The following is a 57,671-nucleotide window of genomic DNA, read 5'->3' on the forward strand; positions in this document are numbered from 1 at the left end:
TTCCCGATCAAAAAGTCGGCCATCTCGTTTACGGCCTCTTTTACTGTATTGGCTTTCCCTTCGACGACCGGCTCACCCCAGCCGACGATTCCTTCATCTGTTTCAATCTTTAAAAAACACCAGCGTGGGGGAACGATAAAGCATTCAAGTGACGTAATTTTCATTCTCGTAATCTCCTTTTCTCCCTTTTTACCTATCTCTTCTCAGGCTCCTTAGAAAAATTCTACATTATAAAACTAAGTTTTTGAAATTATGTAAGAAGAATAGCCTTGAAAACAAGACAAAATAAGGCGCTTTCATTTAACTTAATTGTAGGTGAAAATGTTTGTAAAAGCAATATGATCGATTAATTTTTTTAGAAAGCCGCTCGTAAACTGGCTGGCTTTTGCCTGAAAAGAGGAGGAGGCAAAACGATTTCGCATGTAGCCGTGATGGGCTGCACGCACAACAAGCCCGTTATGAGAAACAACTCCCAACGGGCTTTGCAAGAGCGCGGCGGTCCGCTCCTGAATTATTCGACAGTTGTTTTCAGCTCAACATCAATATTGCCGCGTGTCGCTTTTGAATAGGGACAGAATTGATGTGCTTTTTCAACAAGCTGCTCCGCTTCTTCTTGACTTACCCCTTTAATATGAGCATGGAGGACAACGCCGATCTTAAAGCCGTTGTCAGCCGGATCTTCTAACAAGCTTACCTTCGCCTCCAGCTCCGACTCGATCTCTTTCCTTTCCTTTGAGGCGATTAAATTCAGCGCACCGTCAAAGCACGCCGCATAGCCTGCCGCGAATAATTGTTCTGGATTCGTCCCTTCCGTCGAAGAGCTCGTACCTGCGGGCATCACAAGCTTATGATCAATCACTCCATTGTCGGATGTCACTTTTCCGTTTCTTCCGCCGACAGCTTTTGCCTGAGCGGTAAATTTCACATTCGCCATTTCCATTCCCTCCTTCAGCTTGGTTAAAATTGTTCTCTTCTTTTGTATTGACGACATGCTGCGATTTCAAACATGACATATTTATCGACGAAGCGTCACACACTACTTCTATAGCTTGTACACAAGGAGGAAAAATATGAAGCAAAAAGTCACCTCATCCGAGAGCCCGTTTCCCTACATTCCGATGACTTCCCTGACGGACGGGGTCAGTCAGCGCGTAGCCGATGACCTGTACTGTCTGCCGATCCAAATTGTCAATGTCTGCTTTATCGGCAATCCGCACATGGAAAAGGAATGGGTACTCGTTGATACCGGTATGCCAAAATCGGCGGAGCATATTTATGACTTTCTCAGCGATTCCTTTGGCAAGGTGACCGCCCCGAGAGCGATTCTGCTTACTCATGGTCATTTTGACCATGTCGGGACGGTGGTCGAGCTTGCTGAAACGTGGGATGTTCCCGTCTATGCGCATGAGGCCGAGCTTCCCTTCCTCACCGGAGAAGCCGACTATCCTGAGCCGGACGGAAGTGTGGAAGGCGGACTTATTGCCAAGCTTTCTCCCCTTTTCCCAAATGAGGGAATTAACCTCTCAAGTCGGATAAAGGCCTTACCGCAAGATGGTAGCATTCCTTTTTTAGCAGACTGGAAATGGATTCACACCCCCGGCCATTCACCAGGTCATGTCTCCTTTTTCCGCGAGCAGGATCGGGCCTTGATCGCTGGCGATGCGTTTGTCACAGTAAGGCAGGACTCTCTTTACAAAGTCCTTACTCAAACAATCGAAATCAGCGGTCCACCCCGCTATCTTACAACCGATTGGCCGGCAGCATGGGAGTCTGTTCGCAAATTAGCAGCACTTGAGCCGTCAGTCGCCGTTACAGGTCATGGGCTCCCTATGTTCGGAGCGGACTTACGTGACCAGCTTGGCCAGCTCGTTGAGCATTTTGCCGAACGGGCGATCCCGGACCACGGTCGCTATGTCGACAATGAGCTTCATTAACGGGCGGGGCAGGGAAGCAAAACCACCTGCCAGTTCTAAAAAACACAGCGGGTACGGACAAATGGGTACGCTTTTCCCTTTTGTCCAGCCCCTCAAAAGCCGGCATTATCTCAAGGCCGGTCACTGGCCGAATCACCCTCGTCAATCTTGTAAAACGGCACCCAGACGGTCCTGCCTTTTTTCGAATGGCTGACATAAAGCAACGTATCGTAAAAGGTGCTCATATAAATTTCCTTCCCGGCAAGAGCTCCTCCTTGCTCATCTACATACACACCTGTTGGCTGATAGTACCGTTCGGGGTTTTCTGCAAACGAAATATAGCTGTTTCGATGCTCGTATTCATCCCCCTGATATGTAATGGTTTTTGGCAGACCCTCGTTTTTTGACAGACAGCCGCTTAATACAACGAGCATGACGACTGTTTGCAGCAATAGAGTTTGCTTTTTCATCAAACCAACTCCCGTACCGATTATGATAATATGTACGAGCAGAACAGGGAAAGCGTTTCATTCAGCGCCGATCTTTTTTAGCCGGTCTCTTTTTTTTGCAGGGCGCCTGCCCCTTACTGGCGTTATATCTATCTTTCTATTATGGTCATGCGCTAAATGAAAATGGTAAACTAGTAATGTTAATTTTTTAGGAGGCGTTACTATGCCGGACTGGTCTTATCATCTGCTCTTCAACCCTATCATTTCCCATTTACCGGCGCGTACTTCAAGGGCATTCATTCACAGGAGTATGGCGAGGATTGCCCGGATGCCGGCCGGTAAACAGCTGATTCATTTTCTCGGCAGAGAAGAATCCTCGCCATTCTTACATAAGGAAGTGGCCGGCAGCTCGTTTGCTAATGCAATCGGGCTATCAGGCAGAATCGACCCAGAGCAAACAGCAGGATCGGCTTTCGAGCATTTAGGCTTCGGTTTCCTCGAAATCGGCCCTGTTACCGTACGCGGTCCACAGCAACGGTCGACGCTGGCGATTGATCATCGAGAACAAACGATCACCTTTGACCGTAATAATGAAGTGGTCAGCCTTGAAAAAGCGGAGCGGTTTCTTTCAAGCAGGAAACGCCAGTTGCCGCGCTTTATCCGCTTAAGAGGCTCCAACGAAGAAGTGATGGAGATCGCCAAACAGCTTGAACGCTTCGCGGTCGCTTTCATTCTTGAACGCGATAAAGACAGTGACGCTGAACAGCTTCACCACTTGCAAAAAGAGGTGACTCCTCCTGTGTTTTTGGCAATCGTCTCCAGCGATGTCGAACAGCTTTCCTTTGCGGCAACAACAACATGCGACGGAATTGTTTTAGACGAACCTGACGTCTCCAGACGCGAAGCACTTGAGGAACATCTTCAGGCGATCACCTTGCTAAAAAAACAAGGGTTCAACCGGACGATTGTAACGAGCGGCGGCGTCTATGAACCGGCGGACGGCTTGCGTCTCCTGGGTGCCGGCGCTGACTTGATCATGCTCTCAGCCGGCTATGTCTTTGCCGGACCCGGTCTACCTAAAAGAATCAAGGAAGCGCAACTTGAGGAACAGACACCTGTCTCTCCTGCCCCGGGCTGGATATCGTATTGGCTCTTTGGATTGGCAATGGTGATTGGGGGAATCATCTCCCTCTATTTGAGCATGACGACGGTCATTCTGCCTTATGACGAACTGTTTCTCGGCATCAGCAGGGATATGATTCATGCTTTTAATGAACGCCTATTACTCTTTATGGCTCACGACCGGATGACGCTGGCCGGATCGATTATATCCGGCGGTCTCCTTTACATGCTGCTGGCACGTTTTGGTATCCGCCAGCGGCTGAAATGGGCGAAGCAGGCAAGTGATTCAGCAGCGATCCTCGGCTTTCTCGGGATTTTTCTTTTTATTGGCTACGGTTATTTCGACTGGCTTCATCTGCTTTTTTGGCTCGTCTTGCTTCCATTTTTCATCTCTGGTTTTTACCGGACGAGGAAGATTGATGGTACGCCGCAGTCCTCCAATCGGCGCAATCATCCGGTCTGGAAACGCGGTCTCTATGCCCAGTTTTGTTTTGTAATTCTCGGCACTTCTTTTATCATCGGTGGAATCGTTATTTCCTGGATTGGAGTCTCCAATGTCTTTGTAAGTACTGACCTGCTTTACTTATGTATGCCAAAAGAAATGCTCGATGCCTTTAACGAGCAGCTTATTCCGGTAATCGCCCATGATCGTGCGGGCTTTGGCAGCGCCCTGATCAGCGTCGGTCTTCTCGTGCTGCTCTGTGCCTTATGGGGCTTTCATCAAGGTAACCGCTGGGTTTGGTGGATGCTGCTCGTCAGCGGACTTCCCGCTTTCTCAGCCGGAATTTCTGTTCATTTTCTCATCGGTTATACGACGTTTATTCACTTGCTGCCTGCTTACTTTGCGTTAAGCCTCTTTATTATTGGTCTCGTCCTTGGCTACCCTTTTTTTCATCGCAAGGCAGACGATTAACCGTGTTTCTTATCGAGGCAATAAGAATTTCTCTTGTTGCCTTTAGTACTTATTCACTTTTTTTCAATAAATGTTGTCATGCTCGCGCAAATAGTCCCGCACCTCTTCCAATTTCTTTCTCCCGCCTTTTAGCGCGGCAATTGATTCTGTACGACATTGAGCAAAAACAGTTGCATCGCCGTTCCCTCTTTCATACAGCTTCGAATCCGGCTGCTGATTGATCAGGATTAGTTCCTTCCCCTCTACCAGTTCCTCCACCAACCGTGTCAGCGTTGGCATCGAGCAAACCCAGCCAAACTGCTTGAGAAGCTGCTGGCGGAGATCCGAAGCCGAGCAGGCTTCACTTCTTCCCTGCAATACCTTCATAATCAAAAAAGGCAAAACCTTTTTATACTCTAAATATTGCCCGATAAATGGGAAATCGGTCTCCGTCAAAGATGTCTTAATCCGCTCCTCCGTCGAAGTGTGACACCATTGAATCGTCTGATCCATACAGATAAGATGTGCATCAACTACCTGCTTCCACTCTCCACATTGAACTTTTAAGTATTCCTTGCCATTCATCGTAATCGTAAACGGTTTTTGGGGATGATGATAGGAAGGCATTAAATAACCTTGATATGTAAGAGACTTATAGAGATTGTTCACCTTTGACCTTATCGTCGAGGAGCGCTTAAACAGTGAAAAATAGAGTGGAAGATTGGTTGAGATAGCGTTGGTCTCGTCACCGAGATAAATTCGATGTAATACGAGCCAAGAAAGTAATGTTTTTTTTGTTAAAACTTCTTTTTTCATTCGATCTGTATTCCTCCAGGCGTCAAAAAGCTAAGTGACCTCGTTTCCCTTTCTAATCCCTCTTTCTGCTCTCTGCCTCCTTTGCTACTTTTTATCTAAAAGGAGAAGTCGTCCTTATTATACCATAATTTGCTTGTTCATAAGTATATCCGTCTTAAAATTCCGAATATTCCTGCCGGCCTTTCTGACTCACAGGACAGATGTAGTATAATAAAAGAGGAAAAAGATAGGAGGAAGAAAATGGAGAGAAATTCTCATACTGCAGCTGAATGTCAACAGATTCTTCGGCAAACGATTGTCCCCTTTGCTGAGCGAGCAGCTTTTCACGATGACGAAGCCACTTTTCCATTTGAAAACATTGAGGACTTAAAAAAGATCGGGTATCCGGGCTGGACAGTCCCTCAGCAATTTGGCGGTCTGGAGCTGCCCCTGCAAACCTGGCTCACTTTTCAGGAAATGATTGCCGAAGCGGATGGGGCAACAGCGCTTTCAATCGGCTGGCATGTCGGGCTTGCTTCTCAGCTCAATGTGAACGGAACGTGGCCGGAGCCGGTATTGAACCGCGTCTATCACGATATCGTCCATTCTGGTGCGCTGCTCAACGCCGCAGCAACTGAGCCGGAGACCGGCAGCCCGACCCGTGGAGGGAAACCAACAACAAAGGCAGATAAAACAGCGAACGGCTGGCTGTTAAATGGGCGAAAGTCGTTTACATCGATGGCGCCAGCTCTAGATTATATACTCGTTACGGCTACATTGCCTGATGGTGAGGTCGGTCAATTTCTTTTACACCACTCCGACCCGGGCATCCGCATCGATGAAACATGGAATACCATTTCGATGAGAGCAACGGCCAGCCATGATCTCTATTTGGAAGATGTCGAATTGCCGGCTGACCGGCTTGTCGAACGGCTCATCCCAGGACCGAAAAAGCCGGCGGGCTGGCTATTACATATTCCCGCCTGCTATCTCGGAATTGCCCAGGCAGCCCAAGGTTTTGCGGTCTCTTTCGCCTCGACGTACTCGCCAAACAGCTTGAACGGGCCGATCAAGGAGCTGCCAAATGTTCAGATGAAGCTCGGTGAGAATGAAGCGTCCCTACTGCAGGCGCGGTACTTTTTATATGGAGTCGCACAAAAATGGGATGAAGCAGGCGCCGAAGAAAGACAGCAGATGCAGCCGGAGCTTGGAGCGGTCAAATTGAAAGTCGTCAACGCCGCGCTTGACGTTGTCGACCGGGCCATGCGGGTCGTCGGCGCGGAAAGTTTATTTAAAAAGCACCCATTACAGCGCTATTATCGCGATGTCAGAGCCGGTCTTCACAATCCGCCGATGGATGACAGCACGCTGCTGATGCTCGCTGCCAACGTGCTTCGTACGAGGACGGACGACGAGCGCTAAATGGTTCGAGGCCGGACCCCATGAGTCCAGCCTCGAAGCAATAAGCGGTTAGTTGAAAAGCTCAGACCGGAGAAATCCTCTTCGGTCTGAGCTTTTCGCTGGTCAATCCGTCTGCTGTTTCTTTCGAAAGTCACTTTTGTTAGTCCTTCTTCAGCTTTGCGGCAATTCGGTTGCCTAAGGACTGGAGCCCCTGGACGAGTATGATTAAAATAATGACGGTCGCATACATAACATCGGGTTCATAACGCAGATGGCCGAAACGGTACGCAAGGTCTCCCAAGCCACCGGCCCCGACCAAACCGGCCATCGCGGTAGCGCCAATCAGACCAATTGTCGCAATCGTTAAGCCGAGAATCAAGGATGGACGCGCCTCCCGGACCATGACGTTCCAGATAATATGCCTTGTTTTGATGCCCATCGCCTCATAGGCTTCAAGCACCCCCTTGTCGACTTCCAGCAGTGCCGATTCTATCAAACGGGCGATATACGGAGCAGTATAAACGACAAGGGGAACGATTACCCCTTTTACCCCCATCGAAGTCCCGACAATAAACTTCGTAAATGGCAAAATAAAAAACAGGAGAATAATGAACGGAATAGAGCGGATCACATTAATCACAGCATTTAACAGTTGGTACACATATTTATTGTCCCAGCTTTTATTCGGTCTTGTTAAAACAAGCAGCGTCCCTAACGGCAAAGCAATGATGATGGAAATGATCAGTGAGATCGACACCATTTGGAACGTTTCAATCGAAGCCTTCCAAATCGCTTCGCCCCAGTTATCAAAAAATTCATTGATTCCACTCATTGACCATCCACCCTTTCTACATACACTCCCTCTTCAACAAGGAAAGCGATCGCTGCTTCCGTCTCTTCCGTCGCCCCTTGTAAATGGACGACCATCCGGCCGTACGGCTCATTTTTCAACTGGACGATATTGCCCGACATAATATTTGTATACACGTCGAAGCGCTTCGCCACTTCAGCTAAAGCCGGCTTGCCGGTCGAGTGTCCGACAAACGACAGCCGGATGATTGGTCCCTGCTGATGGAGCGATGTCAGCACCTCTTGAGGAATATCTTCCGGGAATAAGCTGTTGATAAACTTTTTCGTCGTACCGTGCGCCGCCTTGGAGAAAATATCAATAACCCTGCCTTCCTCGATCACTTTCCCGTTTTCCATAACCGCAACCCGGTCACAGATTTTTTGGATGACATGCATTTCATGCGTAATCAATAAAATTGTAATCCCGAATTCCTTGTTAATTTTCAGTAACAGCTCCAAAATGGCTTCCGTCGTTTCCGGATCGAGCGCACTCGTCGCTTCATCACTTAACAATACCTCCGGCTCGTGGGAAAGGGCGCGGGCGATCGCGACACGCTGCTTTTGTCCGCCAGAAAGCTGCCCCGGATAGGAGTCCGCTTTTTCCTCCAGTCCGACGACGTTAAGGTATTTTTTCACCCGCTGATCAATCTCAGACTTTGGCACTCCGGTCAGCTTTAACGGAATTGCAATGTTTTCATAAACGGTCGCCGTCTTCAATAAGTTAAATCCCTGGAAAATCATACCGATATTTTTTCGCGCTTCTCTTAATTTTGGAGCAGCGAGCTTTGTCATTTCCACTCCATTGACACGGATGCTTCCTTCAGTCGGGCGTTCGAGCATATTGACACAGCGAATCAGCGTGCTCTTTCCAGCCCCGCTATAGCCGATCACACCGTAAATTTCCCCTTTTTTCACATGAAGAGAAACGTTATTTAACGCATGTACTTTGGCTTTCTTAGATAGAAAAATTTTGTTCACATCGTTTAATTCAATCATCACTTTTCCACTCCTTACTCTCTATAAAGTGATCGTTACAGAAAGCGAGCAGGAAAGCACCCGCTTCCCTGCTCGCTTTCAACTCTCTGTTTGCCGCTCGGTCCGGCAGGCTTACCAGGAGGCGACTACCGAGCCGGCGAATTCTTCTTCGATAAACTGCTTCACCTCGTCAGACTGATAAATCTCAATAAATGTCTGAACGACAGGATCATCTTTGTTTTCCGTGCGGGTTACGATCAGGTTCACCCATGGTGAATCGCTCGCCTCAATAAAGATCGAATCTTCCGTCGGCACATAGCCATGCTCAATCGCGAAGTTTGTATTGATTGCTGCTGCCGCAAGCTCATCCAATTGTCTTGGAATCTGCGATGCTTCAAGCTCAATAAATTCCAGGTTTTTCGGATTTTCGATAATGTCGCTGACCATCGCTGATGAACCGGCTTCCGGGTCCAATTTAATCAATCCCGCAGCTTCAAACAGCATCAACGAACGGGCGCCGTTGGTCGGATCGTTCGGCAAACCTAACGTATCACCTTCTTGCAGCTCGCTGACATCCGCTAATTCCGTTGAATAAATCCCCATTGGAAAATTAACAGCCGTCGCCACATCAGTCAGATCAAGATTGCGATCTTCCTTAAAGTCTTCTAGGTAAGGCTTGTGCTGGAATACATTCAAATCAAGGTCACCCTCATCCAACGCAACATTCGGCATCACATATTCGGTAAACACGACAGGATCAATCTCCAGCCCCTGCTCGGCTGCCAGTTCCTTTACTTTTTCAAGAATTTGCTCATGCGGGCCAGCCGTTACGCCGACAACAAGCTTTTCTTCGGAAAGCGCTGTGCCTCCTTCGGCACCTCCTGCATCCGTTTCTCCTGCGTCCCCTTCACCGCTCGTTCCGCAAGCAGCCAATCCAATAAGTGATAATGCTGTTACTGTTGATAATAAAAACTTTTTCATCTGATTCTCTCCTCTTCCTTACTTATTCTCTATTTTTTTATATGCTTCCACAGTTTGAATACTGGAAACTACGTCTTTAATCGAAAATGCTTCTTCCATGAAGTGAATCGACTCCCCCTCGGCCAGCGTATAAGCAGCGAGCTTTTCAACTGTCTCCTGATCGTTCTGCAGCCCCAGCTCTCCGAGAGAGGACGGAAGGTTGATCTTTTCATAGAACGAGAGCAAAGCCTGGAGCTCGTCAAGCTGTTGTTCTAACGCAACCTGGACAAGAATGCCATATGCTACCTTTTCGCCATGTAAAAAAGAGTGCGTCTCTTCAAATTGCGTCAACCCATTATGAACGGAATGGGCCGCGGCGATCCGCCCATATTCATCACCCAGTCCGCCAACAAGACCTCCGGCTAAAATCGAGGTTTCCATAATGGCGAGCAAGGAAGGCGTGACGCGCTGCTCGCCGAGGGCGGAAAGCGCCTGCTCACTTTCAGCGAGGATTACATCCCGGCAGACCTGCGCCGCCTTCAGCGACATCATGACCGGAACCCGCGGCTCGGGCAATGCTTTCGTTAAAGCTTTCGCCTCATACCACTTGGCAAGCGTATCGCCGATTCCGGCGCGCAAATAAGCGGCCGGAGAATGAGCAATGATTCGCGGCTCGAGGAGCACAACCCACGGATTTTTTATGTAGGGCTGATACCGTAAGTAATCGCCCTGCTCGGTATAAATGACACTTAACGGCGTCCAGGCGGCACATGTTGAAGCAAGCGTCGGCAGGAGCATCACCGGAATGTTCAGCTCGTTGGCTGCCGCCTTCGCGATATCCATCACCTTTCCTCCGCCCAGGCCGATGATGACATCACTCTCGTGCTCAGATGCCACATGAGCAACGCGCTCAATTTCCTTCAGTGAGCACTCCCCCTGATAATGCTCATAGCTGACGGCCACCTTTGTAAAGGCGGGCAAATAATCGCGAGCGGCCTCCCACGATTTCTCGCCGTGAAGCAGTAGCGCTTTTTTGATCCGGCCTTCTATTAATAAAGCCTCAATTCTGTCGTAGACATTTTCTTCACACGCATAATAGCTTGGTGAACCTTGGACACGAATCGCTTTCACCTTTCTCCCCTCTTTCCTCTTCCCTGCCTATAATTTTCTATAAAACTGATAAAATTAGTTGGTTTAATATTAAAATAGTATATAGAACCTTGCGAAAAAATACAATATCTTTTTTGAGAATTGAGAAAAATAAACCGTCTATTCTTTTATCATCCAGCCCAATCACTTTGCATTTTTCCACCACCTACCATTTTGACCCACTTTCTCTATATTGTAAAAAGGGCGCCCCTTTACGAGACACCCTTTTATTGTACCATTATTGAATTACGCTATTAAAAAGAGGTAAGCCAATCATCCTGGACATACATAAGCACATCTCTCGTGAACATTGGTTTCGTAATCTATTGGCAAACTGATTTTTCACAAATTGATACTTGATCTCGAAATAATCAGAACTAAACCTTTAGCCCGGAAGCTCCTTAGCGTATATTCATTTACTACTCGTTTTATCTTATCATTTCTTCTCTTCCTTTATTATTTTGTTCTGCTTCATTTTTCATAGAAATCACCTGTCTCCATGTAATGAATGCAACAATCATGGCATTACAAAATAATATGATGAAATTATTTGTACTAATAATACTTATTGAGACTACTAAAAGTGCCAATCTTTCAATCATATTAATTTCCTTTAAAAACGCTCCAGATAAAGAAACCGATAAAAACATAATCCCGATCACGGCTGTAACTATTGTAACACCGATAGCTAACCATTCGCCTTGTAGTAAAAGCTCATTATGAAATACAAAAATATAAGGAATCAAAAATGCAGGAATGGCTATTTTAAAAGCTATAAGTGATGTCATCATCGGCTTTGCCCCAGCAATCCCGGCTGCAGCATAAGAGGAAATAGCGACTGGTGGAGTAATACCGGAAAATACGCCAAAATATAAAGCAAATAAATGAGCCGCCAAAACATTAATTCCCAAGTCTACTAAAATAGGCACAGCAATCGCTGCCACCATTATATATGCTGCACTTGTTGGAAGCCCCATCCCCAAAATAATGGAAGCAAGCATTACCATAATTAAGACTAAGATAAGATTTCCTTGTGCAAACCCAACCACGGTAGATGTAAACGTTATTCCGAGACCTGTTAAACTAAAAACTCCAATAATGATCCCAGCTGCAGCACATGTCACGCCTATCATAATCATAGACTTCGCACCTGCACTTAATGTCATAATAATTTGTCTCCACGACATCCTAGTAGACTTTCTTAATAATGAAACGATTATTGTTGAGGCAATTGCTACTAATGCAGCTAAATATGGCGTATACCCATAAAACAAGGCGGCCACAATTACAATGATAGGCAAAGATAAATGAATATGTTTCAGGACATATCTCCACTTTGGCATTTCTTCTTTAGGCAAACCTTTTAACCCCATTTTCACTGCTTGAAAATGTACACTAAACCAAATACCTACAAAGTAAAGAATGGCAGGAACAACAGCAGCTATAATAACGGAGGTAAAAGGGATCCCAACAAATTCTGCTAAGATAAACGCAGCCGCTCCCATAACAGGGGGGAGTATTTGACCTCCGGTTGATGCTGCAGCTTCGATACCACCCGCAAAAGCTGGTTTATAACCAACTCTTTTCATTAACGGAATCGTATATGCCCCAGTAGATGTAACATTTGCCGTTGAGCTCCCAGCAATTGACCCCATTAAAGCACTTGCTATTACAGACACTTTTGCAGGTCCACCCTTATAATGACCTGCCGCTGCGTAAGAAAAATCAATGAAAAATTGCCCAACTCCTGACTTTTCTAAAAACACTCCAAATAAAACAAAAAGAAAAATATACGTGGCTGAGGCTGCCAGCGGTATCCCGAAAATTCCTTCTGTTGTAAAGGCCAATTGTTCAATTAACCTTTCAAAAGAAACTCCAGTATGTGAAAAGGGTCCCGAAAGTAGATTACCAAATAGGGCATATACTATTGCAATGAAAGCAATAATGACCATACTATTTCCAACGATTCTTCTGGTAGCTTCTAATATACTCACAATTAGTATGACCCCAAATAGTAAATCTAGCGAGGTTAAACGATCTACATAAATCATTCGGTTAATGATTCTTTCGTAATCGAGAACGGTCAAATACAATATACTGATAAACGATACAATAAAAAGCATGATATCGATAATAAGCGTACTGATACTGCTTTTGCCTTTTATTAAAGGATATATTAAAAAGGAGACAGGTAATAGAAAAGCTAGATGAAGCCCCCGCATCTTAAAAGCTTCCAAAACCCCCGTTAACCCAAAATATACATGATAGATTGAAGCACTAACAGTTATTAGAAAGACGATAATTTTGATAACTTTTCCATAGCTTGTTTGCTTGTCAGCAGAAATTGAATCGGTGCTCATGTTTCCCCTCCTTCTATCCTATCAATGTGCAAAAAATATGCCACCTATATACCGGCTAAAATATCCAGCTCAAACTTCTTTCTGCACAGTTATCTTGAAAACTGCTAAGAAAGAAGAATGGGCGGGATACTTTTATTTAAAAACTTTCGTCTACTCCTCGACTAGTCAACAACTACTCCAACTTCTTCATAATAACGTTGTGCACCTGGATGGAGGGGGGCTCCCAATCCTTCGGATGCTTTCTCCGGATCTGATAGAAAGTCATTTACACCTGCATTGATATTCCCTAAAGTATTATTGCCAGCTTCCGAATTCATCCATTTCGTTACTTCATAAATTATATCTTCAGGCATATTCTTGTTGGCAATGATCACTACACCACCGCCAACTGTATTGACTGTATCCGCTTGATTATTGTACGTATTAGCTGGTATATCCATGGCCTGATACCCATATTTCTCTGATAGCGCTTCCATAACTTCTTCAGACAAACTTAAAAATTTTAGATCTCTTGATGACATGATCTCTTCAAAAGGAGCGGCTGGATAGCCTGCTAACGAGGTCACAGCTTCAATATGGCCGTCTCTAATTAAAGAACTGGCGTCGCCCATGCTTACAAACTCTACTCTTCCTCCCCACTCTTCCAGGTCATCATAAGTAATCCCATACTCTTCTAGAGCCCTTCTTGTTAACAGTTCATTTTCCGTTCCTCGATTACCTACAGAAATCGTTAAAGGATATTGCTTTTCTTTAACATCTTCAAATGAATCAATTTCAGCACTCGCGATGACTCCAATATGGAAAAGCGATTCAAAAACTTTCGCTATTGTCGTTACATCTTCTAGCTGATTATCAAATGGTTCAATGCCTTCAAAAGCTGCATAACTCAAACCAGAACTGGAATGACCCATTTGCGCTTCATTTCTCCCGACAAGTTCTAGGTTCGCTAAGGCACCACCAACTACTACTGATCTTCTTGTTCCTTCAAAGGTGTTGCCGATGTATTCACCAATCGCCGCACCGATCGGATACATGGAACCAGACTGCTCCCCCATTGTTAAGGTTATATCGAAAGCTTCACTAGAATTACTTTCTTCATTTCCACATGCAGACAAAGCAACTACTATTATGGCAAAAAAGAATAGGGCGAGACCCACAGTTTTTTTCATCAACATACACTCCTTCTATCAATTTATAATTTGGAACACTTTATTTTCATAAAAAGAGCTTTCATTCATTTACACAATAGCTAAACCGTTTTTTTCATTCCGTTTAATGCCAGCAAATCTAACTCCTTCGTTATAAGATCAATTTCTGCTTTGATGCTTTCTTCGATCGGGACATTAGGGTTTCGAACATTAGCGGTAGAGATAATCCCACCGTCTTTTAATATTTGTTTATGGACCGACATTGCATATTTCGCAAGTGTCCCGATACGAATTAAAGGTAAATGTTTATAAAAAAGCTTTTTAGCTTCATCTTGTTTCCCTTCATCAAACAGAGAGAATATTTTGACACAGACATCTGGAAATTCACAAGCCGGCATTGTTCCGACAGCTCCTCTTCTTATTTCCTCAAACAGATACATCCCGTTTAAACCACCGAACACCTTTAATTTCCCCTCTGCTTTTTGTAATACTTCAGAAATTTTAATGGTAGTAGGGGGTGCCTCGACTTTAACATACTTAATATTCGGGCAATTTTGAGCTAATGTAACCATTATTTCTACAGGGATAGTTACGCCTGACGCAATAGGAGCATCCTGCATCATGATTGGAATATTTACTACTTTTGCAATTTCAGCGAAGTATTCATAAATTCGCTTTGCATCAGGCTTTACCATGTAGGGAGGAGTAACCATTAAAGCACTTGCCCCGATTTCTTCCGCCTTTTCACTATAATGAATTGCTTGTGCTAAGCCAGTTGCTCCAGTACCAAACACGATCGGTACTTTCCCATTAACCTCTTTTATCACGATCTGACTTATAAGGTCTCTCTCCTCTTCCGTCAATGTATACATTTCACTTGCGTTGCCAAAAATCGCAATCCCGTCTACTCCGGCATCTAATTGAAATTGAATTAACCTTTCAAGGCTTTCAACATCAACTTCATAATTTTCATCAAATGGTGTTGCCAAAATTGGATAAACTCCCTTTAACTCTACATCCCTCATTTTAATTACCCTCCTGAATTTTGGAATAATACCTTACTTTTTCTTCATCCACCGTGATCCCCAGGCCAGCACCTGAAGGAAGTTCATAGAAACCGCTTTCACAAACAAGGTCATTTGACACTAATTCATTAGCAAGTGGAAAAACAGTTGGTTGATATTCAAGCATGTAAAAATTATGAATCGCAGCACTCACATGAAGAGTAGCAGCTATGCATACCCCTAGCCCAACACTAAGATGGGGTGCAATCGGGATATTAAAAGCCTCAGCCATATCAGCAATTTTTTTTGCTTCCGTAATGCCTACTCTTCCTATATCCGGTTGTAAAATATCTCCTGCTCGTCTAACCAGCCTTTCTTTAAATTGATATTTTGTCCGTTTTGCTTCCCCTATAGCGATTGGGATCGATGAGTGACTTACGACGAAACAATTCCCGTCTATATCTTCTGGTAAAACCGGTGCTTCGATAAACTGCACCTCATAAGCCTCCAGTTTCTTCGCTAAAGTTAGTGCTTCCTTAGGAGAGTAGTTCCAATGACAATCAACCATAAAGTTAAGGTCAGGAAATTCTCTTTTTAATTCCGCTATGATGTGGACGTCCTCTTCTAGACTGAATCCCAGGTGTAACTTAATGTAATTGAAGTTTTTGTTTTGCCACTCACGTGCGAGTAGTTTCTTTTCGTCAATTGCTTTTTTTGGTAAACCTGAAACATAAGCCTGAATTTTTGTACGGTGGTTTCCTCCGAGTAAATTATAAATTGGTTGATTATATTTCTTACCCGCTATATCCCATAAGGCGATATCTATTGCGGTTATAGCATCCACCATGAAACCAGAAAAGTAACCACGTTCTCTCATAGAGTTGTATAACTTATTCCAAATAACATCCATTTTACAAGGGTTTTCTCCAAGTAAATACGAGGCAAATAGTTTTTCTATGATCGTTGCGGATACTTCCGGTACGACAGGAGAAAGGCATTCTCCCCAGCCAACAATCCCTTGATCAGTTGTGATTTTCACTAATAATGTTTCTAGTTTCTTTGAATAAAATGATCGATATTCAGGACGTAAATAATAATCTGCTTCTGAAGTCTGCAGCCCGGATGACTCCCCTAAATAAATGACACCCTTATCAATTTTTAGAGGAAACACTTCAATATTTGTTATTTCCAATTTCCAACCACCTCCGTAAGCTTTAATGAACAAAATAGCACAATCGCAAATAAATTAATCCTCCTACATTAACAGAAGAAAAACCACATCAAAAATGGATATATAATCCGTATAATGAAATTAAATCACAAAAAATAATCGATTTCAATTATTTTATTCTGATTTTTTAAATAAATACAGTGAAATGAAAGTAATATGTTCATTTTTCATCGATTTTGTTTTATAATTTGGATATCAAATCCGTAATTATGAAAATGGTGGTGACCTTAATGTCTACTAACAATGGTAAATCTCAAAGCCTGGACAAAGCTTTACAATTATTAGAATGCTTTTCAGATGTAAACTTCGAATTAAGAGTTTCAGACTTTTGCAAAATGTTGAATATGTCTCAAAGTAGTGTATCAAGATTAATTAACACCTTAGCAGATCGGGGTTTCGTTGAAAAAAATGATTTTTCTGGAGCTTACTACTTAGGAAAGAAAGTCATTTCTTTAGCCGGAATATCGCTGAATAATTATGAAATTAGAAAGCAAGCGTTACCAGAACTTCATAACTTGGAGAATAAAACAAACCTTAGTGCAAATTTAGCTATATTAGATCATACAAAAATGTTTTATTTGGCACATGTCGACAGTAAGAGGTCGCCAAAAATGTATACCTTAGTCGGATACACAAACCCGTTACATTCTACCGGAATAGGAAAAGTATTATTAGCTCATCTAGACGACGAGGAATTAAATCAAATTGTAAACGATATTCCTTTAACGCCCTATACAATCAAAACAATCGATAATAAGCAAAAGTTACTAAAGGAACTAGAGCTGACTCGCAAAAGAGGTTATGCAATTGAGCTTGAGGAATTAGCATTGGGAAGAGCTTGCATTGCAGCTCCCGTGAGAAATAGAAGCGGCAAAGTAGTAGCTGGTGTTAGTCTCTCGGGACCTTTATCCGAAATCCGACTTGAGGAGCAGCAAGAGGAGCTAGCAAAAATATTAATTGAAGCAACTGATTTAATCTCTATTAAAATGGGCTTCATGCACTCACCCAGCAACCTCTCTGAAATTAACTACTAAAAACCTATGATATTGGATTTAACACCTCAAAAGTTGAATCATACATCAACTTTTGAGGTGTTTTTGTTTTTTATAACTACGAGATAGTTGCAAAAAACATTCTGCAGCCCATAAAAAAAGCCATTCCAACAGGCTTTGCCCGATTGGAATGACCTTTTGCTTTCAGTTAATGAATCTCTTCATAAATTAACGGCGGCCGGTTGCTTTCTCCTTCAGAAATCGAATATGCTTGACGAACCATTGCCACGACTTCATCGACATCTTGCTGATTGGCATGTAATGTCGCAATCGTCTCGCCGCGTTTTACGTCGTCGCCGATTTTCTTTTCAAGTTCGATCCCGACAGCGAGATCAATCGTCGATTCCTTTGTCGCCCGTCCTGCTCCTAGCAGCATCGCCGCGGTGCCGATTTTATCGGCGACAATTGCCGCAACCTTCCCGTCGTGTTCAGCTTTAACAGGGATCTTCAGCTGGGCCTGAGGCAGCCTGGTCGGATCATCGACAACCGACGGGGCGCCGCCCTGTGCTTCGATAAATGTCTTCAGCGTCTCAATTGCCTGGCCGTTCGCAATGACTTCGACCAGTTTCTCTCTTGCTTCTTCAACTGAATCAGCTTTATCGGCAAGATAGACCATATGGCTTCCAAGTGTCAGACAAAGCTCCACCAAATCCGCCGGTCCTTCACCGCGCAGCATCTCAATCGCTTCCCTGATTTCAAGCGCATTTCCGACGGTACGCCCCAGCGGCTGATTCATATCGGAGATGACGGCCATCGTATTGCGGCCGAGACTTTTGCCGATCGCGACCATCGCTTCGGCAAGCTCTTTCGCCTGCTTAAATTCTTTCATGAACGCCCCGGTTCCCGTTTTCACGTCCAGGACAATCGCATCAGCTCCAGAGGCAATTTTTTTGCTCATGATCGAGCTGGCAATCAACGGTATGGAGTTGACCGTCGCCGTCACATCACGCAGAGCGTACAGCTTTTTATCGGCCGGCGTTAAGTTCCCTGTTTGCCCAACGACGGCGAGCTTGTTTTGATTGACCAGCTTCAGGAATTGACTTGTTTCCAGCTCGACACTGAATCCAGGGATCGCTTCAAGCTTATCAATCGTGCCGCCGGTATGACCCAGTCCACGCCCTGACATTTTAGCAACTGGCACACCGAGAGCGGCGACGAGCGGGGCCAGGGCGATCGTTGTTTTGTCACCAACACCGCCGGTCGAATGCTTATCGACCTTGATCCCTTCAATCGAAGATAAATCAATCTGATCCCCTGATTCCACCATCGCCATCGTTAATTCAGCGCGCTCTTCAGTTGACATATCTTGAAAATAAATCGCCATCGCTAATGCGGACATTTGATAATCAGGGATTTCCCCCTTCGTGTAGCCATCTACTGCATAACGGATTTCTTCCTTTGTTAATTGATGGCCATCACGTTTCTTTTCAATCAGGTCCACCATACGCATTAGACTTCGCCTCCTTTTTGTCCACCCGCCTTATGAGAGAGGGGCCGTTGCCACAAGTTCTTTAACCAATGTAATGAAAACAGGCTTTGTCCGATTGGCGACAGCGACAACTTCCTCATGGGTGATCCCTTGAATTTCTTCCCCGATTGCCATATCGGTAATACACGAAATACCAAGCACCTTCATACCGGCATGGCGGGCGACGATCACTTCCGGCACGGTTGACATGCCAACGACATCACCGCCTACATTGCGGAGCATCACCAGCTCGGCACCACTCATATACGTCGGGCCGGTCACACCTGCATAGACACCCTGCTGCAGCGAGATACCAAGCTTCTTACCGGTTTCCAAAGCGAATTGCACGAGCTCGGGCGTGTAGGCATGGCTCATATCAGGAAAGCGCGGTCCAAGCTCTTCCTCATTCGGTCCGATTAACGGATTATCACCCGTCATATTCAAATGATCGGTAATGACCATCAAATCGCCGGGGGCAAAGGCTTTGTTCATTCCGCCGCAGGCGTTTGTCACGAGTAGCAGCTCGACACCGATTTGCTTCATCACACGGACAGGAAAGGTGACCTCCTGCATGGAATAGCCTTCATAATAGTGAAAGCGCCCCTGCATCGCGACAACCGGCTTGCCATGTAAGCTGCCGATCACGAGCTGTCCAGCATGACCTTCTACGGTCGAAACCGGGAAATGCGGGATATCGCCGTAAGGAATCTTGACAGCCTCTTCAATCTCATTGGCCAGTTCACCCAGGCCTGAGCCGAGAATCAGCCCGATTTTCGGTGTGGTCGTCAGCTTTTCATTCAAATACGCCGCTGATTCTTTTATTTTTGCAAGCAGTTGTTCCATGTTTGTTCCCCTCACTCGTTATATATTTTTGACAATCGCTGTTACTAAGGCGAGAAAGTCTTCTTTCACTCGCTCAGTCGTCTCAATCACTTCCTCGTGATCTAAGGGCTGCGGCAGGATACCCGCGGCCATATTGGAAATGCAGGAAATCCCGAGCACGTCCAATCCGGCATGGCGGGCGACGATCACTTCCGGCACGGTCGACATCCCGACCGCGTCACCTCCAAGCTTGCGAATCATTTTCACCTCGGCCGGAGTCTCGTAGCACGGACCTGTATTGGCGACATATACCCCTTCCTTAACAGAAATATGTAATTGGGCTGCCTGCTCTTTCGCCACCTGGCGCAAAGAAGGCGAATACGCATTTGACATATCCGGAAAACGGACGCCAACATCAGGATCATTCGGACCGATGAGCGGGTTTTGGCTCATATTATTAATGTGATCCGTAATCAGCATTAAATCGCCCGCCTGAAACGATTCATTTACCCCTCCGGCGGCATTTGTCACGATCACCGTGTCAATGCCAAGCTCCTTCATAACGCGAACCGGAAATGTCACTGTATCCATTGAATAGCCTTCATAAAAATGAAAGCGGCCCTGCATTGCGACAACCGTCTTGCCTTGTAGGCTGCCGATCACCAACTGGCCGGCATGACCAGCCACCGTCGATACAGGAAAATGAGGGATTTCCTCATACGGGATGGAAACCGGCTGTTCGATTTCCTCCGCCAACACGCCCAGTCCCGAGCCAAGAATGAGACCGATTGTCGGCTTTTCGCCAATCTTCCCGTTAATATAATCCGCTGCCTGCTGCACGATTTGTTGCTCCATCATTGTTCCCCTCCATTATAATTGTTGTAAAAAACTCGTACCGTGCTTTGGCAGAGGAACACCGAAGTTATCGGCAATCGTTGCCCCGACATCGGCAAATGTCTGTCTTGTTCCCAAATCATTGGCCGCCGTTTGCTTTTTATGATGCACAAGCAATGGCACGAGCTCGCGCGTATGATCCGTTCCTGGAAACGTCGGATCATTGCCGTGATCGGCTGTAATGATCAGTAAGTCCTTCTCTGTTAAGGCGTCGATTACCTGCCTAAGCTGGCGGTCAAATTGCTCAAGCGCCTCACCATACCCGAGCGGATCGCGCCGGTGACCGAACTTCGCATCGAAATCAACTAAATTCAAGAAGCTGAGCCCGGTAAAAGGCTTTTTCATCGTCTCGAGCAGCTTAATCATCCCATCCTCATTGGAAACGGTCCGGATCGTTTCCGTAATCCCTTCGCCGTCATAAATATCGGATATTTTGCCAAGCGCAATCGAATCAAGCCCACTCTCGACCAGCTCGTTCATCACCGTTTTTCCAAACGGCTTCAGCGCGTAATCATGCCGGTTGGGCGTTCGTTCCCACTTTCCATCCTCGCCGACAAACGGGCGGGCAATCACTCTGCCGACCATATAGGCGGGATCTAAAGTCAGCTTTCTCGCCTTCTCGCAAATTTCATACAGTTCCGTAAGCGGGACGACATCTTCATGAGCGGCAATTTGCAAAACAGAATCCGCCGACGTATAAACGATCAACGCCCCAGTTTCAACATGATCACGTCCCAGCTCCACGAGAATTTCCGTGCCCGAGGCGACTTTATTGCCGATAATCTTCCGGCCTGTCTGCCGTTCAAGTTCCGCAATTAATTCCGGCGGAAACCCATTCGGAAACACTTGGAACGGTTCCGTTATATGTAGACCCATAATCTCCCAGTGACCGGTCATCGTATCCTTTCCATTTGAAGCCTCCTGCATCATACCGTAATGAGCAAGCGGATTCGCGACCTTTTCCACCCCTGAAATCGGCCGAATATGAGCCAGACCAAGCTTGGCCATATTTGGCATTTGCAAGCCTTGCATCCGTTCTGCTATATGGCCGAGCGTATCTGCTCCTTCATCGCCGAAATCTGCCGCATCCGGCGCCGCGCCGATGCCGACAGAATCGAGGACAATCAAAAAGATCCGTTCAAATTGAGCTGTCTTCATCAAACCTTCCTCCCTTTTCTTCCCTGTTACTATACCCCGTTCTCTCTATCTTAACGATTAAATCATAAGACGTCAGAAGTCTGACCTCTCCCCCGGCAAAAGGCTATGCCCTCGGATGATACTGGGCATAGACATCTCGCATTCTTACCTTCGTGACATGGGTATAAATCTGTGTTGTCGATATATCGGCATGGCCAAGCATTTCCTGTACGGCCCGAAGATCAGCGCCGTTTTCCAGCAAATGTGTCGCAAAGGAATGCCGCAGCGTATGCGGTGTCAGCTCTTTTTCAATCCGGGCCTGGGCGGCAAGCTGCTTCAGCACCTTCCAGAAGCCCTGGCGTGATAACGGCTTGCCGTGATGATTGACAAACAGCACTTCATGCCGCTGCTTTTTCATTAATATCGGCCTGCTCGCTTTCACATAATGCTCAATCGCCGCCGTCGCTTTCCGTCCAAGCGGGATAATTCGCTCTTTATTCCCTTTGCCGATACAACGGACAAATCCCATCGTCAAATGCGTATCCGAAAGCGTTAAGCTTAACAGCTCCGTCACCCGCATACCGGTTGCATAAAGCGCCTCAAGCAGAGCGCGGTTCCGAATGGAAAAGGCGTCCGCCCCATGCGGAGCCTCCAGCAAAGCTTCCACCTCGGCCAAAGACAGCACCTTCGGTAAACGCTTGCTCGCCTTGGGCAGCTCGACATGAACAGACGGATCGCGCTCAGCAAGCCTTTCGCGCAACGCAAATTGGTGAAAGGCGCGGACCGCGGCCATCATTCGCGCCACCGTCGTTTCCGCTTTCCCCTGATCCTTTAAATAATATAAAAACTGCAGCACATGCTGCCGCTCAATTAAAGCGAGTGCTTCGACCTGCTCGACCTGGTTTACATAAAGATGATATTGTTTCAGATCACGCTGATAGGATTGAATCGTATTAGGGGCAAGTCCTCTTTCGACACGAATATAATGGAGAAACTCTGCTATTTCCTGTTCCACCTGACATCGCTTCCTCTCACAAGGACTATTCTCCTTCTTGATAGAATAGCAGCAATCGTTCTATCCATGAAGAAGAGCCGCTGCCATTCTCCATGTGAAACACTTTGATTGCTTTTCCTTTCGGTTCATCGTATCGATGATAGCTTTCATATTCCTGACTCACCCATAGAATACCATAATAAAAGAGAAGTGTGCATCCCATAAATAAGAGAAATACTTTTAATGTTTGAATGACCGCCTGAAACCATGTTTTCATCGGGATACCCCCCAGCATTCTTCTTATTACAAGCTATGCCAAAAATACCGAAGAATATACCTGCCGGAAGAGCTTCCCTGCCCTTAAAAAAAGCCACAAGCCCGCTGTGAGAACTCACTCACAACGGGCTTTTCAAAGACAGTGGCGGTTATGTTCATGCATACCCTCTTCACTGTCATATAGGAAGTTGCTCTTCTTTACTTCTCTTCATCTTTGTCGTGGCAGCGGTGACAGATGCCATGGAAGGTAAGACGGTGGTCTTTAATTTTAAAGTTCCAGTCGCGCTCGACCACTTCTTCCACATCGCCGAGCAGATCCTCCTGAATTTCATCAACAGCTCCGCACTCGATACAAACTAAATGATGATGGAAATGCGCAGCCCCTTCCTGACGCAAATCAAATCGTGAGACACCATCGCCAAAATTTATTTTATCTACAATCTTCAGCTCCGCCAGAAGCTCAAGCGTGCGGTACACGGTAGCTAAGCCAATTTCCGGTGATTTCTCTTTCACGAGGAGGTAAACGTCTTCTGCACTTAAATGGTCTTCTTCGTGCTCAAGCAGCACCCGCACAGTTGATTCCCGTTGTGGTGTAAGCTTGTAGCTCTGTGAATGCAAATGCTTCTTTATTCGTTCGAGTCGTTTCTCCATCGTACCAGCCTCCCCTCAAACCATTTTCCCTCCTCTCATTATAATCATTCAAAAAAACAGTGTCAATTGATAATGATTATTAATTAAAAAGATATAATAGTTATCAATTAATAATTACTATTATTAAGAGTTGATTACAAATCTCATTAAAACCGGAGAAATATATGCCTCAAACGCCGAGGCAAGTGTCACAACCCCACCGACGCTAAAAACGAGCAGCGAATATCTCAGGAATTGCGGCAAAACCGGAATGTTTGCTTTTTTAACGAATTGCTGGCGCACCATTTTCAGGCAAAAGGAAATGCTCGCCGTTCCGACGATGATAAATGCCGGAACAAGGATGAAATTTTGCGGCATAATCGAGACAAAAGACAGGAAAAACCCGGACATCCCCATTTGATTGACGAGAAAGCCGACGGTAAAGCCGACGACAACCCCCTTCAAAAACAAAAGAACTAAAATGACCGGCAAGCCGATCATCGATAAGCCTAAAATCCACATCAGACCGAAATATTTTGCATAATGCACAAAACTCTGGCTAAATATCGCCGCCGGCTCAGCCAAATCCCCCTGTGAAACTTGTCCAAAAAATTGGCTGACATACATATATAAATCGTGCTTTTGCGTCAGACTCAGGCTGTTGACGATAATCGCTCCAAAAATAATGCCGATTAAAAAAAGCACGGTCGTAAATAAATAGATTGCCCGGTTCTCTGTTAAATGGTCTGTTACAGCCTCCCGAATCCCCTGCCTTCTCATCTTTTTCCCTCCTCATCTACTCTTACTCCACTCTATGAATGGAAGGGAAAATCTATGACAAGTGTTCTATTCTATGCTTCTCCGCACTTTACCGTACGTCCCGCCCCCGCCGGCCTCTACCTCTAGTGAGTTTTCCCGCGCGGCGAGAATATCATGTGCGATCGAAGCAGGCACGACGTCGCGCAGCTCTTCAGCGGTCACACGGTGGATAATATCCATATCCGTTCCAAAGGCAGCACGCAGCTTTTCCAGCGTTTTCTTCCCGAGCTTCGGGATGAACTCCAAAGGAATCTGATGAACATAGGGCGGCCGTGAAGGAGGTCCTCCTTCACCCGATTTCAGCTCCCGCAGGCGGTCAGCCACTCCTTTAATCTGTTTGTGTGAGCCGCAGTCGGAACAAGCCGCCCCCGGAGCAGTCACCTCCCCGCAACCGGCGCATCTTGTTTGATAATATTTGCCGAGCAGTGGGTTCAAACCAAAATTGCGGACAATTCTCCGTCCCTGCTCATTTTTCAACGCCCGTTTAAATTCAGTGAAGCTCGGCTGCTCCAGCCGGATCATTTGATATTCGCGCGCCATCTTTTCAAGCGAATGGGCGTCGGAGTTCGTCAGATAAGGATAGCGGTGCAGCTCTTCAACCTGATCCGCCATCGTCGTATCACTGCTCAGACCAAGCTCAATCGCGTCGATTAAATTCGGATCAAAGATTTCCGTCAAACTCCGCTTCACTCCTTTTCCATAAACACTTTTAAAAGGAGTGAACACATGGGCCGGTATGAAAAGGCCGTCGAGCTCACGCACTTTACTTTGCACCGTCTCAGCCCGTTCATACACCCGCTGCGAGCTGAGGCGCGGATTTTTCATCCGTTTCGCCAGCCAGTGACTAAGTTCGCGCATGCTTTCCAATGTCGGCATAAATAGAAGAACATGAACCGGCCCCTGGCCGGCTTGATCAAACAATTCAATTTCCGTGCCGAGAAACAGTGTCACTCCCGAAAATTGCAGCCCCCCGCCTTCAAGCGGATAAGCGGTCTGTTCCATGACTGCCTCTTCGATTTGCGCAAGCACCTCATGGACGTGACAATCGATCACACCAACAATATCAATTCCTTTCGTATCAGCAGCCATCTTCAGAATCCGTTCCAACGTTAAAGAGGGAGCAGCCGAAATTTTCACTGCTTCCCCCCTTCTCGTTCTTCCGATATGAATATGTAAATCAGCAATGTAATCATGCAGCATTTACGTTCGCCCTACTTCCTTAAGCTTCATATATTGCACAGCGAAGGCGGTCTTCGCGTCATAAATCGTTTGATCGCTTATCATCCGCTCAGCCTCCTCCAATGTAACCTCAAGAACATCGAGAAATTCATCAGCATCCAACGCCCCTTCCCCTTTTTCAAGGTCAGCGCATTCATACAGGTGAATCAGCTCATCGGCAAACCCTGGGGATGTGTAGAAGGAAATGAGGTAATTGAGCGCTTTCGGGCGGTAGCCGGTCTCTTCCTCCAGCTCTCTGCGCGCCGCTTCGTCCGGCTCTTCACCCCGTTCAAGCTTGCCTGCCGGAATTTCGACAATCACTTTATCAAGCGCCTTCCGGTATTGGCGGACGAGCACGAGCTTTCCTTCCTTTGTAATCGGAAGAATCGCCACCGCGCCCGGATGCTTAACGATCTCACGTTTGCTTTTTTGTCCATTTGGCAGCGTCACATCGTCGACTTGTAAATCGATGACTTTCCCTTGATAGATCGGGGTTGTTTTTATCGTCTTTTCAAAAAGATGATCCACATTCTTTCCTCCTGTTCTTTTTCAGCGTCTTCTCTCATAGCAGTGTATCATACTTCTAAACAGAGAGGACGGACAGCCATGAACATTTACGTCCATCAGCACGGTGTTGTTTTAACAGGAAAAGCATGGGAAATCAAAGCAAAGTTAAAAGAGCTCCGCCACTCCTATCCGACTGTCGAGAGCTGGCTTCAATCAGTTGAAGGGACAAGCTCCAGACCGAAGCGCACTGCTTCGGCGACGGCCAAAAAGAAAGCCGGATCATCGGCAAAGCTGCGTCCCATCGTTTGAAGCGGCAGCTTTGCCGCCTTCAGCGCACGCAGGAAGGCAGTTTGAGCCTGATTACGTTCAGCGAAATGAATCTGATGCCGGCACTGAAAGCTGACTTCCTTTAGCTGCTTCCTGATCACTTGCCGATACTGCTCATCAAGATAAGGCAACGGAAGAATCACCTCTTTTAACGTAAACCGGCTTAGCGGAGTGAGCGTGTGATGACTGAGGCCATAATGGCGCTCCCGTTCATCCGCAAACGAGAGGCGCGGAACCCAGATCGGTGTACCGCCAAGGGCGCTGACCGTATTGGACCAGTTCGCCTGGGCCATCCCGCTGAAGCCGTAGACGGTTCCTGTGCCAACGACGCCGGGCCCGACCGAAATGATAATCATCTCCGCCCGCAGCACCGTCTTGGCAAATTGCAAGGCGGAGGCGAGGGTAACCGCTTCATATTGCCCGCCGAACGCCTGACCAACCGTAATCGAGGAAAAATACTCTTCACGGTGCAGTTCACGCAGCTGATCGCTGAGGACAAGCGGCAAGGCGGCCTGATCGTCAAAAATCACGCAGCAGTTGATCCCCTTTCGCAGCTCCTGCGCCATGTAATACATTAGCGGAACCATGCTGTGAAGCTCTGCCAGCCAGACGTGAGTGTCCGCTAATGAAAACGGCTCACAAAAAACGTCATGGAAGTCACTTTGCTGCTCTTCAACAGTGAGCACACTATGCTGGACAGGGGTGTAGCGCGCCTTCATAATATGTCCTGCTTCCCCGCTTCCCGCGTTCATCCCGTTATGATTTACAGCCCGGACGCGGACAATATCCCAGCCGCCTGTCCCAAGCTTGAGCGTTGTCGCCGTCGTATTGACCCATACTTGCTCTCCGGCCTTTACAGGTGGCGTAAAACGCTTAAATAAGATGGCGCGCCCCGCTTCACTGTCTGTTGTCAACTTCTGTATCTCTTCATCCTCATACCATACAGCTAACACCGTTGCCTTCGTTTCTGTATACATATCTTCACGCCCAACTTCGTCACATTTTCTCCTAGTGTACCCCGTTTAGGCAGAAATCATGACGGCGCTGCTCGCCACTATTGATCAAGCAAAGGCAAAATCAGCTCCTCCAGCCCTTCATATGTTACTTCGCCTGCAATTCGCTCTTCAATGACCCCGTCCCTGTTAATAATGTACGTGACCGGGAGACCCGGAAGCTGATACTGATCATAAACATATCCATCTTCATCGAAAAAGACAGGTAACGTAATATTCATTTCTTCAATAAACTCAGCAGCATCCTGCAAAGTACGTTCTGTTTTTTGCATATTCACCGTTAGCACCGATAACCCTTGAGCGTGGTAATCATCCTGAAGCTGCATAAGGGCAGGCATTTCCTCCCGGCAAGGCTCGCACCACGAGGCCCATGTATTTAAGACGATCACATTTCCGAAATAATCATGAAGCTCCCCCACAGGCTGCTCATACATCGGCAATTGAAAATTTTCCGCCACCATTCCCGGACTGTTTCCGACTTCCTGTCTATCTTGAAACAGGAAAAGACATACTACTAACAATCCAGCTAGCACAACTACAATACCAGTTAGCTTTCGTTTCATTCTGACCCTCCTACTGTCTTTTCTTTCCTCATTATAGAAAGAACACTTTCTAGGGCGCAAGCATCAAAGATGAGGATACTTCTTTTCCATTAGGGAAAAGTTTGCTAAAATGAAACAGTTAAGGCGGATCAATAAATAACAGTTCAGCCGCTAAAGCCTGTTTCTCTGCGGCTTCGCTGTCTTTATTTATCCGTCCGATTTATGCTTTTGTTTTTCTACATGGTAGGAATGACTATTTTGTGAAAAAAGGACGGAGACACACATGTCAATCTTAGAAGCATTAATCTTTGGCATTGTCCAAGGAATTACAGAGTTTTTGCCAATTTCGAGTACAGCCCACATTGTTATCACCCAGATTTTGCTCGGTTATACGTTTCCCGGACTCGGGTTTGAAATCTTTCTTCATTTAGCATCGATTTTAGCTGTTATCATTTACTTTAGAGCCGATCTGTTGACGATTATAAAAGGGTTTTTCGGATACATAACGAGCCGTTCCGCCGAACACCGTACTTCCTTTTATTTCGCTCTTTATATTATCGTCGCCACCTTTATTACGGGGGTGCTTGGCCTCGTGCTTGAAAACGCGATCAGGGATGTGTTTAAAACACCGCCGTTTATTGCTGCCACGCTGGCTCTTACAGGACTGTTCCTGATCATTATTGAACGGTTCGCCCGGCTTGGAAACCGGACGGAAAAAGAAATGACCTTTGTCGATGCGATCATTGTCGGTCTCGGTCAGACGATCTCCGTCATGCCGGGAGTATCCCGCTCAGGCGCAACTTTAATTACGGCTTTGTTCATCGGCTTAAACAAGGACACCGCTGTTCGTTATTCGTTTCTGTTGTCGATCCCGGTCATCCTTGGCTCAACCGTGCTGGCGATCGGTGATTTTATGGAAGGCTCTATCATCGCCGATATTGGCGTCGCTTCTTTAGTGATTGCTTTCCTTGCTACGTTTGTTTTTTCATGGCTCGGCATCGTCTGGTTAATTGATTTCTTGAAAAAGAGCAAGCTGATTTACTTTGCGCTTTACTGCTTTGCCGCTGCGATTTTTGTCTATTTTTATCTCGACAACAGATTCATCATTGATCTATAGGAGAGGCTGGAATATCATAATGAAAAAGGTTCCAATCATCAGCTTGTGATGGTTGGAGCCTTTTTTGGTTTTCCGGCCTCGTCTTAGCTTGAATTAAATTTTTTTGAACGTCCTTTTCTAACCCAGTTTTGAGTTTTCTTTGCTGTCATGTCCACGAACTGGCTTGTTTGGTTTGGCTCCTTCCCTTTCCACGTTGTTTCCTTCTTTCAGTAAGCCAAAAACAATGAGAGATTTTCTTACATCGTTAAAAACGTAAAAAAGATGTATGTTACACTGATAGAAAAGGTTTTAAGGGTGATCAACAATGGGGAAGTGGGTATCCGTAGCAGAGAAACGTCAATTTCTTAAATGGTTCCTCGCACAGCAGCAATTAAAACGAAAAGAAGCGGGGCGGGTACTTGAATATCTCTTGCAGCATTATCATTTGCTTGAGCAAGTCACCTTTACAGAGGAAATCCGCAGCCGGGAGCGGACCATTGTCATTTCATCGCTCCAGTCTGAGGAAACGGGATTTGCTTTTCACCTGTATCGCAAAAAAATCGATGATCCGGCACGCGCCATCGGCGAGCTTCAAGCGAATCCGGCCGATCCGGTCTACATTATCCTCCACTTTCATGGCAAAGCGCATAATCAGCACTATTTACAAATGCTTGACTCCGAGTCAAGGGAATACATTAAGCATTATAAGCAATTTCGTGAATATAAAAAGGAAGCCGGCTCCTTGATCGAGGCCGTTCTGATCGAAACAGAGAAAAGCACCCTCCTAAAGCAAATTGACGAAGCACTTGACCAAAAGAATGAGCAGCGATTCAAACAGCTCGTTAAGCAGCTGCAGAAGTTAGAAGCTCAAACTTCCTGACGTAGTAGGTCACTAAACAACAACCGGCCGACCATGGCAATGGAAGTCTATATGTCTCGCGCGCTCCCAACCTGGAGTCCACCTCACATTTCCAAGGCAAGCAAAAAAGCTTGAGGAATAGAGTGATTTTTCACCTCTTCCTCAAGCCCAAGGCCACTGTCCTATTCAGCGCTACATTCGCTTCTGTCCACGCCCCTTTATATTAGCGCTTTGAACTATTTCATTCCAGCGCATCGAGCGCGTCGACAATCGGTGTGTCTCCATTCAAAATTTCAAACGTTTTGTGAATCGTCTGCTCGCGCTCGACCACATTGGCGAGGACAATCGCGACATCCTCTCTCGTGATCGTATTATCCCGAACTTTAATTTCCGGTTCAAGCTTAATTTTTCCCAGAGCGGGATCATTGGTTAAGCTGCCCGGCCGCACAATCGTATAATCAAGCCCGGACCATTTCAAATGGTCGTCAGCCAGCTTTTTCGCCACCAGATAGTGACGAATCCGATCGCTTTTATCAGGGTCGACCGTTCCCATCGAACTGAGCATAACAAAACGTTTAATCCCGTGCTTTTCCGCCTCGTCAATTGTTTTGATCGCTCCCCAGAGATCGATCAAAATCGTTTTGTCCGCCCCGGTATGGCCGCCCGAGCCCGCTGCAAAGATGACGGCCTCAACACCGGCAAACGCCGCGCTGATATCCCCTTCCAAGTCGGCGACAACCGTTCTTGCCGCGCCAAGCTTCAACAGCTCCTCGGCCTGCTCTTCCTTTCTGATCATCGCTACGGGCGAATGACCAAGCTCCTTGAGCTTCGTCAACAAATGCCGCGCTACCTGTCCATTTGCTCCAACGACTAAAACATCCATAAGTGATCTCTCCTTTCGCCGATTAGATTTCCCTTCTCCCCTCTACCGTAAACAAATTCAGGTCGCACGGTCAATTAAAAAGCTCGCTCCGGCACGCGATACGACGGCTAATGTTTAAATTGAATTATCTGGAATGCTGTGTTAATCAAAAGTATCATAATAGTATCAAGTGTAACGAACGAGGCAAGGTAGTGAAAGAACAGTTTTTAGCAACAATCGCCCCATTCGTATTGGAGAATAGAGAAATTCAGTTATACAATTCCAGAATACATGGCCACTGAGAATATAGACAAAATGATGAGAAATAAGATATTTGAGTTGATTAAACCGGAATATGAAATTTTTTATCAAATTATTGACGAAGGTATGTCCCGTAAAGAATTTAAAAGTAATCAATCAGCTGATGGCTTATATTTTATACAGTACGCTCACAGGTTTAAGCATTACACAATTCTTTGGTTATCGTGATAAACAATTTCTCATGCTTTATCAGAGTGCAATAGATATTTTTCTAAAAGGAATATCCAATAATTCCCCTTAAAATAGAAGGGTTTTTAAAATAAGCTTTAATAAACCGAACGGTCAGTTAAATATCAAGGAGGAATCTAAATGGAAAGTTATGAAATTAGAGTAAGGCCAATGAGAGGGGTTAAAGAAGATGTATCTCGTGAGGTTGCAGCCGTTTTTGTTAATGGATACGAGAAAGATTTAGCTTTTCTCTCAAATAATCGAGAAAGGTTAATTGAGGCGTTTCAGAAAATGATCTGTACAGATGTTTTTTACTTTGCCATTTTAGAAGGGGATATTGTTGGAATTCTGGCTTGTTCCAATAACCAGAAGCGAGCATTAACAATTGATAAGTCAATTTTGAGAGAGTATTTTGGCTTTGTGAAGGGGAGCATGGCTTATCATTTTATGAAAGATGAGTTCAATAAAAAATTGCCCTACCAAGATGATACAGCTTATATTGAATGTGTTGCTACCACAGTTAAGGCTAGAGGTAAAGGTATTTCAACTGCTCTGATGAATTACGTATTAGAAACTGAGAATTATCATCGCTATACGCTGGAAGTTGTGGATACAAATGAGGTTGCTTGTCGATTATATAAAAAATTGGGTTTTACAGAGTTCGAACGGAAAAAAGAAAGTTTTTCAAAACTGAAAGGCTTTACGCATAGAATTTATATGGAATTGTATGTCGCCAATAAGTAAATAGAGATTTAAAATACTGGGTTGCATTATCTGTTTAATGAGAACCTTCATTAAGAAACGTAAGCCACGATTTAATTCAAGTCCTTTCCATGTTAACGCTACTTTCAATTGGGATGAAGGAACAGACCGCGTCATAACAAACAACTATGGTGTCGATTTTTCCACACTTACCTCCACCAAATAATCCGAATACCAAAAAAGAATGTCCTGAAAAGCGTTCGCCTTTTCAAGACATTCTTTAACAGCTGTACGCTAGGATACTTTCGCTTTGCTGCGCATGAATTTCTCTTTTCTTTTTTTCATTGCTTTTGTAATATAACCGCCTTTGAAGTTGCGCGGTTCGTACGAGACGATGAAGGCACTCGGTTCAAACTTGCTGACAATTTCAATAAATTCCTTCTCACGATCCCGTCTAGCCGTACAATCCAACCGGTAGCGTCTCGCTTCGTTCATCCCTTCCACTTCTGCGGTTGAAACACTGAAGCCCACCTCACGCAAGCGGTTTGTCAGGTCTTCGTTTTTTTGCATTATATTTACTTCGATCGTTACATAACCGATCGCCAGCTTCTGTTCAATTATTTGTCCAATATAGACACCAATTCCAAAACCTAATGCATAGGAGATCATATTCATATAATTCGATAAATCACTAAAGACAATGCCAAGCGCGACAACGTAAATAATCCCTTCAAGCATGCCCATCGCCGCCGCTTTTTCCTTCATTCCCTTTACCATCATAATCGTACGCAAAGTCAACACCGGGACAAAAAGCAACTGGGCAACAAAAATAATCAACGCCTGCAACATATTTGATCACCTACTTTCTAAACTTAACAACTACCGTAGTGTAACAGGAAATATTCCGATAAGCCAGCCTCTTTTTTTGCTTTTTTTTGGATTGCTACATTTCTGTTACAATCAGCCGCTCCGGCCTGAATTCTATCAATTTATGGTAAAATGACAGAGAAGCAAATCATGCGAACGAACGTCAAGGAGTACCGCTGTTATGCACAATGTAAAAGAGCGTTTTCTTTCATTTACTAAAGACTTTCTCGGCTTTCTCTTACTTATTCTCTTTCTCGTATTATTTTTCACAATTGAATCTTTTAAAAATGAGCAAGCAGGCTTCACTGTCCCGGACACCTGGCTGCAGGTAAACACGATCTTTCTCAGTATTGTTCTCGAAGCAATTCCTTTTATTTTACTTGGCGTCTTCGTTTCAGCTCTGATTCAAATTTATGTCAAGGAAAGCTGGATGCAGCGCTTTTTGCCGCAAAACGCATACGCCGCACTTTTACCTGCTGCTATTTTAGGTACAATCTTTCCGATTTGTGAATGTGCCATCGTCCCGATTGTCCGTCGGTTGATCAAAAAAGGCATGCCTCTCCATGTCGGCGTCGTCTTCCTTGTCGCTGCGCCGATCCTTAATCCGGTTGTCGCCGCTTCAACCTTTTTTGCCTTTCGGACCGACCTTACCGTGTTATATGCCCGGATGGGACTCGCTTTCATCCTCTCAATCATAATTGGAGCAATCTTGTACATAGTCTTTAAGAACAAACATCATCTAAAGCGAACAAAGCATGAACATACCCACGAGCATGTCGAAGTGATGACTGACTCGCACACTCCTGCAACACGGTGGAAGCAAACGCTCTACCATGCCGCCGATGAATTTTTTCTGATGGGGAAATATTTGATACTCGGCGCTTTCATCGCCGCGCTCTTCCAGACATTTCTTGACCGCAACTTCCTGCAGGCAATTGGCGGGAATGAGTGGTCGGCCACAGCGGTGATGATGGCATTCGCTTATTTATTGTCGCTCTGTTCGGAGGCCGATGCGTTTGTCGCCTCATCCTTTTCCAACATGTTTACAACCGGCTCGATCGTTGCCTTTCTCGTTTACGGTCCGATGCTCGATTTAAAAAATACGATTATGCTATTCGCGTTCTTCTCAGCTCGTTTTGTCATCGTCTTCATTCTGACTGTTACGCTGACCGTTTTTCTCGCTGTGATGGCACTTCAACTTAGCGGGATTATTTAATAAGGAGGGATCATGAATATGAAGAAGCATGCTGATCTCGGCTTCCATGCTTATATTCGAGGGATTATTTTAATTGGCTTTGCCCTGTTAATGCTCGCTTTTATCATCACCGGCAATATCCGTTATTATATTGCTCCGACGATGATGCCTTTTATTTACTTTGCCACCGTTGTCTTTCTGCTGCTCGGTGTCGTCCAGATTATCAGAAGTACCGCGAAAAATGAAGAGACGGAGCATGCCTGCGATTGCGGTGCCGACCACAGCATGCCTGGCTCATCGGCCGGCAAGCTGCTCGTTTATTCGATTTTCATCATTCCGATTATTCTTGGATTTGTGTTGCCGGACAAAGTATTGGACAGCTCAGTTGCCGCTAACCGCGGGATTCAGTATGGCTCCGGGATTCTTACCGAACAAAATCCCGTTCCTTCACCGGACCAGCCGCCCGCCACAGACACATCAAGGGCGGAGGCGTTTTTAGCGGACCCTGATGGCTATTACGAGCAGCTTGAAGCGGGGGATACTGACGCTGATGAGTTCGACCCGCGCGACTATTATGTCGAGGAAGGCTTCAAACAATATTACGAGGACTTAGCCGAAGAGTTTCATCAATCAGAGTCCGTTATCGTCACCGAGGAAAATTATCTTGATGTGATGACGATCCTCGACCTTCAGCTCCCGCGCTTTATCGGTCACACGATTGAGATCACCGGCTTTGTCTATCGGGAGCCGGAATTCGCCGACCACCAATTTGTCGTTGCCCGCTTCGGCATGACGTGCTGTGTCGCTGACGCCGCCGTTTACGGAACGATGGTCCACACGGACGACGCAAGCCAGTTTGAAAATGATACGTGGGTCAGACTGCGCGGCATCCTTAACCAAACCGAATATAACGGCTATCAGATGCCACTCGTTCAGTTAAAAGAAATTGAAGTGATTGAAGAACCGGAAAATCCATATGTCTTTCCGCGGTTCAGCTTTTAAGGGCTTGGCAAACGGTAAAATCAACCTCCCTGTCCCATGGACATCCTCTCAGACTGTAGACAAAACGGCTTTGAGAAAAAAGGACACTCTCAAAGCCGTTTTGATTTTTCCTATCGGTTTCCGGATATGGCGCTGTCGGTTCGGTATTGTTGAGGAGAAGCAACCTCGCTTTTCCCACTAGAAAAGCGAAGGCGAAGAGCTAAACCTTGACTACGAAACAAAATAAGCCTGTCGGAAAAGTCGACAGGCTGAGAGGATGTCCCAAACCACCGATTGTGTGTTGGACATCCTCTTCATATTATTCCATAATCGTGACCGTAACGGTTCTCCGTCCGAACGACAGTGCCTCTTCCTTTGTCGGCACATGAAGATCAATTTTATTCCCTTTAATGGCCCCGCCTGTATCACCGGCGATCGCTTCCCCGTAACCTTCTACATAAACACGGGTTCCAAGAGGAATGACGTTGGGATCAACAGCGATCACTTTTTGCTGACGATTTTCGCGCAGATTAATACCCGTAGCAGTCACCCCCGAACAGCCCTGACAATCAGCGGTATAGGCGGTCGCCTCCATTTCCAAAACAGTGGCTCCCTCATCTCCAGCTGCTGGCTCACTTGTCGCTGCCTGAACGAGCGGCTCTATCTCCGCTTCCTTTCCCGACTGCTCCATCTGTGCCAGCTTCGCAAAGGTTTGTGGGCCAGCAATACCGTCGCTGGCAATTTGCTGTGAAGCTTGAAAAGCTTTTACAGCCTGCTTCGTAATCGGTCCAAAAATTCCATCTGCTTCTATTTGATCATCGCCCCATTTTTGAAGGAGCTTTTGCAATTCTTCAACGAGAACGCCTTCGTCGCCTTTGCTTAACATTAGCAATGCGCCTAACGTGTGCGGCCCGGCGATGCCATCCGCTGGTAAACTCGCTTCTTCCTGAAAACGTTTGACTGCTTCTTCTGTATCTGCATCATATTTTTCCGTAATGACTAGAGAGTCTATTCCGGCTTGCTCAACAAGCAATTGTTGCAAAATCCCAACCTCTTGATGCTCGCTCCCCCGTTCAAACTCGGTAGTTGTTAGCTGAGCTGGTTCCTGAGCTTCTGACAGAGCCGGTTGCGTGAAAAAGAGAACTCCTGCGGCTGCAATTGGGAATCCGATGTGACGTATCAATCGTGATGGTCGATTCGGTTTCAAATAAAACCCTCCTTATGTAAATGTCTCACCGAATGCAACGATATCAGCCAAGCCTTCAGGAAGCAATGGATTCCGACCTGTTTTAACGAAAACGAAATCGCCTTGTAAAGCACATAACCGAATGTAAACAGGCTGTTACAAAACTGAAACGATGAGGCAGGACTCAAAAGGTTGTTTTTTTGCCTCTGATCCCCTCCTTTACGAAACAGGTTCAAAGCGGCAAGACGGAACCGGAGCCGCTTTTTCACACAACAAAAAAGCCCGGGGAGAAAAATTTCATCTTCCCCCAGGCTTGAAGCAGCGAGCACCTTTTACGTATCCGCTTACATTTTGACCGTCGTGTCCGCTTCCTCTTCAAAGATCGAGCGCCAGCCTTCGATCGCCAGGAACACACATAGAACAAATAAAGCGAAGGCAGAGCCAAACAGCAGCCAGTTGCCGGCAACAAAGTTGTTATACATCAATACGCCGAGTGCTGCCACCGTTACGACAAACATAAAGACCATTGGGATGACGACGTAGAAATTGCGCGCGCCCGTTTTCTTAAGCCAGACAGCGACAGCAAGCAGGGCAAGAGCACCAAGCATCTGGTTGGCTGATCCGAATAACGGCCAAACCTGCTCCCACGTGCCGGTCAAGGCCAGTGCAGCAGCACCGATCAGCCCGGTAATTGTCGCAACATGACTATTTTGGAACGCTTGCGGCGCCCGGTTTTCACTGATTTCCTGGACAGCGTAACGCATTAAACGCGTCGCCGAATCGAGCGTCGTTAGCAAAAATGCCGATGCCGTTAAAGCTGTAAACGTTACTGCCACTGATTCCGATATTCCCCAGAATGACATAAAATAACCGATCCCTGCCGCAAATGTCCCAATCGGGCCGCCTAAAGCATCTAACCGGGCCGCAAAGTCAGCCTGAGTTAAATAAGCAACAGAGCCGATCGCGATGATTGCCAGGAAGGCTTCAAGCAGCATCCCGCCATAGGCGATAAACTTTCCGTTTCGTTCATTATCAAGCTGCTTCGCCGTCGTCCCCGATGAAACAAGGGAGTGGAAGCCGGAAATCGCCCCACAGGCAATGGTAATAAAAAGAATCGGAAACAGGAAGCCCATCGTTTCATGATTAAAGCCGGTATAAGCCGGCAGCTGAATCGTCGGAGCCGCAATCAATATGCCGACAGTCGCACCGATGATCATACCGTACAGCAAGAAAGCGTTTAAATAATCCCGCGGCTGAAGCAGCAGCCAGACTGGCATAACCGAAGCCACGTACGCATACCCGAGTAAGATCAGCGACCACGTCGTTGCGCTTAAGTGCAACGGGAACGAGATGCCGACCCAAATCGCGATCAGCATCGCCACAACTCCTAAAACGCTGCTGATGACAAAATTCATTCGTAACTGGTTAACCAAAAAACCGAAGATGATGGCAATTCCAATGAATAACATCGACGCCGTCGCCGCTTCCGGCACGGACACAAATGTATTCGCTACCAAAATCATGAAAACACCGACGATCAGAATCAGGGTCGCAATTGAAAAGGTGAGAAACAAGACTTGCCCTCTGCCACCCATATATTCTTTAATAATCGTACCAATCGATTGTGCTTTATGACGAATGGAAGCCTGAAGCGAGGTATAATCGTGGACACCGCCAATGAATATACTTCCGACAATAATCCAAATAACAGCGGGCAGCCAACCGAAGACGACGGCCGCAATTGGACCGGTTATCGGCCCCCCTCCGGCAATCGTTGCAAAATGATGGCCTAAAAGTACGGGTTTTTTTGCCGGTACATATTCCACACCGTCATTGACAGCCACTGCTGGTGTCTCGCGTCCGGGATCAACTTTCAGCTCGCGTTCAAGAAACCTTCCATAAATTCGATAAGCTAACAATAGAATAACGCCGGATATCAATAATAATACTAAAAAGTTCATGACTTCGCTTCCTCCTTTGTTAAGGCATTTTCAAACCCTTTAACAAACTCTCTCCCTTTTTTGTGCACAAACACATTTTTCTCTTGTAAACTAACGACGGCCATATAACGATCAGCCCAACCGTGCCAGCCATATTTCAAAAATTTAATTTTACGCGCCCGCCTTATCTCCTTCTGCACCTTCTTATCAACCGGACCATCGACGACAATCACTCCAAGGAAATAGGTCGACATATGCTCCTGTTTTTTCGGGACGAAGGAAGAAATATGTTTATCTATTTCAGCGGCAAACTGCCTGACTTCGGCCACGCTGAGAGCTTGCTCCGCCTTCCTGACAAAAACATACTGTTGATTTTCCACGCTCCATACTTTGATCGATTTTGTCATCAAGTACTTTTCATCCCGTCGTTTAAATTCCGCATAAAAAGCGAGTGGAAGCTCACCAATCTTTTCGTCACGGTAGACATTAAACTGCATTGTGTACTGATTCGCCATCGTATTCAAATATTTGTCTACACTTGTTTGTGCCATTTCATTACCACCTCAACCACACTTTTGTTCTCATTCCCCCTCTCAAGAAGTCGGCTATCTCCCCCTTTGAAGTTTATTCCTGCTACTGGATAATTAGTAGGAATATTCAATCAATTTAAAACTCTTCTAAATTATACATTATTTCAGAAAAGAATCTAATCAACCTAAAGACCTATATAATTTACTAAAAATAGGTTGTTTAGTTTAATAAAAAGAGGGCTTCGAAAGCAACTGCTTTTCGAAACCCTCCCAGAAGACCGGACGTGTCTCCTTACTTGGAATGCCGGATCGTCAGCAGCGGCGTTTCCCCCGCCACTGTTTCTGTAGCCGGCTCTTTGATCACGCTATCCAATTGATCCTGATTGGTGATGATTACAGGCGTTAACGTGCTGGCGGCTTTTTCCTTCACCAGATTAAGATCGAACTCCACCAGCAGGTCGCCAACTTGAACCTGATCTCCCTCTTTCACGTGAGCTTCGAAGCCCTCCCCATCCATCGTCACTGTTTCAAGACCGATATGGATCAGCACCTCTGCTCCGCCGGCTGTCTTGATTCCAACCGCATGCTTCGTCGGAAAAACCTGAACAATCTCCCCTGAAACGGGAGCAAGCACGCTTCCATCCGCCGGATCAATCGCAAACCCGTCGCCCATCATTTTCTGAGAAAACGTCGGGTCCGGCACATCTTCTATCGAAACAAGCTTTCCCGTCAGTGGAGCATGAATCATCTCTTCCTTTGGTTGAATCGGGGAAGCCTCTTTTTTATCAAGACCGAATAATTTTTTTAACATCGTTTTTCGTCACCTCTCTGGAGTTTTCCGTCGGTTTAAGTCATTCTTTCTTTTTACTTTACCCTCCGTGTTTCATTATCAAACAACTTAGTTCTTTTTTTCAAGGGAGATGCCATAATTGTTCGCTGAAATATTAGGAATGACGGCCGAACCGTAACCAAACGTTCAAAAACATTCATTTGATGCCAGCCTCGCTAAAGATGTACAGCTAATTTCCGCATTTGATGAGACCGTCCTCTCCCCCGATGCATAGTCTATACTATCTTCTGATGAAAGGCGGTGGATAAACATGGGATTTTTCGGCGGATCAGGCTGCGGATGCGGTGGTTACGGCGGTAGCTACGGCGGCGGCTATGGATATGGACCGGTTGCCGGCGCTGGTTATGGTGGCGGCGGCTTCGGCGGTGGCGCTGGCTGCGGTGGCGGCTTTGCGTTAATCGTAGTCTTGTTTATTTTGTTGGTTATTATCGGTGCTTCTTATTGTAAGTAAGAAAAACCGACGGGGGGCTCCGCTGGAAATGTTCCGGCAGGAGCCCCTGCTTTTTTGCTTCGCACAGGCAATGAGCGAATGAATTTTCAGAAATATAGGCTATCATTCGTTTTTTTCGAAAAAAACCTTTTATTATCTTTCATTTTGTTCTATACTATCCCCTATATACAAACAATCCACCAATTAAACTCGTATAATCGTGGAGATAGGGTCCACAAGTTTCTACCGAGCTGCCGTAAATGGCTCGACTACGAGTGATAATTTGTACACCGTACGTAAAAAGTCCGGATGTCAAGTTCTCACTCTGCGGGAGGGAAGCTTGACGTTCGGGCTTTTTTTGATTGGACGAAAAGGGAGAGATTACAGATGGAAGCATTAAAGAAAGCGATACAGGAGCGCGGTAATGTGCTTTCTGATCACGTGCTGAAGGTTGACAGTTTTCTAAACCATCAAGTTGATGTCGAGCTGATGTCAGCGATTGGCGCCGAGTTTGCAAAACGCTTCGCCGATGAGCGCATCACAAAGGTGTTGACCATTGAGTCATCCGGTATAGCGCCAAGCTTCATGGCGGCTCATCATTTGGAAAGTCCGCTTATTTTTGCCCGAAAAAAGAAATCACTGACGATGAATGATAACGTCTACCTCAGTCAAGTGTATTCGTTTACGAAACAGGAGACGAATGACATCACCGTCTCGAAAGATTTTCTTCAGCCTGGAGACCGCGTGTTGATCATTGATGATTTTCTTGCCAATGGACAAGCTGCCAAAGGACTGATCGATATTGTCGAGCAGGCCGGAGCCAGCGTCAGCGGCATCGGCATTGTCATTGAAAAATCATTCCAAAATGGACGGCAGCTCCTTGAAGAACAGGGCTACCGGATCGAATCATTAGCCAGAATTGACGCCTTGTCCGACGGCCAAGTCCGCTTCAAAGAGGATCGTCTGTCAACCACGTCTACCAACTAAGGAGAGAATGCAGATGTCTATAAGAGAAATTCATTATCCATTATATAAAAAAGAAGATACGGATGCTTTTTTTGCCTTATTTCAAAATAATCTCGCTAATTTCGTCGTCATCGCCGTTACAATGCTCGGGCTTGGCTTTCCAGCAAGCATCGTTTTTGGCAAAGTGATTCCCGGCGCGGCCGTTGCTGTTATTGTCGGCAACCTTTATTATGCCTATATGGCAAAACGTCTGGCTCAAAAGGAAGGCCGGACAGATGTCACCGCCCTTTCCTACGGGATCAGTACACCGGTCATGTTCGTGTTTTTATTCGGAGTCCTCGTTCCGGCTCACGCCTTAACCGGCGATTATGAGCTTGCCTGGAAAATCGCTGTTGCCGCCGCCTTTTTAAGCGGGCTCGTCGAAGCACTTGTCAGCTTCAGCGGCAATTGGATTCGCGCGCGGTTACCCCGCGCCGCCCTGCTCGGTGCGATCGCCGGGGTAGCGTTAACGTTTGTCGCCGGGGAAATGCTGTTTAACACCTTTTCCATCCCGGTTGTTGGTCTTGTTTCGTTAGCCATCATTCTTGTTGGCATTGTTGGAAAAATCGCGATGCCGTTTCGCATCCCGGTCTCTCTCTTTGCCGTTCTCGCTGGTACGGTGCTTGCTTTCGCACTTGGTTTTCAGTCGACCGATCAAATTAGAGAAGGCTTTGCCAACATCGGCTTCTATCCGCTCCTGCCTTCGCTCGCCCCATTTGAGGGAATGAGCTACCTGTTCGGTGCGCTGATTGGTATTTTGGCTGTTCTTATTCCGATTACTCTGTATAATGCGATTGAAACGATGAACAATGTCGATGCGATGGCTGCTGCTGGAGACTCTTATGACGTCCGCGAATGCCAGGCGGTTGATGGCATTGGGACGATGATTGGCGCCATTTTTGGCGGCTTGTTTCCGACTACTGTGTACATCGCTACAGTCGGCTCAAAGGAAATGGGAGCCGGTCGTGGCTACAGCATTCTAAATGCGATCGTCTTTGCTCTCGCGGCGATGAGCGGCCTGATTGCAGCACTGGCTGCGATTATTCCATTGGCAGCAGTTGCGCCGGTCCTTGTGTTCGTCGGAATGTCGATGATCGGAACCGCTTTTGCTTCAAACGACAAGAAGTATTACCCGGCTGTTGCTGTGGCGATGCTTCCTTATCTGGCAAACTATGTGATGACCCGCTTTAATAATGCTGCCGGGGAAGTGGTGGCCGGCATTTCAGAAGGAATTGTACCGCTCGGTCAAGGAGCGATGTTCACGGCGATCCTGCTCGGCGCGATGACCGTCGCAATCATTGATCGCCATTTCCGTCAGGCGACGATTTTCGCCCTTATCGCCGCACTGCTGTCATTTGTCGGCTTCATGCACGCCCCGGCTCTCGCATTCAATGCAGCAGGCGATTTCGCCATCGGCTATTTGTTAGTCGCCGTATTCTTTATCTACTGCGCTTTTGCCAACCGGACTGCGGCCACAACCGAAGATCCACTGAAAAAAGCAGCATAAGAAAAGAGCTTAGTGAAAAGGGTAGCTTTCCCTTTTCACTAAGCTCGAAGCAAGATGTGAAGTCTGCGCCTGCTTTTAAAACCATGTGCAGACTCCACTCACCATTTCGCGGATATGCCATGCAATAGCTCCACTCATTGCTTAGAGGCTGGGGCAAAAGGTTAAAAAAACAACCTTTTGCCCCAGCCTCTTCTACTGTTCATAAATCATTTTTCGGGTCATGCCTCCGTCAATCGTGATGGTTTCTCCGTTGATAAATGAGTTGTCGTCGTCCGCGAGGAACAGGCAAGCACGCGCGATATCATCAGGGTCGCCGACGCGCTTTGAAAAATGCTGGGCGTGATCCTGCTCACGCAGCTCCTCACGCTTTCCGGTATGAATCCAGCCAGGGCTGATTGCATTGACCCGGATCCCTTCTTCCTGAAATGAGGCGGCCAACGCATGCGTGAGTGCGACGATGCCGCCCTTTGAAGCGGCGTAGGCCTCAGAGTGCGGCTCGGACATGGCTGCCCGGGTCGAAGCAATATTAATGATCGCCCCTTTTTTCTGCTTACGCATCACTTTTGCGGCTTCTCTCGAAAAAAGAAAGACGCTTCTTACATTTGTTGCCAGGATGTCATCCCAGTCCGATACACTTAACTCAAAAGGAGAACTCCACTTCGATTTACCGGCGTTGTTAATGAGAACATCAATTCGGCCATATTGCTGGTGAACATGGCTGACAAGCTCAATAATTTGCTCCTCGTGCCTGACATCACAGCGGATCGCATGAGCTTCTCCATTTCGTTTGCGGATATCAGCAGCCACTTCAGCCGCCGCCTCCATTTCCATATCGGCCAGAATGACGACGGCCCCGCTTTTCGCAAACGCCCGGGACACAGCCGCTCCGATCCCTTGAGCCGCTCCTGTTACAATGACAACACGCTTCTCCATTTTTTCTCCTCCTTTTTTCTCTCTCATATAGCTTAGCTTGCCTGCTTTTGAAAAAGTACCCGGTCCTGTGTGGCATACATCCCTGAGACAACCATTATAAGACTGAACCCGACCAAAAGGAAAATGGCCGGCGACCAGGAATGAAAGTAGTCAAACAGATAACCCATGAAGAGAGGGCCGATCGCCGCTAAAAAATAGCCGCCGGATTGAGCCATTCCCGACAGGTTCGCAGCCTCCACCCCATTGGCGGTGCGCAAGCCGAATAGCGTTAGCGCCAAGCTGATGCCAGCCCCCTGTCCGAGCCCAAGCAGCACATTAAAAAGGGTAAGCGAAGCGACACTACCGCCGTTGTACAGGCCGATAAAGCCGATAAGATAAAGCGCGACAATAGCCAGTACGATCGGCCTCTGGCTCTTCAGCCGCACGGCCAGGATCGGAACGGCGAGCGTTGCCGGCAAGCCGGCAATTTGCATGATCGTCAGCAACCATCCCGCTGTCGGCACATCAACTCCACGGCTTATGAGAATTTCCGGCAGCCAGGCAATTAAGCAATAAAAAATCGCCGATTGAAAGCCCATGAAGATCGTTACCTGCCAGGCTAAGGGAGAGCGAAAGAGCGAGCTGCTTGCTTCAAAGACCGGTAACGTCTTTGTCTTTTGACGGGCGCGCAATTGCGGCAGCCAGACGAGCATCCCGGCTCCTGACAACAGAGCCCAAACGGCCAACGCCTTTTGCCAGCCGAGGCCAACCGTCTCCGCAAGCGGAATGCTTACTCCAGAAGCCAAAGCGGCCATCAACGACATTGACGTTGTAAATACTCCCGTCATGACGCCCATCTTTTCAGGGTATTTTTCTTTAACGATCGCCAGAATTAAAACGTTACAAATCGCGATCCCCAGTCCAATCATCGCTGTGCCAACAAATAAAGCCGGCAAATATCCCGTGGAGCGCAGGAGGATTCCCGCAGTCAGCACAACTAAGGCGAGAAAAACAACCGTTTCATTTCCGAGCTTTCTTCCCAATTTCGGGGCGACGATGGAAAAAACACCGAACGCAAGTAACGGCAACGTTGTTAAAAGTCCGATCGCTGTATTGGACATTCCCGTATCGGCGCGTATCCAGCCAATTAGCGGTCCAACAGAGGTAATAGCCGAACGCAGGTTAAAAGCGGCGATAATAAAGGCGGCAACAAACAACCATGTACTTAATGGGACATGCTTACTTCCAGATAGAGTATTATTCTTTATGTTCATCTCTGTCTCCCCTTACTTCATACCCGCACTTTTCTATTTAAATCCTGTGCAAGATATCGTAAAAATCCAACAATTTATTAATTTCCATATTGTAACATGAAAATGATCTTTAGTGTGACGAAAGAAAGACGTTTTTTTCGTGGACTTAACCAAGGATCCTTCACCGTCCCGCTGATTTTTCTTTAAAGCAACAATCAAGTAACGAATCAATGTTTCATTTTCCTGATAATCGAGAATATAAATAGAAACAGACGGATGGAGGTGAGGCTATGTATATCCTGCTCAGCTTCGCGCTGCTTGTTTTCGCTTTGATTGGCGCGACTTATAATATTGGCAGCTATGCGATTTATGTATTTTTGGCGTTAGCCTTTATTCTTCTTTCCGCGCATATCCTCAATCATGTGCCAAAACGTGAAAACATCGCCGAAAAAGTAGAATAGTTGAAGTCAGCCTGAGGATGGGGCACTGGCTTCGAGCCTGAGAAAACGGGGAAGCATCACCCGTTTTTCTCAGGCTCTTTTTTATCAAGTCAAATGATTATGAATGTTACTTAACTATGTGTTAAACTGTTTTTATGTCACATTTCAACTGAGGTTTACGATGGAATATGTGGATCCGATCCGAAAGATCGAGCAAATAAATCAAATTAAAAGGCTGTTAGCAGCGCGTTCTTCCCGTGATTATTTACTGTTTGTCATGGGCATTAATACAGGGCTTCGCATTACTCAGTTGCTTTCTCTAAAAAAAGAAGATGTTATGAAGCAGGACTGCGTGCGTGATTTTCTTTTTGTCGCTTCTATCGACGAAGCGATTTATCTAAATCAAAGCGTTAAGTTAGCCCTTCAGCACCATCTTGCTGAAATGAAGCAGGCAGACGATTATTTGTTTGCTTCCGCAAAAACAGGTAAGCCGATCACAAGACAGCAGGCATATCGTATTATTTCCCAGGCGGCTCAGCAGGTGGGCATCCCGGGAAAAATCGGCACTCATACATTGCGGAAAACCTTCGGCTATCATGCCTACCGGCGTGGAATCGCAATCTCCTTCTTACAAAAACGCTTTAATCATAAAACCCGATCAACAACCTTGGACTACATTGGCGTGACAGCTGAAGAGAACCGGCCTCCAGAGATAGACGTCGATTTGTAATTCCTCTTTTACGCTCATATTAAAGACAGATCAAATAAAGGAGTGGAGACCACTACTATGATGAATCAGGCTTTTTCCATTGATTACTTTATATTGCTGGCCGGACTGCTGCTCGTGGCAGGTGTGATCACCGCCAAGTTCTCGACGAGGCTAGGCGTTCCCGCGCTGGTCCTTTTCTTGCTCGTCGGAATGCTTGCCGGCAGTGACGGCCTCGGATTTATTTATTTTGATAATCCAACGTACGCCCAGCTTATCGGGATACTCGCCTTAGTCATTATTCTATTTGAAGGGGGCTTGCAGACGAAGTGGACCACCATAAAGCGCGTCGCCGCCCCTTCCTTATCTCTGGCCACAATCGGGGTGATTTTGACCTCCTCCGGTGTCGCCGTTGCCGCTAAATTCATCTTGGATGTGTCCTGGCTGGAAGCTTTTCTATTTGGAGCAATAGTTGGTTCGACTGATGCGGCGGCCGTATTTGCCGTTCTAAAAGGAAAGAACATTCGTAAGCGCCTCGGTTCAACTTTGGAAGCAGAATCAGGAACGAATGATCCGATGGCAGTTTTCCTTACGATTTCCTTTATCGAATTAATAGCGTCTGATCAGCCAAATTACCTCTTTATGCTCGGTTCATTCTTTTGGCAGATGGGCATGGGAATTGTGTTTGGCTTTGCGCTCGGTAAGGTCGCCTCGCTTGCAATCAATCGAATCAACCTCGACTCGAGTGGCTTGTACCCTGTGTTTGCTTTAGCTTTTGCTCTTTTAACTTACAGTGTTACCGCTCTTATCGGGGCAAGCGGATTACTGGCTGTTTATGTCGCCGCCTTGCTCATCGGCAATTCGGACTTGACCTACCGTCATTCGATTTTCCGCTTTAACGAAGGATTCGCCTGGATGATGCAGATTTTAATGTTTGTCATTCTCGGCCTTCTTGTTTTTCCAACACAGCTGTTCGACTGGGGTATCATTATTCGCGGAGTCGTTTTATCTTTGCTACTGATGCTTGTCGCCCGGCCAATCGCCGTTTTTCTTTCCACGATTGGAATGGGATTTTCCATCAAGGAACGTACCTTCCTTGCCTGGGCGGGCCTACGGGGAGCTGTACCGATCGTACTGGCGACATTTCCGATGATTGCTGGACTGGAAAACAGCCAATTGTTTTTTAATGTAATCTTTTTCGTCGTCCTCACTTCGGCACTTATTCAAGGATCGACGATCTCCTTTTTTGCTGAAAAGCTTCATTTAACTGGCACACAAAAGCCGACACCTCTGCATTCGCTTGAGCTTGTCTCGATCGGAAAAGCCAATGCCGAAATTATCGAGATTGAAATAAGCGAGAATAATATAGTCGTAGATCAATCATTAGCCGAGATCTCCTTTCCGAAAGATGTGCTCGTGAATGCGATTATCCGCCAGGGAGATTTAATTACTCCGGCCGGTGATACTCGTTTACGGGCCGGCGATATTCTCTACGTTCTCGTCGCCAAGCAAAGCAAGCAGGCGGTCAAAACATTATTTGCCGACAAAGAACCGCAACCGGATTAAAAACAGACTACCATTAGCAGCACAAACCAGAACCATCGTTTGTGCTGCTGTTTTTTTGCCGTATAAGAGAAGATCGACCAGCCCCTGAGATCAGATAGAATCCGTTTCGGATGTAGGGACTCTGGAGATCGTGTTGGGAAGACTATGATGATATGACAAACGTAACCTCAAAGAAAGCCCGCTTAGAAATCATAGCCAAGTTTAGTCTTCACGATTAAAAGATACTTGACTAATCATAAGAAAGAGCTGGGCAAAAGGTTTTTTATACCTTTCGCCCAGCCCTTAGCTCTTTGATGGTCAGGCTTACGAAAAAGCTTTAATGCCGACGACAAAATGAATGAAGGCAAACACGACAATCATCATCACAATCCCAAAGGCCAGGCCGGTAAGGGATTCCTTGATATGAAAGTTGTTTTTATTCATGACATTTCCTCCTTTGTTTTCGTTTCTATAACGGAAACAAAGAGGAAATAAATGTACTTTGGAATTTAACAGGCAGCAGCAGCGCCTTCGTTTTTAATAGCGGAATCGCCGAACTCAGCCAGTCACCGCCCGGCAGTAACTGTCGGTCGCCGCTCTGAATCGCCGCTTCTTCTATCTTTTTCTTTTTGAGCGGCGGAGGCGGGTAGCTAAGATCACAGGAAGGATCGACATCTGCCGTCACATACAGGAGAGGCAGATTCTGCTTGTCCTCTACCTCCTGATTAAAAGCAGGCAAAGGGGCAAAAAGCGCAGATAGAAGCAGACTGATTACGAGCAATCCTTTTCCGAGCATCCATCTCTCCCCTTCCCGCCATTTTACTTTCATTATAAACAACTTCTCTGACGCAAGCTACAAGATTTTCCTGGAACCGTTCCAGCGCCGGATAGACGCGCCACTCGTTACATATGCTACTAAAAAGGAGTGATAAAGATGAAAAAAACGCTGACGGAGCAATACGAAAACGCCGCTGACGCGAAAGAACAAGTGACGATTCAAACCGACGATTCTCTCCCCAACAAGAAAAACATACCTGGTGATTCCGTGGAGGCGCATAAAGAACTGGAAAAAGCCAATGCCCTGATCACAGGGGAAGAAATCAGACAGCAGAACGAAAACCTGTAGCTCTCTCACCCCCTCGCCTTGCACCTTCATCGCTGTACGGCCTCAGCTGATCCTTTAAAATCGATACAGCTGGGCGAGAGTCGGATTTAATGGCGATAGATACGACAGAGAGCTTGAGCCTGAAGGTGGTATCCCCTTTTGGCTCAAGCTCCGATGCAATTTCTTCGAAACTTTGTATAGAAAAAAATGGATCACCTGTTCTTTATTTGATTCCACTAGAAAAAGCGGACGTGATGGGAGGGGCGATTCCTGCCGAATGGAACAGGAGGTTAAAATCCAACGGCGCAACCGGTTCGTTCAACGCCCGCCTATGGAAAACGTGCCCCCTATCCCGGTAGCGAGGCCGATGAACCACATCCTCCCTACTAATGAAAAAGGCTTGTCGACTTTTTCGCCATACAAATTCCTTCAAAGTTTTTTATTATTTTTCATTTCCTAAAAAAATTTTCATAATTTATGACAATTTTCAAAACAATTTACCCAGGACAATTAGCATAAAAGTGTTATCGATTGTATGCTTCACCCCCAGAATTAAAGAGATGCCGAAATAAAGACCGTGATTTTGACCCGATGGCAGTCCCCAGCTTTACGTAAAAAGCTTACTTGTCAAACGACCAGTCAACTTCCGCTTTTCAAGTTGCATAACGTTTAAATAAAGGCCGATCCTATACCTGAAGTGAAATCATGCATGTTAAATATTGCTTTCTTATCGTATAATAGACCTATAAGGACTTTTTGCTTGTTTATGACAGAGGCGCAGACCTATCAATAGCTTCACTGGTTAAGCAGCAGATGTCGTCATTGTATGAGTTTACGTTTCCATTCATACCACCGAGTGTCAGCGCTGTCTGATTTACATTGCGCCACTAAACAAAACAACCTAGTATTTTCGTATGAAAACGAGGAATACTTTCTATAAAAAAGGGTATCTATCCATATACCCTCATCGAAATACCTATTCTGATAAATGATTTCCGCGAGAGGAAGAAAGGAGACAGCATGATCTCAAACGAAGAAATGATTATTTTTATTAAGGAATTTTACTTATTGTTAAATGAGTACCAAAATTGCGAGGACGATGATCTCAAGAAGCAAATTCAAAATGATATTTTATTCTTAAGTGAAATTATCTTAGCATTAAATGATAAAAAATGAAAGAGCTCTTATTTCCGCTTGGACTTTACTAGTGGAGCTGTCGGATAAGCCTGTGCATTCATAGCAAAGGTTTCCCCTTAACAGAAAATAAAGCCCTTTCACAAAACATAACGTGAGGCAACCAGTTTGACATAGATTCAGCTGTTCCCAGCTCTTACTTATGCAGGATGCCTAAATATTCTTCCCAAGGACCAACGTCCTCCCTGTATCGCGCTGCCATCACACGGGTAATTTGCGAAAGATGAGTAAAATCATGCACAACCCATGTCGCCAGCAGTTCCCTTAGCTTCACGACCCCGAAAGCCGGATGACCTCCCGTCTTTTCAAGTGGCAGCCCCGACTCTTCAAGCGTTCTAAGCTTTATTACGTTTTCTTCCCGACATTTTTTAAATTCAGCCAGCTCTTCTTTTATTGCCTTCTTTTCCACATGAAGATGCGAGTAGCGGTCAAATGCCGGAAAAGGCTTATTCTCACCTTCTGCGAGAATAAACATCAGGCGCGGCATCCAATTATTCTTCTCCGCTTCCGTCAGATGGCGAACCACCTCCAACGCATTCCAGGTTCCTTCTCCCTCATTGCATTCCAGCCAGCCATCCGCCAAGCCGTCTAAAAAACTCTCCAACGTTCGCGGCGTCCGCTCAAGCACTTGAATTGCTTCCTCTAGTGTGAAGTTCATCAACTTTCTCCCTTCATAGAAGTTTACAGATAGGTCGAGAAAAGAGGCAGGTGAGCGCCGCTACCATGGCGAAAACAGCCCCCTGTTTCCCGCTTTTCATTTTAGCACAACAAAGGAAGGCATATGGAAACTCTTTTTTGTAATTTTCAGCCGGCTTTTCCGAACTTGCAAATTGAATTTTCTGATACTTAGGATTATGATGAAAGAAGAACGACGATCAAATAACAGGAGTCCTGACCTTGAAGCTGATTCTTCATGACATTGAGACGTTTCTCTTAAATGTTTTTATTATTTTCGTCTTTTATTTCGTTTATTTACGAATTGTTGAAGCTGCGCGAAAGCAATGGCGATACTTTAATCATGAGCTTTTAATGACTCTATTATCGGGACTGGCGATCGTTCTTTGTATGACGTTCCCGATTAAATTTAATCCGGACCACTTTTTTGATTTACGTCAAGTTCCATTTATACTGGGCGCACTATATGGAGGCCGCAAAGTAGCGATTTATTTATTCCTTATCCTCATTATTTTCCGCTTTACGCTGGATGGTGCCGGCTCCTATGGAGCCCTCCTTGTCAACAGCTTATTGCTGCTGTCCTTATTGTTGATTATTCCTAAATTTAAAGCGCTCGTCAGTATCAAAAAACGGGTTTATCTGGCTTTATTCAGTTCATGTTTCGGTGTCATTATTTTAGTTGCTACCATGCTGCTGCTTTTTCCTGAACTGCACAGCCTAAGGTATTACAACTTTCTGATTGCCTTATTTGTCGTTCATGTCGTGACGACCACCCTCTTCGTTGTATTTATTGAAAAGGCACGGCTGGCGATCGCGTTCACGAAGGAGATGCGCAAGCTGGAAAAACTGAAAACCGTGAGTGAAATCGCCGCCAGTATTTCACACGAAGTTCGAAATCCACTGACCGTCACAAAAGGCTTTATCCAATTGCTGCGCGACCCTGACTTAACCGAGGAGAAAAAAGAACAGTATATCCAGCTTTCATTAGACGAGCTGGAAAGAGCTGAGCAAACGATCACCGATTATCTCACCTTTGCCAAACCGTCGCTTGATAATTTGCAAATCTTGGACGTCAGCAAAGAGCTTGCCTATATCCTGCAGGTTGTTACACCATATGCAATGATGAACAATGTGCAAATTGAAGTCAGACAAGAAAAGGATATATTCATTACCGGAGAAAGTGAAAAGCTCCACCAATGTCTAATTAACATTATTAAAAACGGGATAGAATCAATTGAAGATAACGGCTTCATAACTCTTACGCTTGAAAAAAGAAAGAACAAGGCCGTCATCAGCATCACAGATACAGGTACGGAATGGACGAGCAACAGCTGAAACGACTTGGAACTCCTTTTTATTCAACAAAGGAGAAGGGCACGGGACTTGGTACGATGGTCGTCTACAGCATTGTGAAGGCCATGCGCGGAGAAATTCACGTTGAAAGAAGGCAGGGTGCAGGTACATGCTTCACCATTTCCCTGCCCCTCAATGAAAAAAATAGCCCGTGACGTCCAATTTGATCACAAAAAAGCAGGCGATGTCTTAGCTTTCTCCTGACATCGCCCGCTGTCATTCTTTTTACCCCCTTCTACCATAAGAAAATCGGCCCCTTCCCCCTTCGTTTAATGCTACATATTTTTCAGGAAGTAACCAATCCTATACAGTAAGAAGCTTTATTAGGAGCGTGCATGTGATGGCGAGTTTTTTTAGAATTGTTAACGCGATTGTTCTCTGGGCTATTGTTATCCGGTTTCTGCCGAAGCAGTCATTCAAAAGGTATTTACCAGTAACGATATTTTGTTCAAGTTTGCTGTTAGTCCAGACACTTTTAAATCTGATATTCAAATGGTGGACGGTAAAGGGTGGTCTGAAATATATGGTGTTTGATGCTTTAGCCTTTATCTTTGGACCTTTTTTCACCATCAATCTGTGGGTGTTTCATTTTACATATGGGAAGTTTTCATTATATGCCTTTTGTAACTTTATCATGGATCTGATTTTTGCCTTTCCATTAAATGCTCTCTTTCAAAAAATAGGTCATTATCAATTTAAAACGTTTAACTCCACCATTATTTTCCTTATTTCTTATACGCTCTCACTGTTGAATTACGGATTTCAAACATTTTTAGAACGACCAATTTTACCGAAAGGAAGCGATCTTAAATCCAGTGAATAAACCTGGATTTTTTTTTGAAAAGAAAACCGTCGCCTCGGTCTGGATTCCAGACCGTCTTTTTCGTATGGTTTTTCGGAGATAACCTTCCAGTGCCATCTCATCTGTTTTTTCAGATTCCAAGCATCGCTGCATCGAATGTTTTTTCGAACTCTCAGCTCCTCTGTAAAGTGATCTCATTCCCCGTTCTTGTATGCTCTTGTCGAACGTTCAGATCTTTTGTCAGAATAGTTCAATTGCACCAGAAATTTATATATAATGTAGAAGCTTTTTAACTTTCTTGAGAGGGGAATTAAGGATGAAAAGGACGATCTTAGCAGTTCTCAGCTTAGGTTTACTCTTATTGATCATTGCGCCGTCGCTCGCTGGTGCTCACCCTGGCCGGACAGACACAAATGGCGGTCACACGTGCTGGACAAACTGCGCAAAATGGGGGCTGAAGACAGGGGAATATCATTATCATAATGGCGGAAGCAGTAAGCCTGCGGCAGCTTCACCAGCGCCAGCGAAGAAAGCGGCTCCGGCTCCCAAAAAGCCGGCCTATGTCAAAACGGATGTCTACATTAATGGAAAAAAACAAAATTTCCAGCAAAGTGCTTATATTAAGGATGGGACCACTCTTGTACCAATGCGACCAATTTTTGAAGCATTAGGCGCAGGTGTCCAGTGGGACAACAGCACGAAAAAAGTAACAGGAACGAAAGGCAACCGAAAAATCACATTAAGTGTCGGCAACAAAAAAGGCTACATAAATGAAAACGGCGTTACCAGCTCTGTCGACTTGACTCATCCGGCCGAGGTCACGAATGGAGCGACAATGGTACCGTTACGCTTTATTAGCGAATCCCTTGGTGCTGATGTTAAGTGGGACAGCGCTACAAAAACGGTCAAGATTACACAGTAAAATCAGCAGTCAAACTGTCTAAAAGGGTCTGCTTCCCCTTTTTAGACAGTCTCCCTCCCACCATTAATCCATCAAAATACCGCCATTGACTTCAATTGTTTCCCCGGTAATATAATCGGCAGAGGCTGAGCATAAAAACAGAACAGCTCCCGCTGCATAAGTTTTCTTTTTGATTAATGAATTGTTTTAATTTTTCAATTTCATATTCCAATTCCTTAATCTTTAATTCATTTTCGACCTTAAAATGTTTCATCGCCCGCTCTATCAAACTCTGAACGATGAGAACGATAATCACGAACAAAAAAAGCAATGCAAAAAGAAGCTCTACCACCACAAAGAATCACCCTTTTCTTTATTTCTCTTTCACCTACATTACCATATTTTATGAAACAATTGTGTCGACATCGCCGAACATTTGAATCACTCACTAAAAAAGACCGGTGACGTTGTCTCGCCGCCGGCCAAGCAATTGAACCGTTTCCTTTCGTTAAGAGATTTCCTTAATTATTTTTATCATTGCTTTGTAAGCCGCGCTATGTCCTAAACCACTGCATTGATTGATCGTACCTGTAAAATATGTATCCCGCTCAGGATTATAAAAGGCGAATGCCCCTGACTGCCCCCAAAAGCCGAGTATTTCCTTAATCGGTTTCAATGGCGAGATAATTCGCGGCACCCATAATTTTTCCAAGCCAATGCCATAATAGAATTGCCCAGGAAAAAAGATTAAATTCCATTGCTTGAGTTCCTCCAGTTCCTCCTTTGGAAAAAAACGACCATTGAAAAACGCCTTTAAAACTATCATCGTTTCCTTGGCGGTCGACACGATCCCTCCTTCCGGAGCAATGGAAGACATATATAATGGAAGATGGACAGCATTGGATTTATAGTATAAAGACACAGGCTTCCTATCATTTACGTCGTTATAGACATAGGTCTTTGATAAACCCAGCTCGTCAAATATGAACCTTTGAAACACTTCTGACATGTTCAACCGAGTCATGTTCTCAATGATTCTTCCCAGAAGTTGATAGTTTGTATCTGAATAATGGACTTTCCCCTTTTGTCCCGGTTTAAATTTTGGTTTCTGTTCTTTGATAAAAGCCAACGTTTTATCTAATGGCCAATCCTGATCTGCGCCATTGAAGAGCTGTGAAGCCACAGTTTTGCCATTGGATTGTTTATAGGCAAAATAATCCGGTATGCCCGATGTATTGGAGATCAAATGTTTAATGGTAATAGCATCGGAATAATCAACCCCATCCAAAACATGAAGACCACGGATGGTATCTTCAGGTAAATGGTTAGCTATTTTGTCTTCCAAGCGCAAACGGTTTTCCGCTCTTAATTTCAAAACAACCGCTGTAACATATAATTTAGTAACACTAGTAATAAAATATTGATCATCTTGTTCAACGTTACCTGCCGAACCGAGCCAAGAAAAACCATTGTCTCCTTGTTCAACACACAGCACAGCCCCGAAATTATTTCTTTTTTTCACCATTTGCCCAACAGTATGATTGAGAAACGGCTCAGCCAATTTTTCCGGCACAATGAAACCCCCTTTTTAACGTCATGAATACGATTAGGCTCGCTCGTTTTTATTCCTTTTTCTGACGTAAACGAGCAGCAGTCACGATATCTTCAGCAACGCTGTCCAACATTTCCTTCATTTTTTCGATATCAAGTTTCTCAGGAAGCAAACCGTTGGCAACCATTACGGATAGACCTGTTTGAAAAGCTTTCATTTTAAATAAAATGACCTTTAGTTCCTCCTCTGTGAAGCCTTTAAGCTCTGGATCTTTTTTCATATGAGCCACAAGCTCATCACCCATTTCTTGCTCATAATCACCCAAATAATCGTTTGGTTTCATCACAAAATCCCGAAACAAAACGGGATACTCCCTCGCAAATTGAAGGCTGGCATAACCTATATCGCCGAATGGTGTTCCCGTATTTTGTTCTTTTAATAGCCGCTGACTTACATCAACGACCCGTTTCACCACTGCCCGCTTCAGCTCTTCCACATCTTTAAAGTTAACGTAAATCGGGGCGATCGAACTTCCCAGTTGGCTGGCCACCTTTCTTATTGTGATCCCATCAATTCCATCTATATTGGCAATGGTAAAAGCAGCATCAATGATCTGCTCCATAGAAAACTTATTTACGGGTGGCATGACTGGCTCTCCTTCCATCAGTACAATTTATTCATAGATATAAATATCAAATGATATATAACATTTGATATTTAATTATTATACAGATTGCTGAGAATATGTAAAGCAAGAATCCCGCAACATTCCTTAATATAACAGCCGGCGGGCAGAAAGAATTCCTTCTTTCTGCCCGCCGGTGCGTTTTATTCTTTAATCTTAATGTTGTATTCCTTCAGCCAGTAGTCCATCTGGATAAAGTGCGCCAGCAGCTGCGGGCCGGCCATAAGTTGGCCAAAATACGGCTTGCCGGTTGGAAAACCGCCGGTGTCGGCCATTTCCTGGAGTGCTGCTTTGTTGATAAATTCAAATAGTGGTGCGTCTTTTTGAGCAAGAATTGCTTTCATCTCCTGCTGGACGGCGGCTGTGTATTGTGGATGATGTGTTTTTGGATATGGACTTTTTTTGCGGTATAGCACATCGTGCGGCAGCAATCCTTCCAACGCTTTGCGAAGGATCCCTTTTTCACGTCCATCGAGTCGCTTCATTTCCCAAGGAATATTCCAGACATACTCAACGAGCCGGTGATCGGAAAAAGGCACGCGCACTTCCAGACTGGCCCCCATACTCATTCTGTCTTTACGGTCTAATAGATTTGTCATAAACCAAATAATGTTTAAGTATGAGATCTCCCGCCGGCGCGCCTCTTCCGCAGTATCTTCTTCAAATCTCGGCGTTTCCTGAATCGTTTCCTTGTAGCGGTCGTATACATATTGCTTCACGGCAAGCTTCTTTTTCCATTTATCATTTAACAGATTTTCCCGATCCTCAATTGAACGCATCCAAGGGAAGCCGTCGATGTTCATCACTTCTGGCTTATGGAACCACGGGTAACCGCCGAAGATTTCGTCGGCGCACTCACCGGAGAGGCCGACTGTGACATCTTTTTTAATTTCATGACAAAACCAAAGCAGGGAGGAATCAATGTCGGCCATTCCCGGCAAGTCACGAACTAACACAGCCTCCTTCAAGCGATTGGCGAGCTCTTCGATCGAAATCACTTTGTTGACATGGTTCGTGCCGAGCGCGTCTGAGACGACTTGCACCCACTGCGCGTCGGAGTTCGGTTGAAAGGCCGAAGCCTTGAAGTATTTGTCATTTTCATCGTAATCAATCGAATAGCTTCGAATCGGTTCTTTGCCTTGCTTCGCATAGACATTGGCGGCTAATGCCGTCAACGCGCTTGAATCGACTCCGCCTGATAAAAACATGCCGACAGGAACATCAGCAAACAGCTGGCGTTCGACAATATCCTCCAGCAGCTCACGAATATAGACAGCCGTTTCCTCGACATTATGTTCATGCTTTTTGCTTTTCAGCTTCCAGTAACGGCTGATCGTCGCCCCGTTCCGATCATAAATCAGAGCGTGCGCCGGTCTCAGCTCATGAATATCATGGAAAATGCCGTGGCCCGGGGTTCGTGACGGGGCTAAGCCAATAATATCCCCCAGCCCTTCCGTTTTCACAACAGGATCAATATCCCGATGCGCAAGAAGAGCTTTCAGCTCCGAAGCGAACAGTAGGCATCCGTGGCGGACTGTGTAAAACAGCGGTTTAACGCCTAGACGGTCCCTTGCCATAAATAACGACTGGTCCTCCTCGGTCCAAATCGCAAAAGCAAAAATCCCGTTCAGCTTTTCTAATGACTGGTAGCCCCACTCCATAAATGATTTAAGTAAAACTTCCGTATCAGAGTGCCCCTTGAACGTATGTCCGCGCACCAGCAGCTCTTTACGGAGATCCTCTGTATTATATAGCTCGCCATTGTAGACAATTGTATATGTTTTATTGCGATAAGTCCGGGTCATCGGCTGGACGCCGCCCTCCGGATCAACAACAATCAGTCGAGCATGGCCGAAAGCAGCGTGCGGGGAGGTCCATATATTTTGGTCATCCGGTCCCCGCCGCCCTAATGTTTTCGCCATTTTCGTTATCTCCTTTTCCTCCTTTCGCAAATCTTGCCGCCAATCAATCCACCCTGTTATTCCACACATGTATTATCAGCCCCTTTTGGGAAGTTTCTCATTTCTGTCTCCACTACTTTATTCACCCCTGCTAGGCTCAATACCCATAAGCTATCCTATTCAGCAGCTTGAATGGATGTG

The 57,671-nt window shown here is 45.7% G+C and carries 58 protein-coding genes, 1 pseudogene and 1 riboswitch (1 of these 60 cut by a window edge); of the genes and pseudogenes, 22 read left to right on the plus strand and 37 right to left on the minus strand.

Going from position 1 to position 57,671, the window contains the following annotated elements:
* Positions 1-164, minus strand: the start of a protein-coding gene (gene dgoD / locus M3212_RS05900; protein ID WP_251193032.1) for a galactonate dehydratase. 985 nt of this gene lie to the left of the window's left edge; the window shows 164 of its 1,149 coding nt (coding positions 1-164); it begins with the start codon at positions 162-164; its stop codon lies off the left edge, out of view.
* 347 nt (positions 165-511) lie between these two features.
* The gene (locus tag M3212_RS05905) at positions 512-934 is read right to left on the minus strand and encodes an organic hydroperoxide resistance protein (protein WP_251193033.1); all 423 of its coding nucleotides are present in this window, start codon (positions 932-934) and stop codon (positions 512-514) included.
* A gap of 136 nt (positions 935-1,070) precedes the next feature.
* Here M3212_RS05905 and M3212_RS05910 point away from each other — a divergent pair, with 136 nt between their 5' ends.
* Positions 1,071-1,934 (plus strand): MBL fold metallo-hydrolase, encoded by an 864-nt coding sequence (locus M3212_RS05910; RefSeq protein ID WP_251193034.1) that lies wholly within the window; start codon positions 1,071-1,073, stop codon positions 1,932-1,934.
* Between the two features lie 110 nt (positions 1,935-2,044).
* Here the strand turns inward: M3212_RS05910 and M3212_RS05915 are convergent, their stop codons facing one another.
* On the minus strand, positions 2,045-2,383 hold the full coding sequence (locus M3212_RS05915; protein WP_251193035.1) for a hypothetical protein: 339 nt from the start codon (positions 2,381-2,383) through the stop codon (positions 2,045-2,047).
* A gap of 202 nt (positions 2,384-2,585) precedes the next feature.
* On the opposite strand from M3212_RS05915, the gene M3212_RS05920 reads away from it, so the two are divergent.
* A complete protein-coding gene (locus M3212_RS05920) occupies positions 2,586-4,397 on the plus strand; it encodes a dihydroorotate dehydrogenase (protein WP_251193036.1) in 1,812 nt (603 codons plus the stop codon).
* A 63-nt stretch (positions 4,398-4,460) separates the two neighbouring features.
* On the opposite strand, the gene M3212_RS05925 is transcribed toward M3212_RS05920, so the two are convergent.
* Positions 4,461-5,192: a hypothetical protein gene (locus M3212_RS05925; protein ID WP_251193037.1), complete on the minus strand. Its 732-nt coding sequence runs from the start codon at positions 5,190-5,192 to the stop codon at positions 4,461-4,463.
* A gap of 240 nt (positions 5,193-5,432) precedes the next feature.
* On the opposite strand from M3212_RS05925, the gene M3212_RS05930 reads away from it, so the two are divergent.
* Positions 5,433-6,593, plus strand: coding sequence for an acyl-CoA dehydrogenase family protein (locus tag M3212_RS05930; protein WP_251193038.1), 1,161 nt, complete (start codon positions 5,433-5,435; stop codon positions 6,591-6,593).
* Between the two features lie 139 nt (positions 6,594-6,732).
* On the opposite strand, the gene M3212_RS05935 is transcribed toward M3212_RS05930, so the two are convergent.
* The 8 genes from M3212_RS05935 to M3212_RS05970 form a co-directional block, all read right to left on the minus strand.
* Positions 6,733-7,404 carry a methionine ABC transporter permease gene (locus M3212_RS05935; protein ID WP_251193039.1) on the minus strand — a complete coding sequence of 224 codons (672 nt, stop codon included), beginning with the start codon at positions 7,402-7,404 and terminating at the stop codon, positions 6,733-6,735.
* A complete protein-coding gene (locus tag M3212_RS05940) occupies positions 7,401-8,417 on the minus strand; it encodes a methionine ABC transporter ATP-binding protein (RefSeq protein WP_251193040.1) in 1,017 nt (338 codons plus the stop codon). Before M3212_RS05940 ends, M3212_RS05935 begins: the two co-directional genes overlap by 4 nt.
* Before the next feature lie 111 nt (positions 8,418-8,528).
* Entirely contained in the window at positions 8,529-9,377 is an 849-nt protein-coding gene (locus M3212_RS05945; protein WP_251193041.1) for a MetQ/NlpA family ABC transporter substrate-binding protein, read from the minus strand.
* An 18-nt stretch (positions 9,378-9,395) separates the two neighbouring features.
* Complete coding sequence (locus tag M3212_RS05950; RefSeq protein ID WP_251193042.1) at positions 9,396-10,487, minus strand: iron-containing alcohol dehydrogenase family protein; 1,092 nt, start codon at positions 10,485-10,487, stop codon at positions 9,396-9,398.
* A gap of 446 nt (positions 10,488-10,933) precedes the next feature.
* A complete protein-coding gene (locus tag M3212_RS05955) occupies positions 10,934-12,865 on the minus strand; it encodes a TRAP transporter permease (protein WP_251193043.1) in 1,932 nt (643 codons plus the stop codon).
* A gap of 161 nt (positions 12,866-13,026) precedes the next feature.
* Entirely contained in the window at positions 13,027-14,034 is a 1,008-nt protein-coding gene (locus tag M3212_RS05960) for a TAXI family TRAP transporter solute-binding subunit (protein WP_251193044.1), read from the minus strand.
* Between the two features lie 80 nt (positions 14,035-14,114).
* On the minus strand, positions 14,115-15,038 hold the full coding sequence (locus tag M3212_RS05965) for a dihydrodipicolinate synthase family protein (RefSeq protein WP_251193045.1): 924 nt from the start codon (positions 15,036-15,038) through the stop codon (positions 14,115-14,117).
* A 1-nt stretch (position 15,039) separates the two neighbouring features.
* On the minus strand, positions 15,040-16,209 hold the full coding sequence (locus M3212_RS05970) for a mandelate racemase/muconate lactonizing enzyme family protein (RefSeq protein ID WP_251193046.1): 1,170 nt from the start codon (positions 16,207-16,209) through the stop codon (positions 15,040-15,042).
* A gap of 269 nt (positions 16,210-16,478) precedes the next feature.
* On the opposite strand from M3212_RS05970, the gene M3212_RS05975 reads away from it, so the two are divergent.
* The gene (locus M3212_RS05975; protein WP_251193047.1) at positions 16,479-17,282 is read left to right on the plus strand and encodes an IclR family transcriptional regulator; all 804 of its coding nucleotides are present in this window, start codon (positions 16,479-16,481) and stop codon (positions 17,280-17,282) included.
* Positions 17,283-17,448: 166 nt separating this feature from the next.
* Here M3212_RS05975 and M3212_RS05980 read toward each other — a convergent pair whose 3' ends face one another.
* From M3212_RS05980 to M3212_RS06025, 10 genes are all read right to left on the minus strand, one after another.
* Positions 17,449-18,750, minus strand: coding sequence for a pyrimidine-nucleoside phosphorylase (locus M3212_RS05980; protein ID WP_251193048.1), 1,302 nt, complete (start codon positions 18,748-18,750; stop codon positions 17,449-17,451).
* A 30-nt stretch (positions 18,751-18,780) separates the two neighbouring features.
* On the minus strand, positions 18,781-19,611 hold the full coding sequence (locus tag M3212_RS05985; RefSeq protein ID WP_251193049.1) for a purine-nucleoside phosphorylase: 831 nt from the start codon (positions 19,609-19,611) through the stop codon (positions 18,781-18,783).
* Between the two features lie 18 nt (positions 19,612-19,629).
* Positions 19,630-20,445 (minus strand): purine-nucleoside phosphorylase, encoded by an 816-nt coding sequence (locus tag M3212_RS05990; RefSeq protein ID WP_251193136.1) that lies wholly within the window; start codon positions 20,443-20,445, stop codon positions 19,630-19,632.
* A gap of 15 nt (positions 20,446-20,460) precedes the next feature.
* Positions 20,461-21,642 carry a phosphopentomutase gene (deoB, locus tag M3212_RS05995; RefSeq protein ID WP_251193050.1) on the minus strand — a complete coding sequence of 394 codons (1,182 nt, stop codon included), beginning with the start codon at positions 21,640-21,642 and terminating at the stop codon, positions 20,461-20,463.
* Positions 21,643-21,745: 103 nt separating this feature from the next.
* Positions 21,746-22,636 carry a site-specific tyrosine recombinase XerD gene (xerD, locus tag M3212_RS06000; RefSeq protein WP_251193051.1) on the minus strand — a complete coding sequence of 297 codons (891 nt, stop codon included), beginning with the start codon at positions 22,634-22,636 and terminating at the stop codon, positions 21,746-21,748.
* Between the two features lie 25 nt (positions 22,637-22,661).
* Positions 22,662-22,892, minus strand: a complete 231-nt coding sequence (locus M3212_RS06005) for a YqzK family protein (RefSeq protein WP_251193052.1) — start codon at positions 22,890-22,892, stop codon at positions 22,662-22,664.
* Positions 22,893-23,089: 197 nt separating this feature from the next.
* The gene (locus M3212_RS06010; protein WP_251193053.1) at positions 23,090-23,542 is read right to left on the minus strand and encodes a Fur family transcriptional regulator; all 453 of its coding nucleotides are present in this window, start codon (positions 23,540-23,542) and stop codon (positions 23,090-23,092) included.
* A gap of 123 nt (positions 23,543-23,665) precedes the next feature.
* Positions 23,666-24,301 carry a stage II sporulation protein M gene (spoIIM, locus tag M3212_RS06015; protein WP_251193054.1) on the minus strand — a complete coding sequence of 212 codons (636 nt, stop codon included), beginning with the start codon at positions 24,299-24,301 and terminating at the stop codon, positions 23,666-23,668.
* Positions 24,302-24,367: 66 nt separating this feature from the next.
* Positions 24,368-25,540 (minus strand): endonuclease Q family protein, encoded by a 1,173-nt coding sequence (locus tag M3212_RS06020; protein WP_251193055.1) that lies wholly within the window; start codon positions 25,538-25,540, stop codon positions 24,368-24,370.
* Complete coding sequence (locus tag M3212_RS06025; RefSeq protein ID WP_251193056.1) at positions 25,541-26,086, minus strand: NUDIX domain-containing protein; 546 nt, start codon at positions 26,084-26,086, stop codon at positions 25,541-25,543.
* A 78-nt stretch (positions 26,087-26,164) separates the two neighbouring features.
* Between M3212_RS06025 and mciZ the strand changes: the two genes are divergently transcribed.
* Positions 26,165-26,374: a Z-ring formation inhibitor MciZ gene (gene mciZ, locus M3212_RS06030; RefSeq protein WP_251193057.1), complete on the plus strand. Its 210-nt coding sequence runs from the start codon at positions 26,165-26,167 to the stop codon at positions 26,372-26,374.
* On the opposite strand, the gene M3212_RS06035 is transcribed toward mciZ, so the two are convergent.
* Positions 26,275-27,369 (minus strand): DUF3866 family protein, encoded by a 1,095-nt coding sequence (locus M3212_RS06035; protein WP_251193058.1) that lies wholly within the window; start codon positions 27,367-27,369, stop codon positions 26,275-26,277. The two genes, mciZ and M3212_RS06035, sit on opposite strands and share 100 nt — an antisense overlap.
* A 77-nt stretch (positions 27,370-27,446) precedes the next feature.
* Positions 27,447-27,968 carry a TlpA disulfide reductase family protein gene (locus tag M3212_RS06040; RefSeq protein WP_251193059.1) on the minus strand — a complete coding sequence of 174 codons (522 nt, stop codon included), beginning with the start codon at positions 27,966-27,968 and terminating at the stop codon, positions 27,447-27,449.
* Between the two features lie 262 nt (positions 27,969-28,230).
* Between M3212_RS06040 and M3212_RS06045 the strand changes: the two genes are divergently transcribed.
* Positions 28,231-29,064: an undecaprenyl-diphosphate phosphatase gene (locus M3212_RS06045; protein WP_251193060.1), complete on the plus strand. Its 834-nt coding sequence runs from the start codon at positions 28,231-28,233 to the stop codon at positions 29,062-29,064.
* 304 nt (positions 29,065-29,368) lie between these two features.
* Positions 29,369-29,923, plus strand: coding sequence for a YpiB family protein (locus M3212_RS06050; RefSeq protein WP_251193061.1), 555 nt, complete (start codon positions 29,369-29,371; stop codon positions 29,921-29,923).
* A 220-nt stretch (positions 29,924-30,143) separates the two neighbouring features.
* Here M3212_RS06050 and M3212_RS06055 read toward each other — a convergent pair whose 3' ends face one another.
* A complete protein-coding gene (locus M3212_RS06055; protein WP_251193062.1) occupies positions 30,144-30,785 on the minus strand; it encodes an SDR family oxidoreductase in 642 nt (213 codons plus the stop codon).
* A gap of 609 nt (positions 30,786-31,394) precedes the next feature.
* Here M3212_RS06055 and M3212_RS06060 point away from each other — a divergent pair.
* Both M3212_RS06060 and M3212_RS22380 read left to right on the plus strand, forming a co-directional pair.
* Positions 31,395-31,997 carry a GNAT family N-acetyltransferase gene (locus M3212_RS06060; protein WP_251193063.1) on the plus strand — a complete coding sequence of 201 codons (603 nt, stop codon included), beginning with the start codon at positions 31,395-31,397 and terminating at the stop codon, positions 31,995-31,997.
* 30 nt (positions 31,998-32,027) lie between these two features.
* A pseudogene (locus M3212_RS22380) lies at positions 32,028-32,181 on the plus strand (ISL3 family transposase); the annotation flags it as partial.
* 68 nt (positions 32,182-32,249) lie between these two features.
* Here the strand turns inward: M3212_RS22380 and M3212_RS06065 are convergent.
* Complete coding sequence (locus M3212_RS06065; protein ID WP_251193064.1) at positions 32,250-32,804, minus strand: DUF2179 domain-containing protein; 555 nt, start codon at positions 32,802-32,804, stop codon at positions 32,250-32,252.
* A gap of 199 nt (positions 32,805-33,003) precedes the next feature.
* On the opposite strand from M3212_RS06065, the gene M3212_RS06070 reads away from it, so the two are divergent.
* Both M3212_RS06070 and M3212_RS06075 read left to right on the plus strand, forming a co-directional pair.
* Positions 33,004-34,038: a permease gene (locus M3212_RS06070; RefSeq protein WP_251193065.1), complete on the plus strand. Its 1,035-nt coding sequence runs from the start codon at positions 33,004-33,006 to the stop codon at positions 34,036-34,038.
* A gap of 12 nt (positions 34,039-34,050) precedes the next feature.
* Entirely contained in the window at positions 34,051-35,019 is a 969-nt protein-coding gene (locus tag M3212_RS06075; RefSeq protein WP_251193066.1) for a TIGR03943 family putative permease subunit, read from the plus strand.
* Positions 35,020-35,317: 298 nt separating this feature from the next.
* Here M3212_RS06075 and M3212_RS22015 read toward each other — a convergent pair whose 3' ends face one another.
* The 4 genes from M3212_RS22015 to M3212_RS06100 all read right to left on the minus strand — a co-directional run bounded on the left by M3212_RS22015 (position 35,318) and on the right by M3212_RS06100 (position 39,465).
* Positions 35,318-36,205 (minus strand): peptidoglycan-binding protein, encoded by an 888-nt coding sequence (locus tag M3212_RS22015; RefSeq protein WP_285874101.1) that lies wholly within the window; start codon positions 36,203-36,205, stop codon positions 35,318-35,320.
* Positions 36,206-36,528: 323 nt separating this feature from the next.
* Positions 36,529-38,145 carry a carbon starvation CstA family protein gene (locus M3212_RS06090; RefSeq protein ID WP_251193067.1) on the minus strand — a complete coding sequence of 539 codons (1,617 nt, stop codon included), beginning with the start codon at positions 38,143-38,145 and terminating at the stop codon, positions 36,529-36,531.
* Positions 38,142-38,675, minus strand: coding sequence for a hypothetical protein (locus M3212_RS06095; protein ID WP_251193068.1), 534 nt, complete (start codon positions 38,673-38,675; stop codon positions 38,142-38,144). The genes M3212_RS06090 and M3212_RS06095 overlap by 4 nt, the downstream gene beginning before the upstream one ends.
* 271 nt (positions 38,676-38,946) lie before the next feature.
* Complete coding sequence (locus tag M3212_RS06100) at positions 38,947-39,465, minus strand: PTS sugar transporter subunit IIA (RefSeq protein WP_251193069.1); 519 nt, start codon at positions 39,463-39,465, stop codon at positions 38,947-38,949.
* Between the two features lie 289 nt (positions 39,466-39,754).
* On the opposite strand from M3212_RS06100, the gene M3212_RS06105 reads away from it, so the two are divergent.
* The 3 genes from M3212_RS06105 to M3212_RS06115 all read left to right on the plus strand — a co-directional run bounded on the left by M3212_RS06105 (position 39,755) and on the right by M3212_RS06115 (position 42,446).
* Complete coding sequence (locus M3212_RS06105) at positions 39,755-39,955, plus strand: YjcZ family sporulation protein (protein ID WP_251193070.1); 201 nt, start codon at positions 39,755-39,757, stop codon at positions 39,953-39,955.
* Between the two features lie 169 nt (positions 39,956-40,124).
* Positions 40,125-40,226, plus strand: a riboswitch (purine riboswitch).
* Positions 40,227-40,321: 95 nt separating this feature from the next.
* Entirely contained in the window at positions 40,322-40,921 is a 600-nt protein-coding gene (locus M3212_RS06110; protein ID WP_251193071.1) for a xanthine phosphoribosyltransferase, read from the plus strand.
* 13 nt (positions 40,922-40,934) lie between these two features.
* Positions 40,935-42,446, plus strand: coding sequence for an NCS2 family permease (locus M3212_RS06115; protein WP_251193072.1), 1,512 nt, complete (start codon positions 40,935-40,937; stop codon positions 42,444-42,446).
* 192 nt (positions 42,447-42,638) lie between these two features.
* Here the strand turns inward: M3212_RS06115 and M3212_RS06120 are convergent, their stop codons facing one another.
* Both M3212_RS06120 and M3212_RS06125 read right to left on the minus strand, forming a co-directional pair.
* A complete protein-coding gene (locus M3212_RS06120) occupies positions 42,639-43,379 on the minus strand; it encodes an SDR family NAD(P)-dependent oxidoreductase (RefSeq protein WP_251193073.1) in 741 nt (246 codons plus the stop codon).
* Between the two features lie 32 nt (positions 43,380-43,411).
* A complete protein-coding gene (locus M3212_RS06125; RefSeq protein WP_251193074.1) occupies positions 43,412-44,632 on the minus strand; it encodes a CynX/NimT family MFS transporter in 1,221 nt (406 codons plus the stop codon).
* A gap of 269 nt (positions 44,633-44,901) precedes the next feature.
* On the opposite strand from M3212_RS06125, the gene M3212_RS06130 reads away from it, so the two are divergent.
* The 3 genes from M3212_RS06130 (at position 44,902) to M3212_RS06140 (ending at position 47,323) form a co-directional block, all read left to right on the plus strand.
* On the plus strand, positions 44,902-45,072 hold the full coding sequence (locus M3212_RS06130; protein WP_251193075.1) for a hypothetical protein: 171 nt from the start codon (positions 44,902-44,904) through the stop codon (positions 45,070-45,072).
* Between the two features lie 160 nt (positions 45,073-45,232).
* Entirely contained in the window at positions 45,233-45,781 is a 549-nt protein-coding gene (locus M3212_RS06135) for a tyrosine-type recombinase/integrase (protein WP_251193076.1), read from the plus strand.
* A 57-nt stretch (positions 45,782-45,838) separates the two neighbouring features.
* On the plus strand, positions 45,839-47,323 hold the full coding sequence (locus M3212_RS06140) for a potassium/proton antiporter (RefSeq protein WP_251193077.1): 1,485 nt from the start codon (positions 45,839-45,841) through the stop codon (positions 47,321-47,323).
* Between the two features lie 448 nt (positions 47,324-47,771).
* On the opposite strand, the gene M3212_RS06145 is transcribed toward M3212_RS06140, so the two are convergent.
* Positions 47,772-48,131: a hypothetical protein gene (locus tag M3212_RS06145; protein ID WP_251193078.1), complete on the minus strand. Its 360-nt coding sequence runs from the start codon at positions 48,129-48,131 to the stop codon at positions 47,772-47,774.
* A 105-nt stretch (positions 48,132-48,236) separates the two neighbouring features.
* Between M3212_RS06145 and M3212_RS06150 the strand changes: the two genes are divergently transcribed.
* On the plus strand, positions 48,237-48,428 hold the full coding sequence (locus M3212_RS06150; RefSeq protein ID WP_251193079.1) for a hypothetical protein: 192 nt from the start codon (positions 48,237-48,239) through the stop codon (positions 48,426-48,428).
* A gap of 1,309 nt (positions 48,429-49,737) precedes the next feature.
* Here the strand turns inward: M3212_RS06150 and M3212_RS06155 are convergent.
* The gene (locus M3212_RS06155; protein ID WP_251193080.1) at positions 49,738-50,259 is read right to left on the minus strand and encodes a DinB family protein; all 522 of its coding nucleotides are present in this window, start codon (positions 50,257-50,259) and stop codon (positions 49,738-49,740) included.
* 239 nt (positions 50,260-50,498) lie between these two features.
* Here M3212_RS06155 and M3212_RS06160 point away from each other — a divergent pair, with 239 nt between their 5' ends.
* The 4 genes from M3212_RS06160 (at position 50,499) to M3212_RS06175 (ending at position 53,353) form a co-directional block, all read left to right on the plus strand.
* A complete protein-coding gene (locus M3212_RS06160; protein WP_251193081.1) occupies positions 50,499-51,611 on the plus strand; it encodes an ATP-binding protein in 1,113 nt (370 codons plus the stop codon).
* Positions 51,593-51,784: an ATP-binding protein gene (locus tag M3212_RS06165; RefSeq protein WP_251193082.1), complete on the plus strand. Its 192-nt coding sequence runs from the start codon at positions 51,593-51,595 to the stop codon at positions 51,782-51,784. Before M3212_RS06160 ends, M3212_RS06165 begins: the two co-directional genes overlap by 19 nt.
* Before the next feature lie 185 nt (positions 51,785-51,969).
* The gene (locus tag M3212_RS06170) at positions 51,970-52,452 is read left to right on the plus strand and encodes a hypothetical protein (RefSeq protein ID WP_251193137.1); all 483 of its coding nucleotides are present in this window, start codon (positions 51,970-51,972) and stop codon (positions 52,450-52,452) included.
* A 295-nt stretch (positions 52,453-52,747) separates the two neighbouring features.
* Complete coding sequence (locus M3212_RS06175) at positions 52,748-53,353, plus strand: copper amine oxidase N-terminal domain-containing protein (RefSeq protein ID WP_251193083.1); 606 nt, start codon at positions 52,748-52,750, stop codon at positions 53,351-53,353.
* Positions 53,354-53,840: 487 nt separating this feature from the next.
* On the opposite strand, the gene M3212_RS06180 is transcribed toward M3212_RS06175, so the two are convergent.
* The 3 genes from M3212_RS06180 to asnB form a co-directional block, all read right to left on the minus strand.
* Positions 53,841-54,905, minus strand: a complete 1,065-nt coding sequence (locus M3212_RS06180; protein ID WP_251193084.1) for a serine hydrolase domain-containing protein — start codon at positions 54,903-54,905, stop codon at positions 53,841-53,843.
* A gap of 49 nt (positions 54,906-54,954) precedes the next feature.
* Entirely contained in the window at positions 54,955-55,548 is a 594-nt protein-coding gene (locus M3212_RS06185; RefSeq protein WP_349774170.1) for a TetR/AcrR family transcriptional regulator, read from the minus strand.
* Between the two features lie 164 nt (positions 55,549-55,712).
* Positions 55,713-57,560 (minus strand): asparagine synthase (glutamine-hydrolyzing), encoded by a 1,848-nt coding sequence (asnB, locus tag M3212_RS06190; protein ID WP_251193085.1) that lies wholly within the window; start codon positions 57,558-57,560, stop codon positions 55,713-55,715.
* Positions 57,561-57,671: the final 111 nt, after the last annotated feature.

Source organism: Halalkalibacter oceani (genome assembly GCF_023715705.1).
In the GTDB taxonomy this organism is placed as follows: domain Bacteria; phylum Bacillota; class Bacilli; order Bacillales; family Bacillaceae_D; genus Halalkalibacter; species Halalkalibacter oceani_A.

Bases quoted from the DNA above. Each gene is read 5' to 3' on its own strand.
- M3212_RS05920 (WP_251193036.1), top strand. From the start codon at position 2,586: ATGCCGGACTGGTCTTATCATCTGCTCTTCAACCCTATCATTTCCCAT.
- M3212_RS06155 (WP_251193080.1), bottom strand. From the start codon at position 50,259: ATGAACTTCACACTAGAGGAAGCAATTCAAGTGCTTGAGCGGACGCCG.
- M3212_RS06185 (WP_349774170.1), bottom strand. From the start codon at position 55,548: ATGGAAGGAGAGCCAGTCATGCCACCCGTAAATAAGTTTTCTATGGAG.
- M3212_RS06170 (WP_251193137.1), top strand. From the start codon at position 51,970: ATGGCGAGTTTTTTTAGAATTGTTAACGCGATTGTTCTCTGGGCTATT.
- M3212_RS06115 (WP_251193072.1), top strand. From the start codon at position 40,935: ATGTCTATAAGAGAAATTCATTATCCATTATATAAAAAAGAAGATACG.
- M3212_RS05955 (WP_251193043.1), bottom strand. From the start codon at position 12,865: ATGAGCACCGATTCAATTTCTGCTGACAAGCAAACAAGCTATGGAAAA.
- asnB (WP_251193085.1), bottom strand. From the start codon at position 57,560: ATGTGTGGAATAACAGGGTGGATTGATTGGCGGCAAGATTTGCGAAAG.
- M3212_RS05975 (WP_251193047.1), top strand. From the start codon at position 16,479: ATGTCTACTAACAATGGTAAATCTCAAAGCCTGGACAAAGCTTTACAA.
- M3212_RS06105 (WP_251193070.1), top strand. From the start codon at position 39,755: ATGGGATTTTTCGGCGGATCAGGCTGCGGATGCGGTGGTTACGGCGGT.
- M3212_RS06060 (WP_251193063.1), top strand. From the start codon at position 31,395: ATGGAAAGTTATGAAATTAGAGTAAGGCCAATGAGAGGGGTTAAAGAA.
- M3212_RS05940 (WP_251193040.1), bottom strand. From the start codon at position 8,417: ATGATTGAATTAAACGATGTGAACAAAATTTTTCTATCTAAGAAAGCC.
- M3212_RS05930 (WP_251193038.1), top strand. From the start codon at position 5,433: ATGGAGAGAAATTCTCATACTGCAGCTGAATGTCAACAGATTCTTCGG.
- M3212_RS05910 (WP_251193034.1), top strand. From the start codon at position 1,071: ATGAAGCAAAAAGTCACCTCATCCGAGAGCCCGTTTCCCTACATTCCG.
- M3212_RS05985 (WP_251193049.1), bottom strand. From the start codon at position 19,611: ATGGAACAACTGCTTGCAAAAATAAAAGAATCAGCGGCGTATTTGAAT.
- M3212_RS06050 (WP_251193061.1), top strand. From the start codon at position 29,369: ATGGGGAAGTGGGTATCCGTAGCAGAGAAACGTCAATTTCTTAAATGG.
- M3212_RS06110 (WP_251193071.1), top strand. From the start codon at position 40,322: ATGGAAGCATTAAAGAAAGCGATACAGGAGCGCGGTAATGTGCTTTCT.
- M3212_RS06120 (WP_251193073.1), bottom strand. From the start codon at position 43,379: ATGGAGAAGCGTGTTGTCATTGTAACAGGAGCGGCTCAAGGGATCGGA.
- M3212_RS06165 (WP_251193082.1), top strand. From the start codon at position 51,593: ATGGACGAGCAACAGCTGAAACGACTTGGAACTCCTTTTTATTCAACA.
- M3212_RS06095 (WP_251193068.1), bottom strand. From the start codon at position 38,675: ATGGCACAAACAAGTGTAGACAAATATTTGAATACGATGGCGAATCAG.
- M3212_RS05915 (WP_251193035.1), bottom strand. From the start codon at position 2,383: ATGAAAAAGCAAACTCTATTGCTGCAAACAGTCGTCATGCTCGTTGTA.
- M3212_RS06065 (WP_251193064.1), bottom strand. From the start codon at position 32,804: ATGTTGCAGGCGTTGATTATTTTTGTTGCCCAGTTGCTTTTTGTCCCG.
- M3212_RS06045 (WP_251193060.1), top strand. From the start codon at position 28,231: ATGTCAATCTTAGAAGCATTAATCTTTGGCATTGTCCAAGGAATTACA.
- M3212_RS06150 (WP_251193079.1), top strand. From the start codon at position 48,237: ATGAAAAAAACGCTGACGGAGCAATACGAAAACGCCGCTGACGCGAAA.
- M3212_RS06100 (WP_251193069.1), bottom strand. From the start codon at position 39,465: ATGTTAAAAAAATTATTCGGTCTTGATAAAAAAGAGGCTTCCCCGATT.
- M3212_RS06010 (WP_251193053.1), bottom strand. From the start codon at position 23,542: ATGGAGAAACGACTCGAACGAATAAAGAAGCATTTGCATTCACAGAGC.
- M3212_RS05925 (WP_251193037.1), bottom strand. From the start codon at position 5,192: ATGAAAAAAGAAGTTTTAACAAAAAAAACATTACTTTCTTGGCTCGTA.
- M3212_RS06140 (WP_251193077.1), top strand. From the start codon at position 45,839: ATGATGAATCAGGCTTTTTCCATTGATTACTTTATATTGCTGGCCGGA.
- M3212_RS06125 (WP_251193074.1), bottom strand. From the start codon at position 44,632: ATGAACATAAAGAATAATACTCTATCTGGAAGTAAGCATGTCCCATTA.
- M3212_RS05905 (WP_251193033.1), bottom strand. From the start codon at position 934: ATGGCGAATGTGAAATTTACCGCTCAGGCAAAAGCTGTCGGCGGAAGA.
- M3212_RS06055 (WP_251193062.1), bottom strand. From the start codon at position 30,785: ATGGATGTTTTAGTCGTTGGAGCAAATGGACAGGTAGCGCGGCATTTG.
- M3212_RS05945 (WP_251193041.1), bottom strand. From the start codon at position 9,377: ATGAAAAAGTTTTTATTATCAACAGTAACAGCATTATCACTTATTGGA.
- M3212_RS06005 (WP_251193052.1), bottom strand. From the start codon at position 22,892: ATGAAAACATGGTTTCAGGCGGTCATTCAAACATTAAAAGTATTTCTC.
- M3212_RS05980 (WP_251193048.1), bottom strand. From the start codon at position 18,750: ATGCGTATGGTGGACCTGATTGAAAAGAAACGTGATGGCCATCAATTA.
- M3212_RS06145 (WP_251193078.1), bottom strand. From the start codon at position 48,131: ATGAAAGTAAAATGGCGGGAAGGGGAGAGATGGATGCTCGGAAAAGGA.
- M3212_RS06075 (WP_251193066.1), top strand. From the start codon at position 34,051: ATGAATATGAAGAAGCATGCTGATCTCGGCTTCCATGCTTATATTCGA.
- M3212_RS06070 (WP_251193065.1), top strand. From the start codon at position 33,004: ATGCACAATGTAAAAGAGCGTTTTCTTTCATTTACTAAAGACTTTCTC.
- M3212_RS06130 (WP_251193075.1), top strand. From the start codon at position 44,902: ATGTATATCCTGCTCAGCTTCGCGCTGCTTGTTTTCGCTTTGATTGGC.
- M3212_RS05990 (WP_251193136.1), bottom strand. From the start codon at position 20,445: ATGGAGCAACAAATCGTGCAGCAGGCAGCGGATTATATTAACGGGAAG.
- M3212_RS06090 (WP_251193067.1), bottom strand. From the start codon at position 38,145: ATGAACTTTTTAGTATTATTATTGATATCCGGCGTTATTCTATTGTTA.
- M3212_RS06175 (WP_251193083.1), top strand. From the start codon at position 52,748: ATGAAAAGGACGATCTTAGCAGTTCTCAGCTTAGGTTTACTCTTATTG.
- mciZ (WP_251193057.1), top strand. From the start codon at position 26,165: ATGAACATTTACGTCCATCAGCACGGTGTTGTTTTAACAGGAAAAGCA.
- deoB (WP_251193050.1), bottom strand. From the start codon at position 21,642: ATGAAGACAGCTCAATTTGAACGGATCTTTTTGATTGTCCTCGATTCT.
- M3212_RS05935 (WP_251193039.1), bottom strand. From the start codon at position 7,404: ATGAGTGGAATCAATGAATTTTTTGATAACTGGGGCGAAGCGATTTGG.
- M3212_RS06035 (WP_251193058.1), bottom strand. From the start codon at position 27,369: ATGTATACAGAAACGAAGGCAACGGTGTTAGCTGTATGGTATGAGGAT.
- M3212_RS06040 (WP_251193059.1), bottom strand. From the start codon at position 27,968: ATGAAACGAAAGCTAACTGGTATTGTAGTTGTGCTAGCTGGATTGTTA.
- M3212_RS05965 (WP_251193045.1), bottom strand. From the start codon at position 15,038: ATGAGGGATGTAGAGTTAAAGGGAGTTTATCCAATTTTGGCAACACCA.
- spoIIM (WP_251193054.1), bottom strand. From the start codon at position 24,301: ATGAGAAGGCAGGGGATTCGGGAGGCTGTAACAGACCATTTAACAGAG.
- M3212_RS06135 (WP_251193076.1), top strand. From the start codon at position 45,233: ATGGAATATGTGGATCCGATCCGAAAGATCGAGCAAATAAATCAAATT.
- M3212_RS06020 (WP_251193055.1), bottom strand. From the start codon at position 25,540: ATGCTGCATGATTACATTGCTGATTTACATATTCATATCGGAAGAACG.
- M3212_RS05960 (WP_251193044.1), bottom strand. From the start codon at position 14,034: ATGAAAAAAACTGTGGGTCTCGCCCTATTCTTTTTTGCCATAATAGTA.